At 73.8% G+C, this 56,020-nt stretch carries 50 protein-coding genes (2 of these 50 running past the window's edge); 23 read left to right on the forward strand and 27 right to left on the reverse strand.

Annotated elements, in window-relative coordinates:
* The 5 genes from ACIRQ9_RS16105 to ACIRQ9_RS16125 form a co-directional block, all read right to left on the reverse strand.
* A protein-coding gene (locus tag ACIRQ9_RS16105; RefSeq protein WP_404172634.1) for a DUF5682 family protein crosses the window boundary here: on the reverse strand, positions 1-2,126 show its 5' portion. Its footprint begins 1,420 nt before the window's first position; 2,126 of the gene's 3,546 nt are visible here — the first part of the coding sequence; the start codon lies at positions 2,124-2,126; its stop codon lies off the left edge, out of view.
* 4 nt (positions 2,127-2,130) lie between these two features.
* Entirely contained in the window at positions 2,131-3,303 is a 1,173-nt protein-coding gene (locus tag ACIRQ9_RS16110; RefSeq protein ID WP_404172636.1) for an AAA family ATPase, read from the reverse strand.
* Positions 3,304-3,337: 34 nt separating this feature from the next.
* A complete protein-coding gene (locus ACIRQ9_RS16115; RefSeq protein ID WP_404172639.1) occupies positions 3,338-8,287 on the reverse strand; it encodes a hypothetical protein in 4,950 nt (1,649 codons plus the stop codon).
* Positions 8,284-9,138: a DUF4132 domain-containing protein gene (locus tag ACIRQ9_RS16120; RefSeq protein ID WP_404172642.1), complete on the reverse strand. Its 855-nt coding sequence runs from the start codon at positions 9,136-9,138 to the stop codon at positions 8,284-8,286. Before ACIRQ9_RS16120 ends, ACIRQ9_RS16115 begins: the two co-directional genes overlap by 4 nt.
* 213 nt (positions 9,139-9,351) lie before the next feature.
* Positions 9,352-9,744 (reverse strand): DUF5997 family protein, encoded by a 393-nt coding sequence (locus ACIRQ9_RS16125; RefSeq protein ID WP_404172645.1) that lies wholly within the window; start codon positions 9,742-9,744, stop codon positions 9,352-9,354.
* An 83-nt stretch (positions 9,745-9,827) separates the two neighbouring features.
* Between ACIRQ9_RS16125 and ACIRQ9_RS16130 the strand changes: the two genes are divergently transcribed.
* Complete coding sequence (locus ACIRQ9_RS16130) at positions 9,828-10,607, forward strand: LysR family substrate-binding domain-containing protein (protein ID WP_404172648.1); 780 nt, start codon at positions 9,828-9,830, stop codon at positions 10,605-10,607.
* 162 nt (positions 10,608-10,769) lie between these two features.
* Here the strand turns inward: ACIRQ9_RS16130 and ACIRQ9_RS16135 are convergent, their stop codons facing one another.
* Positions 10,770-12,212, reverse strand: a complete 1,443-nt coding sequence (locus tag ACIRQ9_RS16135; RefSeq protein ID WP_404172651.1) for an MFS transporter — start codon at positions 12,210-12,212, stop codon at positions 10,770-10,772.
* Positions 12,213-12,322: 110 nt separating this feature from the next.
* Positions 12,323-12,799 carry an Lrp/AsnC family transcriptional regulator gene (locus tag ACIRQ9_RS16140; protein WP_351322459.1) on the reverse strand — a complete coding sequence of 159 codons (477 nt, stop codon included), beginning with the start codon at positions 12,797-12,799 and terminating at the stop codon, positions 12,323-12,325.
* A gap of 214 nt (positions 12,800-13,013) precedes the next feature.
* On the opposite strand from ACIRQ9_RS16140, the gene ACIRQ9_RS16145 reads away from it, so the two are divergent.
* Together ACIRQ9_RS16145 and ACIRQ9_RS16150 are read left to right on the forward strand one after the other, a co-directional pair.
* On the forward strand, positions 13,014-14,501 hold the full coding sequence (locus tag ACIRQ9_RS16145) for an FUSC family protein (RefSeq protein WP_404173191.1): 1,488 nt from the start codon (positions 13,014-13,016) through the stop codon (positions 14,499-14,501).
* Positions 14,502-14,604: 103 nt separating this feature from the next.
* Positions 14,605-15,636, forward strand: coding sequence for a lactonase family protein (locus tag ACIRQ9_RS16150; protein ID WP_404172654.1), 1,032 nt, complete (start codon positions 14,605-14,607; stop codon positions 15,634-15,636).
* Positions 15,637-15,762: 126 nt separating this feature from the next.
* Here the strand turns inward: ACIRQ9_RS16150 and ACIRQ9_RS16155 are convergent, their stop codons facing one another.
* Positions 15,763-16,689 (reverse strand): sirohydrochlorin chelatase, encoded by a 927-nt coding sequence (locus tag ACIRQ9_RS16155; protein WP_404172657.1) that lies wholly within the window; start codon positions 16,687-16,689, stop codon positions 15,763-15,765.
* A gap of 286 nt (positions 16,690-16,975) precedes the next feature.
* Positions 16,976-17,653: a uracil-DNA glycosylase gene (locus tag ACIRQ9_RS16160; protein ID WP_404172660.1), complete on the reverse strand. Its 678-nt coding sequence runs from the start codon at positions 17,651-17,653 to the stop codon at positions 16,976-16,978.
* Positions 17,654-17,947: 294 nt separating this feature from the next.
* Here ACIRQ9_RS16160 and ACIRQ9_RS16165 point away from each other — a divergent pair, with 294 nt between their 5' ends.
* The gene (locus tag ACIRQ9_RS16165; protein WP_404172663.1) at positions 17,948-18,553 is read left to right on the forward strand and encodes a hypothetical protein; all 606 of its coding nucleotides are present in this window, start codon (positions 17,948-17,950) and stop codon (positions 18,551-18,553) included.
* A 96-nt stretch (positions 18,554-18,649) separates the two neighbouring features.
* Here the strand turns inward: ACIRQ9_RS16165 and ACIRQ9_RS16170 are convergent, their stop codons facing one another.
* Both ACIRQ9_RS16170 and ACIRQ9_RS16175 read right to left on the reverse strand, forming a co-directional pair.
* Complete coding sequence (locus tag ACIRQ9_RS16170) at positions 18,650-20,629, reverse strand: HEAT repeat domain-containing protein (protein ID WP_404172666.1); 1,980 nt, start codon at positions 20,627-20,629, stop codon at positions 18,650-18,652.
* A gap of 127 nt (positions 20,630-20,756) precedes the next feature.
* Positions 20,757-22,418 (reverse strand): DNA alkylation response protein, encoded by a 1,662-nt coding sequence (locus tag ACIRQ9_RS16175; protein WP_404172669.1) that lies wholly within the window; start codon positions 22,416-22,418, stop codon positions 20,757-20,759.
* A gap of 71 nt (positions 22,419-22,489) precedes the next feature.
* Here ACIRQ9_RS16175 and ACIRQ9_RS16180 point away from each other — a divergent pair, with 71 nt between their 5' ends.
* Both ACIRQ9_RS16180 and ACIRQ9_RS16185 read left to right on the forward strand, forming a co-directional pair.
* Positions 22,490-23,233 (forward strand): PaaX family transcriptional regulator C-terminal domain-containing protein, encoded by a 744-nt coding sequence (locus tag ACIRQ9_RS16180; protein ID WP_404172672.1) that lies wholly within the window; start codon positions 22,490-22,492, stop codon positions 23,231-23,233.
* 18 nt (positions 23,234-23,251) lie between these two features.
* The gene (locus ACIRQ9_RS16185) at positions 23,252-24,550 is read left to right on the forward strand and encodes a lanthionine synthetase LanC family protein (RefSeq protein ID WP_404172675.1); all 1,299 of its coding nucleotides are present in this window, start codon (positions 23,252-23,254) and stop codon (positions 24,548-24,550) included.
* A 37-nt stretch (positions 24,551-24,587) separates the two neighbouring features.
* Here ACIRQ9_RS16185 and ACIRQ9_RS16190 read toward each other — a convergent pair whose 3' ends face one another.
* Both ACIRQ9_RS16190 and ACIRQ9_RS16195 read right to left on the reverse strand, forming a co-directional pair.
* Positions 24,588-25,973, reverse strand: a complete 1,386-nt coding sequence (locus ACIRQ9_RS16190) for a nucleobase:cation symporter-2 family protein (RefSeq protein WP_404172678.1) — start codon at positions 25,971-25,973, stop codon at positions 24,588-24,590.
* A 96-nt stretch (positions 25,974-26,069) separates the two neighbouring features.
* Positions 26,070-27,428: an FAD-dependent oxidoreductase gene (locus tag ACIRQ9_RS16195; RefSeq protein ID WP_404172681.1), complete on the reverse strand. Its 1,359-nt coding sequence runs from the start codon at positions 27,426-27,428 to the stop codon at positions 26,070-26,072.
* A gap of 185 nt (positions 27,429-27,613) precedes the next feature.
* Here ACIRQ9_RS16195 and ACIRQ9_RS16200 point away from each other — a divergent pair, with 185 nt between their 5' ends.
* Positions 27,614-28,183: a DUF6214 family protein gene (locus tag ACIRQ9_RS16200; RefSeq protein WP_404172684.1), complete on the forward strand. Its 570-nt coding sequence runs from the start codon at positions 27,614-27,616 to the stop codon at positions 28,181-28,183.
* Between the two features lie 28 nt (positions 28,184-28,211).
* On the opposite strand, the gene ACIRQ9_RS16205 is transcribed toward ACIRQ9_RS16200, so the two are convergent.
* The 5 genes from ACIRQ9_RS16205 to ACIRQ9_RS16225 all read right to left on the reverse strand — a co-directional run bounded on the left by ACIRQ9_RS16205 (position 28,212) and on the right by ACIRQ9_RS16225 (position 32,530).
* Positions 28,212-28,874, reverse strand: coding sequence for a TetR/AcrR family transcriptional regulator (locus ACIRQ9_RS16205; RefSeq protein WP_404172687.1), 663 nt, complete (start codon positions 28,872-28,874; stop codon positions 28,212-28,214).
* A gap of 137 nt (positions 28,875-29,011) precedes the next feature.
* The gene (locus tag ACIRQ9_RS16210) at positions 29,012-29,734 is read right to left on the reverse strand and encodes an HAD family hydrolase (RefSeq protein WP_404172690.1); all 723 of its coding nucleotides are present in this window, start codon (positions 29,732-29,734) and stop codon (positions 29,012-29,014) included.
* 493 nt (positions 29,735-30,227) lie between these two features.
* Complete coding sequence (locus ACIRQ9_RS16215; RefSeq protein WP_404172693.1) at positions 30,228-30,896, reverse strand: phosphatase PAP2 family protein; 669 nt, start codon at positions 30,894-30,896, stop codon at positions 30,228-30,230.
* A 57-nt stretch (positions 30,897-30,953) separates the two neighbouring features.
* On the reverse strand, positions 30,954-31,889 hold the full coding sequence (locus ACIRQ9_RS16220; RefSeq protein WP_404172696.1) for a M56 family metallopeptidase: 936 nt from the start codon (positions 31,887-31,889) through the stop codon (positions 30,954-30,956).
* A 95-nt stretch (positions 31,890-31,984) separates the two neighbouring features.
* On the reverse strand, positions 31,985-32,530 hold the full coding sequence (locus ACIRQ9_RS16225; RefSeq protein WP_351322491.1) for a DUF5134 domain-containing protein: 546 nt from the start codon (positions 32,528-32,530) through the stop codon (positions 31,985-31,987).
* Between the two features lie 200 nt (positions 32,531-32,730).
* On the opposite strand from ACIRQ9_RS16225, the gene ACIRQ9_RS16230 reads away from it, so the two are divergent.
* Entirely contained in the window at positions 32,731-34,386 is a 1,656-nt protein-coding gene (locus ACIRQ9_RS16230) for an FUSC family protein (RefSeq protein ID WP_404172699.1), read from the forward strand.
* Positions 34,383-34,955 carry a MarR family winged helix-turn-helix transcriptional regulator gene (locus ACIRQ9_RS16235; protein ID WP_404172702.1) on the forward strand — a complete coding sequence of 191 codons (573 nt, stop codon included), beginning with the start codon at positions 34,383-34,385 and terminating at the stop codon, positions 34,953-34,955. Before ACIRQ9_RS16230 ends, ACIRQ9_RS16235 begins: the two co-directional genes overlap by 4 nt.
* Before the next feature lie 46 nt (positions 34,956-35,001).
* Here ACIRQ9_RS16235 and ACIRQ9_RS16240 read toward each other — a convergent pair whose 3' ends face one another.
* Complete coding sequence (locus ACIRQ9_RS16240; RefSeq protein ID WP_404172705.1) at positions 35,002-35,151, reverse strand: hypothetical protein; 150 nt, start codon at positions 35,149-35,151, stop codon at positions 35,002-35,004.
* 293 nt (positions 35,152-35,444) lie between these two features.
* Entirely contained in the window at positions 35,445-35,837 is a 393-nt protein-coding gene (locus tag ACIRQ9_RS16245) for a VOC family protein (RefSeq protein WP_404172708.1), read from the reverse strand.
* Positions 35,838-36,025: 188 nt separating this feature from the next.
* On the opposite strand from ACIRQ9_RS16245, the gene ACIRQ9_RS16250 reads away from it, so the two are divergent.
* Positions 36,026-36,562 (forward strand): GNAT family N-acetyltransferase, encoded by a 537-nt coding sequence (locus tag ACIRQ9_RS16250; protein ID WP_404172711.1) that lies wholly within the window; start codon positions 36,026-36,028, stop codon positions 36,560-36,562.
* A gap of 4 nt (positions 36,563-36,566) precedes the next feature.
* Here ACIRQ9_RS16250 and ACIRQ9_RS16255 read toward each other — a convergent pair whose 3' ends face one another.
* Positions 36,567-37,250, reverse strand: coding sequence for a glycerophosphodiester phosphodiesterase (locus ACIRQ9_RS16255; protein WP_404172714.1), 684 nt, complete (start codon positions 37,248-37,250; stop codon positions 36,567-36,569).
* Positions 37,251-37,663: 413 nt separating this feature from the next.
* Here ACIRQ9_RS16255 and ACIRQ9_RS16260 point away from each other — a divergent pair, with 413 nt between their 5' ends.
* From ACIRQ9_RS16260 to ACIRQ9_RS16280, 5 genes are all read left to right on the forward strand, one after another.
* Positions 37,664-39,061: a DUF6421 family protein gene (locus tag ACIRQ9_RS16260; protein WP_404172717.1), complete on the forward strand. Its 1,398-nt coding sequence runs from the start codon at positions 37,664-37,666 to the stop codon at positions 39,059-39,061.
* Between the two features lie 38 nt (positions 39,062-39,099).
* Positions 39,100-39,849, forward strand: a complete 750-nt coding sequence (locus ACIRQ9_RS16265; RefSeq protein WP_404172721.1) for an SDR family NAD(P)-dependent oxidoreductase — start codon at positions 39,100-39,102, stop codon at positions 39,847-39,849.
* Positions 39,846-40,916: a low specificity L-threonine aldolase gene (locus ACIRQ9_RS16270; RefSeq protein WP_351322509.1), complete on the forward strand. Its 1,071-nt coding sequence runs from the start codon at positions 39,846-39,848 to the stop codon at positions 40,914-40,916. Before ACIRQ9_RS16265 ends, ACIRQ9_RS16270 begins: the two co-directional genes overlap by 4 nt.
* A gap of 83 nt (positions 40,917-40,999) precedes the next feature.
* Positions 41,000-41,593 (forward strand): transglutaminase family protein, encoded by a 594-nt coding sequence (locus ACIRQ9_RS16275; protein WP_404172724.1) that lies wholly within the window; start codon positions 41,000-41,002, stop codon positions 41,591-41,593.
* 10 nt (positions 41,594-41,603) lie between these two features.
* Positions 41,604-42,305 carry a B3/4 domain-containing protein gene (locus ACIRQ9_RS16280; protein ID WP_404172727.1) on the forward strand — a complete coding sequence of 234 codons (702 nt, stop codon included), beginning with the start codon at positions 41,604-41,606 and terminating at the stop codon, positions 42,303-42,305.
* 3 nt (positions 42,306-42,308) lie between these two features.
* Here the strand turns inward: ACIRQ9_RS16280 and ACIRQ9_RS16285 are convergent, their stop codons facing one another.
* The gene (locus ACIRQ9_RS16285; RefSeq protein WP_404172730.1) at positions 42,309-43,037 is read right to left on the reverse strand and encodes a lysophospholipid acyltransferase family protein; all 729 of its coding nucleotides are present in this window, start codon (positions 43,035-43,037) and stop codon (positions 42,309-42,311) included.
* Positions 43,038-43,223: 186 nt separating this feature from the next.
* Entirely contained in the window at positions 43,224-43,640 is a 417-nt protein-coding gene (locus tag ACIRQ9_RS16290; protein ID WP_390631917.1) for a DUF4395 domain-containing protein, read from the reverse strand.
* A gap of 91 nt (positions 43,641-43,731) precedes the next feature.
* Here ACIRQ9_RS16290 and ACIRQ9_RS16295 point away from each other — a divergent pair, with 91 nt between their 5' ends.
* The 4 genes from ACIRQ9_RS16295 to ACIRQ9_RS16310 all read left to right on the forward strand — a co-directional run bounded on the left by ACIRQ9_RS16295 (position 43,732) and on the right by ACIRQ9_RS16310 (position 46,901).
* Positions 43,732-44,169, forward strand: coding sequence for a TlpA family protein disulfide reductase (locus ACIRQ9_RS16295; RefSeq protein ID WP_404172733.1), 438 nt, complete (start codon positions 43,732-43,734; stop codon positions 44,167-44,169).
* Positions 44,170-44,368: 199 nt separating this feature from the next.
* Positions 44,369-44,878 (forward strand): flavin reductase family protein, encoded by a 510-nt coding sequence (locus ACIRQ9_RS16300; RefSeq protein WP_404172736.1) that lies wholly within the window; start codon positions 44,369-44,371, stop codon positions 44,876-44,878.
* A gap of 217 nt (positions 44,879-45,095) precedes the next feature.
* Positions 45,096-45,884 (forward strand): electron transfer flavoprotein subunit beta/FixA family protein, encoded by a 789-nt coding sequence (locus ACIRQ9_RS16305; RefSeq protein WP_404172739.1) that lies wholly within the window; start codon positions 45,096-45,098, stop codon positions 45,882-45,884.
* A gap of 54 nt (positions 45,885-45,938) precedes the next feature.
* Positions 45,939-46,901 (forward strand): electron transfer flavoprotein subunit alpha/FixB family protein, encoded by a 963-nt coding sequence (locus ACIRQ9_RS16310; protein WP_404172742.1) that lies wholly within the window; start codon positions 45,939-45,941, stop codon positions 46,899-46,901.
* 59 nt (positions 46,902-46,960) lie between these two features.
* Here ACIRQ9_RS16310 and ACIRQ9_RS16315 read toward each other — a convergent pair whose 3' ends face one another.
* Positions 46,961-47,905, reverse strand: a complete 945-nt coding sequence (locus ACIRQ9_RS16315) for an endonuclease/exonuclease/phosphatase family protein (protein ID WP_404172745.1) — start codon at positions 47,903-47,905, stop codon at positions 46,961-46,963.
* 210 nt (positions 47,906-48,115) lie between these two features.
* On the opposite strand from ACIRQ9_RS16315, the gene ACIRQ9_RS16320 reads away from it, so the two are divergent.
* Entirely contained in the window at positions 48,116-49,417 is a 1,302-nt protein-coding gene (locus ACIRQ9_RS16320) for a DUF6986 family protein (protein ID WP_404172747.1), read from the forward strand.
* A gap of 84 nt (positions 49,418-49,501) precedes the next feature.
* Here the strand turns inward: ACIRQ9_RS16320 and ACIRQ9_RS16325 are convergent, their stop codons facing one another.
* Together ACIRQ9_RS16325 and ACIRQ9_RS16330 are read right to left on the reverse strand one after the other, a co-directional pair.
* The gene (locus ACIRQ9_RS16325; protein WP_404172750.1) at positions 49,502-50,245 is read right to left on the reverse strand and encodes a hypothetical protein; all 744 of its coding nucleotides are present in this window, start codon (positions 50,243-50,245) and stop codon (positions 49,502-49,504) included.
* Positions 50,246-50,252: 7 nt separating this feature from the next.
* The gene (locus tag ACIRQ9_RS16330; protein ID WP_404173194.1) at positions 50,253-51,302 is read right to left on the reverse strand and encodes a LacI family DNA-binding transcriptional regulator; all 1,050 of its coding nucleotides are present in this window, start codon (positions 51,300-51,302) and stop codon (positions 50,253-50,255) included.
* A gap of 222 nt (positions 51,303-51,524) precedes the next feature.
* Between ACIRQ9_RS16330 and ACIRQ9_RS16335 the strand changes: the two genes are divergently transcribed.
* A complete protein-coding gene (locus ACIRQ9_RS16335) occupies positions 51,525-52,481 on the forward strand; it encodes an ROK family protein (RefSeq protein WP_404172753.1) in 957 nt (318 codons plus the stop codon).
* Between the two features lie 106 nt (positions 52,482-52,587).
* On the opposite strand, the gene ACIRQ9_RS16340 is transcribed toward ACIRQ9_RS16335, so the two are convergent.
* Positions 52,588-54,612, reverse strand: a complete 2,025-nt coding sequence (locus tag ACIRQ9_RS16340; RefSeq protein WP_404173197.1) for an NPCBM/NEW2 domain-containing protein — start codon at positions 54,610-54,612, stop codon at positions 52,588-52,590.
* A 447-nt stretch (positions 54,613-55,059) separates the two neighbouring features.
* On the opposite strand from ACIRQ9_RS16340, the gene ACIRQ9_RS16345 reads away from it, so the two are divergent.
* Positions 55,060-55,251, forward strand: a complete 192-nt coding sequence (locus tag ACIRQ9_RS16345) for a hypothetical protein (protein ID WP_404172756.1) — start codon at positions 55,060-55,062, stop codon at positions 55,249-55,251.
* Positions 55,252-55,397: 146 nt separating this feature from the next.
* Positions 55,398-56,020, forward strand: the 5' portion of a protein-coding gene (locus tag ACIRQ9_RS16350; protein ID WP_404172759.1) for an NUDIX domain-containing protein. Its footprint extends 418 nt past the window's final position; the window shows 623 of its 1,041 coding nt (coding positions 1-623); the start codon lies at positions 55,398-55,400; its stop codon lies off the right edge, out of view.

Raw genomic sequence — 56,020 nt, forward strand, 5'->3', positions numbered from 1 at the left:
GCCGCCGCCTCCAGCAGCCGCCCGGCGGCCGTCAGCAGCCCCGTCAGCCGGGCGGTGAGCGCGGTCCGCGACACCGCGTCGACGGCCCCGTCCACCCAGGAGGCGACCCTGTTCCCGAAGACCTCCGGGTCCTCCTGGCCGAGCAGGACCCGGACGGCTCCGGCGGCGCCCCGCATCAGCGGAGACCCGTCGGTGGCCAGCCGGGCCAGCGCGTCGGTGAGCCGGATGCCGCCCAGCAGGTCGGCCCGATGGGCGAGTTCGAGCAGGGCGTGCGCGTCGGACGGGTCCTCGGAGCCGGTGAGACCCTCGACCTGACGCACCGCGGCGGCGGTCAGCAGCCCGGCCACGGCGACCGCCCGCGCCGTACGGTCCTCGTCCGCGTCGAGACCCGCGACGTGACCGGCCCGCAGGCGGTCCAGCAGGGCCAGCGCGGCGAGCAGTTCGGGCAGGGTGCCGGAGTCCGGCAGCACGGCGGCGGTGTCGTCGAGCCGCTCGTCCACCAGGCTCGGCAGACCGCAGTGGGCCGCCTGCTCCAGGCCGTCGAGCACCTGCGCCGCCGTGGCGCCGCCCGCCGCCCGCTCCCGGCGCCGGCGCTCGCGCAGCAGGCCCTCGGCCGCCTGGACGAGGGTGACCCCGCGCATCCCGGCGGCCGTCAGCATCGCGGCGGTGGCCGGGGTCCAGCGCACCTCCCAGCGCGACGTGAGCGCGTCGGCGCCGCCGGTACCGGTCACCCGCCTGCGCTCGCCGTACGGCACCGAGCACAACGCCAGTCTGCGCAGGAGCAGTTCGCGGCGGCGGTCGAGATCCGAGCGGAAGGGGTCCAGCCGGAGATCGCGGGTGGCGCCGTGCTCCGAGGGACCTGGCAGGCCCAGTGCCGCGAGGTCGGCCTCCACGGCGGGGGCCAGCCCGCTTCGCGGGGCGCCGGGCGCCGGGGCGCCCGTGCGCTCGCCCACCAGCACTTTCTCCATCGCCCGTGCCACGGCCCGGCCGCGCCCGTACGGCTCTCCCTGCGCGAGCACGGTCTGCACCGCCTCGACCAGTTCGCCGCGGCCCGCGGCGGGCAGGCCCCGCAGCCCGGCGAGGTCGCCCGCGAGACGGATGATCTCCCGGGCGTCGGCGGGGCCCGAGGGGTGGCCCAGCTCGCGGAGCGCGGCACAGATCCGGACCGCCGATCCGGTCAACGCGTCCTCGAATGCGGCCGGTTCACCGGCCGCCTCCAGGACCAGGTGCTGCCATTCGGGGTCCCGGATGCCGGCCGGATACCCGGAGCGCTCGTCCAGGAGCGCGTAGGTGTACGGGATCAGCGAGGTGGTCCACTCGGGCGCGGACGGCCGGGGAGCAGCCGCTTCCGGGCGCGATGCGGCCGCGTCCGGGGGAAGGGCTGCCGCCTCCGGGCGAGGACCGGCCGCGTCCGGGCGGGAGCCGGCGACCGCCGTACGCCGTCCCGGGTCACCGTGCGAACCGACCAGTGCCGGTGTGTGGAAGGCGCCGACCACCACGGCCGCGCGTTCACCGTTCCTCGTGGCCTCCGCCAGCCGGGACCGCATCCACTCCTCGCGCCGCAGGTCGACCTGCGACACGGCCGACTCCTCCCGCAGCGCCCACCCCGTCAGCAGTGCCGCCCGGCGCACCGCCTCCGGCGCGGAACCGGGCGCGGCGGCCTCGACCAGCCGGTCCCACAGGTCCTCGCCCGGACGTCCGGTGAGCCGGGAACGCAGGGCGCCCGACAGCGGGCCCGGCCCCTGCGCCGCGTGTTCGCCCTCCTGCCATCCCCGGTCCGCCAGCGGCAGATCACAGGCGACCACCGGCACCGCGGCGCGCGCCGCCCACCGCACGGCGGCCAGCTCCGGGGAGAAGTCCGCGAACGGATAGAAGGCCGGGCCGGTGCCGCCGTCGGCCGGTGCCGCCGCGAGGGCCACCGGGGCGCGGGTGTCCCCGTGGGCCAGCCACGGCAGCCAGTCCTGCAGTTCGGCCGGCAGCTCGACGAGCAGGACGTCCGGCTTCGCCGCGTCCAGCAGCGCGGGCACCACCGCCGCCAGGGACGGCGCGTGGTGCCGTACGCCGATCAGGTAGGGCGCCGCCGGGTCGGTGAGCGCCGCGAGGGCCGCCTCGGGGGAGTCCGTCACGGCGTCATGCCTCCAGGACCGTGCGCAGGTCCCACAGCGTGCGCCAGGTCGCCGAGCCCTGTTCGGCGCGCCGTCGCACCGGACCGTCCCAGTAACCGCGCAGCCGGGCCGCGTCGGCGGGATCGTCCTTGCGCACCACCCCCAGGAGGTGTCCCGGGAGCAGGCCGAGGACGTCGCGGTCCCCGGGGAAGTAGGCCGCCGCCAGGGCCAGCGCGCCCGCCACCGACACGGCCTCGGCCGTGCTCATCACCGTGGACGGCCGCTCCACCTCCCAGCCTTCCGCGGACCGGCCCTCCCGCAGATCCCGGAACGCGGTGACCAGCGCCTCCAGCACCGCGTCGTCGACCTCGAAGGGCGCCCCGGCCCGCTCCACGGACGCCCGGGCCTGGCCGCGCACCAGCGCGGTCTCCGCGTCCAGGTCCGGGATCGGCCCCACGGTCTCGAAGTTGAAGCGGCGCTTGAGCGCGGCCGACATCTCCGAGACGCCCCGATCCCGCAGGTTGGCCGTGGCGATGAGGGTGAAACCGGGCGCGGCGTGCGCCAGAGCGTCGTCCGTGCCCGCCAGTTCGGGCACCGCGATGCGCCGCTCGGACAGCAGCGACACCAGGGAGTCCTGGACCTCCGGCAGGCAGCGGGTCACCTCCTCCACCCGCGCGACGGCGCCCCGGGACATCGCGGTGAGCACCGGCGAGGGGACCAAGGCCTGCCGGCTGGGTCCCTGGGCGAGCAGCAGGGCGTAGTTCCACCCGTACTTGAGCTGGTCCTCGGTGGTGCCCGCCGTGCCCTGCACGACCAGCCCGCTGGTGCCGCACACCGCGGCCGACAGCAGTTCGGAGAGCATCGACTTGGCGGTACCGGGCTCGCCGACCAGCAGCAGACCCCGCTCACCGGCGAGCGTCACCACGCAGCGTTCGACCAGGGCCCGGTCGCCGACGAACTTGCCCGCGATGGCCAGCCGGCGTGGCACGCCCGCCGGTACCCCGGCGTCGTCGGGCAGCCGCAGCGCCTGCCCGCCGCTGCCCATGACGAAGGTGACGACGGCCCGGGGCGTGAGCCGCCAGGCGGGCGGCCGCGGCCCGGCGTCGTAGGCGGCGAGGAAGGCCAGTTCGGTGGCGTACCGGTCCTCGGGCGGCACGATCTGGCGGGGTGGAGCGGTCGGAGCGGTGGCGGCGGTCATCGGCGGTCGTCCTTCACGGTGGTACGGAGCTTGGTCATCGGCGGCGGCCCGCGCGGGTGGCCCGGGTGGTCAGCTGTTCGTAGGCGGGCGCGTCACCGGCCCGCACGCGCTCCCAGGCGCGGGCGAACAGCTCGGGCACCGGGACCAGCGGCAGGGTGCGGTCACCGTCGGAGACCGGGTAGAGGGCTTCCTTCCAGGTCTCCAGAGGGAGCGCCGGGGCGCTGAGGTCGCGCCAGCCGCCGGGCAGGAACAGGGTGCGGCCGGCCCGTGGGCGCTTGGCCTCGACGACCAGGCCGCTCGCGGCCAGTTCGGCGCGCGCCTTCTTCGCCCGGGCGGGCTTCCAGCCGGTCCAGCGCGCGCAGTTGCGGTCGGTGGGGTCGGGCAGCGCCAGCAGCTGGAGGTAGAGCGTCGCGGCGTCCTCGCCGAGACCGTGGGCCGCGGCGGCCTCCGCGACCAGCGCGGGCACGCTGACCGTGGGGTCCTGGGCGTGCCCCGCGGGCCCCTCCGCCGCGAGGGCGCGGGCGAGGTCGTCGCCGAGGATCGTCCGCACCGCGTGCAGCCCGGCCCTACGTCCTTCACCGGCCAGGCCCTCCAGCAGTCCGAGGACCGGGTCGTCCGCTCCGCCGAGCGCGGCGGGCCGGACCATGACGTGCTCCGTCTCCCCGTACCAGGGCCGCAGCGCCAGCGCGTCGCCGACGAGGGTCAGTCCGTCGGCGCCGGCGCCGCCGGACTCGGGCAGACCGAAGACCTTGCGCAGCTGGACGGAGGTCGGGCCGCCCTTCTCCGTCCAGTCCAGGCCCAGGTCGAGCAGCAGTCCGGGGTCGGACAGGCGGCGGCGCAGCGCGGTGTGCCCGTCCGCCAGTCCGGCCCGCAGCGGATGTCCGTACGGCAGCAGGTACGCGAGCGCCGCCAGGCTGCCCACCGCACCGGCCAGCACGTACGAACTGGGCACCGCCGAGGGGTCGACGGGTGTCGGGGCGCCGTCCTTGTCGGGCCGGAACTCCGTGGTCCGGGCGAGCCAGGGGGTCCGCCCGGGGTTGAGCACGGCCTCCGCGTGCGCGACATCCATGCCGGCGAGATCGGTGCTGAGGTCCTCCGGGAGGCGCACCAGGGTGGCGAGCCGCTCGGCCCAGTACCGGGCCGCGGCCGCCGTGTCGGGGCCCGCGCTCCACAGGGTGGCCGGGTCGTCCGGCAGCAGCGCGCCGAGCAGCGCCCGCTGTTCGTGCGGATCGAGGGAGTTCAGCAGCTCGGCGCCGAAGCCGCGCTGACGGGGTTTCAGCCCCATGGTGGCGAGGCCGTCGGCCTCGGGCGCCTGCGGATGTCCGGCCAGCAGGACGGTGGCCTGGAGCGGGCCGAGCCCGCCGTGAGTCGCGGACACCAGCTCCTCGGCAGCCCCGGCCCGCCAGGGTGCGGCGCCCCGCTCCCGGACCAGCCGGGTCAGGTCCGCGAGCCGGTCCGCCGGGATGCCGGTGGTGTGCCTGGTCTCCCGGACCAGCGTGAAGTGCCCCACGGCGCCGAACGCGCCGGACGGATCGTGGTCCAAGGCCAGCCACTCGACCTCGCCCTGCCGGGTGTCCACGCTCTGGCAGCCGAGGACCACGACCGTGCGGCCGTCCCGGCGCAGCACCTGTCCCGCCCGCTGCTGCTTGTCGTGCGGTTCGCTCAGCACCACCTCGCGCAGCGTGTTCCCGAGGCCGGGGAGCGGCCCCTCGGCCAGCGCGTCGAACAGCAGCAGCAGCGGCTCCCGCTGCACGTCGGAGAAGGCCGGTGAGGCGGCGCGGTAGGCGAGCGGGCGCAGGACGCCGAGGACGGCCGGCCAGATCGCACCGATGCCGGGCACGGTGTGCTCGTCGCTCAGCCAGCCGTCGCCGACGGCGAGCCGCTCGGAGCCCGGCAGCGGCCTGCCGTCGGCGGGTTTGCCGGACAGCACGTGGTTCACCGAGCGGATCTGGCGCAGTGCGGCCCAGCCGTTCTGCCACGAGTTGTGCAGCGTCACGATCCCGGCGACGGCGTCGTGCAGGGACCGGTCCCCGCCGTGTTCCGGTGCGTAGTCGGCGAACATCCCCTCCGTCCGCCGCCGGGGCTGCCGCGGCCGTTCCTGCGGGGGAGCGGCCAGGGACGCGGCCGACTCGGCGACCCGCAGCGCCGCCCGGACCAGCGCGGCCACACCGGTCAGCAACCGCCGGTCGGCCAGTGCGGGCAGCGACCGCGCCACCGCGGCCTCGGTGACCTCTTCGGCGGACGGCACCGCGGACCTCGCCCGCTCGTCCTGTCCGGCCCCGGCCAGCGCCTGCCGCCGTTCCTCCAGCGCCGTCGCCGTGGCCCTCAGCAGCTCACCGGCCGCCTCGTCGGTCAGGGCCCGCAGCTCACCGGAGCCGCGTTCGTCGCGGGGGCGCAGCGCGTGCCAGAACGCGACCGGCGGCACCAGCCGGGTGCCGGCCGCGTACATCCCGCCGGACTCGCCCAAGGACGTCCGCCCGAGCTCGGTGCCGTCGCTCGCGTGCAGGGCGACGCTCCGGTAGGTCTGCGCGGCGATCGGCTCCGCCCCGCCCGGCAGGCGCAGCGCGCCCAGCGGCACCCCCGGGACCCGGCCGTTGCGGGCCGCCCGCAGCGTCACCGTCCGCCCGTCCGGTGTCCCGGCGACGGTCCGGGCCTCGGCGCCCTCGCCCTCGGTGCGCACCCAGCGGCCCACAACCGTGCCGTCGGTGCCGAACGGGCTGTCCTCCAGGCCGGGTTGCAACGGCAGCACCTCGCACGAGCCGTGCAGCAGCGAGGCGTCCTCACGGACGGCCGACGCCAGCAGCGCCGGCAGCGAGGCCCGGCCGTGCTCACCGGTCACCGGGTCGTACTCCAGCCACACCGACTGCCGTCCCTGCCGGCCCTGGCGCCAGTAGGTGGTGCCGTCGCCCAGCACCGGCCGGCTCGGCGGCAGGACCGTGTCACCGGCGTGCAGGGTGCGGCCGCCGGTGGCTCGGCCGCCACCGGGCAGCGGGACGGAGGCGTTGTCCGCGTCCATGCCGGACCACCAGCCGGGCACCTGCTCGCCGCCGAGCGGGAACACCTCGGAGGGACGGTTCGACCAGTAGCCCCGCTGCTTGGAGCCGTCGCGCCACAGCACCAGCAGCTCGCCGTCGGAGTACCGGAACCGGGGGCGCTGCCAGCGGTCCAGGTCGGCCGGCAGCCGCAGGTCGTGCGTGAGCAGCACCCCTTCGGGGCCGACGACGACCGCCTTGTGACCGCGGGCCAGGATCAGCGCGGGCCAGGCCTCGGTCACCGACAGCGTGTCGTCGCGGTCCTTGCGCACCTCGGAGTCGAGCAGTGCCAGCGCCTCCTCCAGCGCGGGCCAGCCCAGTTCGTCGAGGATCCCGGCGCGGAGGGTGCGGCCGAGGACCGGCACCACGTCGTACGAGGCGAGCCGCCGGACCGCGGGCGCGCTCTCCTGCACCACCGTCCGGAAGGGGCGCAGCCGCTCCAGCTTCGTGCCGGCGCCGGGCAGTCCGGTCGTGGCGGCGAACTCCGTGGTCGCCTCCCGCAGCCACTCGCGCAGCACGTCGCCGAGGACCGGATGGGCGGCGACCCGGGGGAGGTCCGAGGACCCGCGTCCCCGTCCGAGCCCTTCGACGGCCTCGCACAGCATGTCCCGGTAACGGGATTCGGCGGCCAGTGCTTTCAGGTCCCGCTGCCCCGGCCGCTCGTCGCGCAGCCAGTCGCTCAGCGGCAGCCGGATGTCCGCGTCCACCTCGGGAGCGGTCAGCGCGATGCCCTCCGCCACGCACAGGTCCAGGAGATCCAGGTCGGCTCCGGCCTGCCAGCGTCCGGTGAACAGGTCCACGGGCCGCCCGGACGCCCGCAGCCGGGGCGCCATCCGCTCGACCAGCGCCAGCGTGGCGGGGGAGCGGTGCGAGTACGCCGATCCGTGCTTGCGGTGCTGGGCCCACCGGCTCAGCCAGTCCGCCGCGTCCACCTCCGCGCCCGCCTCGTCGGTGAGCAGCGGGTCCGCGCCGCACTCGGCCAGCAGCGCCAGCCAGAACTCGTCGTCCGCCACCTGGCGGCCCAGCCCGGCCGGCATGATCTCCAGCAGCCGCACCCGGATCTCGGGCCGGGACGCGGCCAGGACCGGCAGCACCCCCCGGTACGCGTTCCAGAACGAGGCCGGTGCCCGTACGGCGGCCGGGGACGCGATCAGCTCCGCGACCAGCGCGCACTCCTCGGTGACCCGGCCCAGACCCGCCGCCTTGATCAGCCCGCGCGCGTCCTGCGGCAGCGAGGCGTAGGGCGGCATGCCGGCCGCGCAGCGCTCCACCGTCAGCTGCCGGAACTGTGCCCAGGCGTCAGCCGGTTCGAGCCGCCGGGCGAGGTCCTTCACGTACTCCTTGAGCGCCTTGACCGTGAGCGCTCCGGCGAAGGCGAACTCCAGGAACACCGCACGCTGCCGCTCCTCGTCCACGGCCAGCGCGTGCACCCGCTCCGCCTCGCGGGCCTTGCCGAAGAAGGCCGCCGCGTAGGTGGCGTTCTCGTACCGCAAAAAGACCCGCGCGGCCTGCTCGTAGAAGGTCGGCAGGAAGTGCGGAACGGCCCGGCCCAGCCGCTCGCCGAGCGCCTCGAAGCCCTCCTTCGCGGTGCCCGGCCTGGACTTGGCCTGCCGGGCCAGCCGCTCGACGTCCTTGACCAGGGCGAGGGCGTGGTGGCCGTTGGCCGGGTCGTGGACCAGCGCCCAGGCCGGGAAGCCCAGGGTCTCCCGGCGCACCTGGCCGACCTCGGGCGCCTCCGGCTCCCGGGTGAGCCCGAGGAACTCCAGGGCCAGGTCCTCGGCCTCGCCGAGGGTGCCGGGCACCAACCGGACCACCGGGCGGTCGTCCAGGGCGGGATGGGTGTAGGTGCGGGCGGTCAGGACGTCGGCGTCCTCGCGCCGGGTCGTGCCCGACGGCAGGATCGCTCCGGCGTCCAGCAGCGCGGCCGTCGTGGTGTCGTCGTACGTGGTCATGCCGCCCGCTCCTCGTCCTCGATGTCCCGCCCGGCGTACAGCGCCGCCGCCATCCGCATGCCCTCCGACCAGGCGACCGGGCCGACCTGACCCAGCTTCAGCGCCCGGCCCGCCGGGTCGGTCCACACGAGCGGGCCGGTCTCGGTCTCGCTGTAGCCGTCGAAGTCGCCGACCCAGACCCGGGCCTCGATGCCCCGGCCCTCCTCCAGCACGGAGCACACCGCGTGGCCGCCGCGGACCCGGTAGCCCAGCTGCGTGGCCCTGCCGTGCAGGAAGCGCAGCTCCTTGAACGTGCCGCCCGCGTACTCCTCGACCTGGACGGCGTCCGCGTCCAGGCCCGCCGGGCGGTGCCAGACCTCGCGGAAGAGCTGCGAGGCCTTCTGCTCGACGCCCAGCTCGACGGCGAACTCCCGCAGCTCCGCGAGGTCTTCGAGGAGCACCGGGTGCGGCAGCCGGACCAGGGCGGGAGCGATGCGCACGGTGTCGCCGTCGAGATCCACCAGACCGAGTCCGCGCTCGGCGTCGGCGTCCCGCAGGAACCCGGCGACCTCACCGTCGGCGCCGGTGACCACCAGGTCGCGCAGCGCCGCCTGCCAGGCCGGGTCGGGCCAGACGCGGGTGAGGACCCGCAGCGGTACCGCCAGGGAACGGGTCAGCCACCGCTCCACGTCGGCCAGGCACTGCCGTTCGTGCCGCTCCAGCCACTCGGCCAGCTGCCGCAGTCCCGTGACCGCCGGATCGTCCGCGAGCTTCGCCGGCACGGACTTCAGCCGCCGTCCCGCCGCGTTGCGGCAGACCACTTTCCCGTCGTCCAGGGCCACTTCGTAGTCCCCGGCCGTCACCCACCCCATGCGTGCCTCCCCGCACCGCAGTGATCAAGTGCTGGCGACTGTAGGCGAGACCACTGACAACGCCCGGCCGAGACCGCGGCGGCGGTGGAAAAGGGCGTCCCTGCGCAGGTGAGCGGGCCGGTGCGGACCCGGAAGACGGGACATGCGAACGGCCCCGGTCCGTGCGCGGACGCGCCTGGACCGGGGCCGTACGAACGGGACGCGGGCGGGGTCTCAGCCCTGCCCCGCCTCCTTCTCCCGCTTGAGGTTCTTCAGGCGCGCGCCCTCCTTGCGGACCTCCGCCTGGGTGGCGCGCTCCTTCTCCAGCCACTCGGGCAGCTCGCGCCTGAGCTCCTCGATCTGGTCGGTGGTGAGCGGTTCGGTCACTCCGCCGCGCGCCAGGCCCGCGATCGACACGCCGAGCCGCTCCGCGACCACCGGACGCGGGTGCGGCCCCTTGGCCCGCAGCTCGCGCAGCCACTCGGGCGGGTCGTTCTGCAGCGCGGTCAGCTCGGCGCGCGAGACGACACCCTCCTGGAAGGCGGCGGGCGTGGCGGGCAGGTACACACCCAGCTTCTTCGCCGCGGTCGCGGGCTTCATCGTCTGGGTGGTCTGGTGCGAACTCATGAGCCCAAGGGTATCGGCCGGGTGCGGATACGCCGACCACGGCCGATGCGGGGCCGCCGCCCCCGGGCGGTTAACCTGGCCGGGTGACAGGCTCGGAGGAAACACCGTCGTTCCGGCTCGCGTACGTCCCCGGCGTGACGCCCGCCAAGTGGGTACGGATCTGGCACGAGCGGCTGCCAGGCGTCCCCCTCGCCCTCCATCAGGTCACGGCCGCCGAGGCGGCCGGAATGCTGCGCGCGGGCGACGCGGACGCCGGTCTCGTACGGCTCCCGGTGGACCGCGCGTTCTTCAGCGCGATCCCCCTCTACACCGAGGCCACGGTGGTCGTCGTCCCCAAGGACCACGTGTTCACGGCGGCCGACGAGGTCACCGTCGCCGACCTCGCCGACGAGGTCCTCCTGCACCCCCTGGACGACGTCCTGGACTGGGACGCGCCGCCCGGCGAGCCCGCCTTCGAGCGTCCGGCGACCACCGAGGACGCCGTCGAACTGGTCGCCGCCGGCATCGGACTGCTGGCCGTCCCGCAGTCGCTGGCCCGGCTGTACCACCGCCGGGACCTCACCTACCGGCCGCTCACCGACGCGCCTCGGTCGGCCGTCGCGCTGTCCTGGCCGGAGGAGGCCACCACCGACCTGGTGGAGGACTTCATCGGCATCGTCCGCGGCCGCACGGTCAACAGCACGCGCGGCCGCCAGTCCGACCAGGCGCCGCAGGGATCCCCGGCCGCGCGGACCCAGCCGAAACGCCCGCAGAAGGCGACCGCGGCGGGCCGCGGCTCCCAGGGCCGGGCCGGAGCCGGCGGGGGCAGGCGCACCCAGTCCGCCAAGCCCGCGAAGCGCGGAAAGCCGCGCCGCCGGTCCTGATCCGCGTCCGCTCCCGCCGCGACCCGGACCGGATGTTCCCGCCGCCGACCGCGGACGGAGCCCTCGCTCAGCCCGCGCGCGGCCGTTTCCCCTGGCCACCGCCGGTGCCGCGGTCCGCGGTGACGCGCGCACCCCGCCTTGATGGGCACCGGCCCGAGCGGTTCAGTCGTCGTGCGGTGTGTGCGAGCGTTCGCGCAGGTCGGCGACCGCCAGGCACAGCGCCACCAGGATGAAACCGACGGACGTGAGCAGACCCAGCTGAAGAGCCTCGACGGCCGGGCCGCCGTTCGCCAGGTGGGCGAAGTACACCGCGCCCACCACGGCGATCCCGGCCGCCGAGCCGACGCGCTGGCCGGTCTGCAGGACGCCGCCGGCCGCACCGGCCCGCTTCACCGGGACGAGGGTGAGCGTGAGCGTCGTGTTGGGGGAGACCGTGACACCGGAGCCGATCCCGCCGATGATCATCGGCACCGCGGCCGCCCACCCCAGGTCCTCCAGCGGTACCAGCCACGCCACGGCGGCGATCCCGAGCAGCCCCACCGCCACCCCGCCGAGACCGATGACGACGATCTTGCGCCCGTGGCGCACCACCAGCCGGCCGCCGAGGGCGGCCCCGACCGCCGAGGAGACGGCGAACGGCATCACCGACAGGCCCGAGGCCAGGGCGCTGTAACCGGCCGCGTTCTGCAGGAACAGGGCGAGGACGAAGAAGACCGTGGTGAAGCCCGCGAAGTAGCTCAGGCTGATCAGCGCGCCGCGGGTGAAGGACCGCAGCGAGAACAGTTCCAGGTCGACCAGGGGCGCCCGTCCGAGCCGTCCCATCCGGCGTTCCCAGACCCAGAAGAGGCCCAGCAGCAGCGCGCCGACCGGCAGCAGCGACCACTTCAGCCGTCCGTTCCACTGCTGCTCCTGCACCAGCGGCAGCATCAGCGCGAGCACGCCGGAACCGAGGAGCACCACTCCGACGGGGTCGAACTCCTCGCGCCGTCCGGTCGATCCGGGGAAGCGGGGCAGCAGCCGCAGGCCGGTGGCGAACGCGGCGATCCCGATGGGCAGATTGACGAAGAACACCCACCGCCAGCCGTCTCCGCTACCGGCCGCGTCGATGATCAGACCGCCCGCCAGCGGGCCCACGGCCGTCGAGACGCCGATGACACTGCCGAGCAGCCCGAAGGCCTTGGCCCGCTCCGCGCCCTGGAACATCTGCTGGATCAGCCCCGTGGTCTGCGGGGCGACCATGCCCGCGGCCGCGCCCTGGATCAGCCGGAACGCCACCAGCCAGTCGGGGCTCGCGGCGAGCCCGCAGGCCGCCGACGCCACCGTGAAGACGGCCAGCCCGAGGAGGAAGGCCTGGCGCCGCCCGCGGATGTCACCGAGTCGGCCGGCCGGGACGAGCGCCAGCCCGAAGGTCAGGGAGTAGCCCGAGACCACCCAGGACTGGGCGGCCTCCGACGCGCCGAGCCCGTGCTCGATCGAGGGCAGTGCCACGTTGACGATGGAGGTGTCGAGCAGTGAGATGAAGCCGGCCGCCAGACACACCCCGAGCGCCCGCCACCGCCGGTCGTCGGAGGCCGGTCGTCGCGGCTTCGCCCAGGTCGTGGTCATGCCGCCACGCTAGGCAGCCGCCACCCGGGTCGCACGACCGGCGGAGCGAACGGCTGGCGGCGCTGCTCCGTACGGGTGGCCGTGACGGCTTTCGGGTGGCCGCGACGGCGTCACCCGCGTGCGGCCCGGCCGATGGACTCGACCAGGGGCAGCAGCCGGTGGGGGACGCGTTCGCGCAGCGCCACCTCGGTACGGGTGCGCACCACGCCCGGCAGGCTGATCAGCTTCTGGATCACGTCCTCCAGGTGCGCGTTGTCCCGTGCCACCACCCGGGTCAGCAGGTCGCCGCCGCCCGTGATCGAGAACGCCTCCACGATCTCCGGCACGGCGGCCAGCGCGTCCCCGACGTCGTCGAGGTGGCCCTGGGTGACCTCGATGTGCACGAAGGCCAGCACCGGATGGCCCAGCGCGGCGGGGGAGAGGGACGGACCGCCGCCGGTGATCACGCCGTCCCGCTCCAGCCGGTCCAGGCGGGCCTGGAGGGTGCCCCGGGCGACGCCGAGGATCCGGGCGTACTCGCGCACGCTGGTGCGCGGCTGCTCCAGCAGCAGGTGCAGGATGCGGGTGTCGAGCTCGTCCACGGCCATGGCGGCTGACTGTACCAATGGCTCAGTGAGGATTCCGGTCGAGCTGCGCCAATGGTGCTCCGGGTGGCCAGTGGGGCGAAACGATATTGAGCCAGTGGCCCAGTGAATTCGGGAACACTTGAGCCAGTCGCCCCGGCAATGCTCTCATGGGGGTGTCGATGGCGCTGCGGAATCCCGCGGCGCCATTTCTGTGCCGTCCATGGGAGGGGAAGCAGTGCTGAAGAGGGCGTTCACGGCTCCGGACCCGGGCCGGGTGCGGCTGCGTTTCGCCGGGCGGGCCGTGCTCGGCATCGGCCTCGCCGTCGTGCTCTGCGGGGCGGCCGGGCAGCCCTTGGCGGGCGCCGTCACCGGCGGTCTCGCCGCGCTGCTCGCCCTGTTCACGGTCGCCGACGCCACCGTGCGCGGGCAGGCCGTCACCACCGCGCTGCTGCCCGTCGTGGGCCTCCCCGTGCTGGCCGCCGCGGCGGAACTGCACGACGTGCCCGTCGCACGGGACCTGGTCTTCCTCGCCGTCGTCGGCGCCGGCGTGTACGCGCGCCGCTGGGGGCCGCGCGGCCACAGCCTCGGCGTGTTCGCCTTCATGACCTACTTCGTGGCCCAGTTCCTGCACGCCACGCCCGGACAGCTGCCCCGGCTGTACGCCGCCGTGCTGCTCTCGGTGCTCGCCGCGGCCGTCGTCCGCTTCGGCCTGTGGTGCTACGAACGCCACCTGCCCCCGGCGCCCGTACCGGCCCCGCCCGCCGGCCGCGGCCTGGCCCGGGTCACCACCCGGCAGGCGGTCCAGGCGACCGCGGGCGCGGGTTTCGCGCTCGTCGTCGGCCAGGCGGTGTCGGGACAGCGCTGGTACTGGGCGGTCGGCGCCACCTGGTGGATCTTCGTCAACACCGCCTCGCGCGGCGAGACCCTGGTCCGGGGGTTCCGCCGGGTCCTCGGGACCGTCCTCGGCATCGCGCTCGGCCTGCTCGTCGCCGTCCCCGTGCAGGGCGCCCCGGTGCCCACCGCGGTACTGACCGCGGTCGCCGTGTTCGGCATCTTCTACGCGGCCGCCGTCTCCTACACCTGGATGATGCTCTCGGTGACCCTGCTCGCCGAGCTGCTCTACGGCCTCCTCGGCGTCCTCACCCCCTCCCTGCTGGTGCTCCGGCTGACGGAGACCGCGGTGGGCGCCCTCGGCGCCGGACTCGCCGTGCTGTTCGTGCTGCCGGTCACCACCCACCTGACCACCGACGCCTGGATCCAGCGCGCCCTGCGCTGCGTCCACGCCTGCACGGCCGAGGCCGCCGCCAGGCTCGCCGGGTCGGCCACCGCCGATCCGGCACCCCGCGTCGCCGAACTGGAGCAGTTGCTGGGCCGGGTCAGGCTCTCGGTCGCCCCGCTCGTCCACCCGCTCAGCCCCATGCCGGGACGCAAGCGGCGTGCCCGTCGTGTCCTGGCCCTGCTCGACGACTGCGCCCGGGAGATCCGCGGCCTGGTCGTGGTCGCCGCCGACCCCGAGGCCTCCCACGACGCCCGGCTGGCCGCCGCCTGCTGGCGCGTCGAGGCGGCCGTGGAGGCGCTGACCCGGGGCTCCGCGCACACCGCCGGTCCGGCCGAGCAGCCCACCGAGCCCGCCCTCGCCCATCTGCACGGCGTGGAGCGGGCGCTGGCCGAACTCGCCGAACCGCTGCGCGCCCCCTCCCGCTCGCCCCTGATCGGGGCCTGACACGCGCCGCCCCGGACATCCTGGTCTAGACCGCAAACTGCTACCGTCGGCCCCGGACCGGCTCGTACTGACTCGTACCGGCTCGTATCGAGAGGGGACACCGGTGACAGACGGCGGCAGACGGCGGAGGGCCTTCATCGGGTCGTTCACGGCGGCGGGCGGACCGGGAGTCGTCACGGCGGCGGTCCATCCGCACAGTGGCGCCCTGGCCCTGCTGGAGAGCGTCGGCGGCGTGCCCGACCCGTCGTACCTCGCCCTCGCACCCGGCGGGCGCACCCTGTACGCGGTCAGCGAGACCGCCGACGGGGCGGTGGCCGCCTACCACGTGCACGACGACAAGCCCCGGCTCGCCGGACCGCCCGTCCCGGTCGACGCCAGCGGCCCCACCCACCTCAGTGTCTTCGACGGCCATGTCCTGACCGCCAACTACGGCTCGGGCAGCGTCAGCGCCGTCCCGGTCCGTCCCGACGGCACCCTCGCGCACACCGTGTCCGGAGTGCTCCGGCACAGCGGCTCGGGCCCGCACGAGCGCCGTCAGCGCGGCCCGCACGCCCACCAGGTCCAGCCGGACCCCAGTGGCCGCTGGGCGGTCAGCGTCGACCTCGGCACCGACTCGGTCCGCGTGTGCACCCTCAAGGACGGCGTGCCGGCCGTCCACCGCGAGTTCGCGCTGCGCCCCGGCTCCGGCCCCCGCCACCTCGCGTTCCACCCCGGCGGCCGGTACGTCTACGTGGTCAACGAACTCACCCCGACCGTCACCGTCTGCCGCTGGGACGCCGCCAACGGCGCCCTGAAGCCCCTCGCGGAGACTCCCGTACTGCCCGGCGCCCCGGCGGGCGACGCCTACCCGTCCGGCATCGCCGTGTCGCCCGACGGCCGCTTCCTGTGGACGGCGACCCGCGGCGAGGACGTCCTGTCCACGTTCGCGGTCGACGGGGACCAGCTCCGCCTGACGGCCACGGTCCCGTGCGGAGGCCACTGGCCCAGGGCCCTCACCGAGTCCGGGGGTTTCCTCTACTCGGCCAACGAACGCTCCGGGGACATCACCTGGTTCGCCGTCGACCGGGAGACGGGCGTACCGCGGTACGACGGCTCCGTGGTGATCCCGGCGCCGTCCTGCGTCGTCTTCGACTGAGCCGCTCCGGTCGCCGCGCGACGGGCGTGCGGACCCCACCCGGAGGGAATCGACCGGTCCCTGGGCCCGGAAAAGACCGACGGGCCCCTTCCGGGAAGGGACCCGTCACGGACACACATGAGGGCGTCAGCGCACCGGCGTGCCCTGCGGCTGCTGCGGAGCGATCCCCAGCGCCGTCGTGTACTTGGCCAGCGCGAGCTTGCCGATCGCCGGGTACGGGCCCAGCGGCTCGGCGGTGGCGCATCCGGCCTCCTCGGCGGCAGCCGCCAGCAGTTCCGCGTCGATCTCGGGACCGATCAGGTACGGCGCCAGCGCCAGCTGCTGCGAGCCGGCCGCCCGCAGCTGCTCCGCGATGGAGGAGATGGAACCCTCCTGGTCGAGCGCCGCGGCCATCACCGGCACGGCCAGGCGCGCGGCGAGCAGCATGCCGGTGATCCCGGCGGCCTGCACGGCCTCCTCGCCGCCCACGGAGGCGAGGATGATGCCGTCGGCGGCCGTCGCCACCGTGAACAGGCGGGCACGGTCGGCGCGGGCAAGACCGGCCTCCGACAGGCGCACGTGCAGCGCCTCGGCGAGCAGCGGGTGCGGGCCGAGGACGTCGGTCAGGTCGGCGGCGATCCGGCTCTCCATGACGGCCTGGCGGACCTGGCGCAGCAGCGCGCTGTCCGGGCCGGCCAGCAGCGGCACGACGACCGCGACCGGGCCGTCGGGCATCTTGACGCCCTCGACACCGGCGGCGACGGCCTGCTCGTAGCGGGCGGTGCGCTCCTCGGCGGCGCGGGTGAGCACGGACTGCAGGGTGGGGAACTCGTCGTCGTCCCCGTCCAGGTAACCGATGCGGGCGTCCAGGCCGGGCAGCTCGGAGCGGGCGATGCTCACGACCTCCTCGGCGAGGCCGCGCGTGGCCGTGCTGGGCGTACCCGGCACCGCGAGGACGAGCGCGGGCGCGTCCTCGGGAGCCACCAGCGGCTCGGGTCGGCGGTGCCGCCCGGGCTGGCGAGGTCGCGGCATTCGTACTGGCAGGCCGGACGCGGGCCCAGTGGGGGAGCTCATGGCGACGCATGTTACTGGCTTATTGGGCTCCCCTGTTCGGGGAGGGTGCAGGTGAGCGGTATCCGTCCGGTTTTGTCTGATGAGTTACGCATGATTCGGAGGTGATCCCGTCACCTGTCGGACAGTTCATGTCCCGGTCGGATCAATCCCTTTTTGTGTGTACGGCGAAGAGCGGCTCTTCCTCGTCCCCGGGAGGGGTCAGGAGCGGCCGGTGCGGTGCCCTGACCGGTTGCGGCGCAGGTCGGCGGCGGGGCGGTCGGTGTCCGGGATCCCGCCGCCGTCCGGTTCAGGCCAGCCGCCAGTCCACCGGCTGACCGCCCTGCTGGATCAGCAGGTCGTTGGCCCGGCTGAACGGGCGGGAGCCGAAGAAGCCGCGGTCCGCCGACATGGGCGAGGGATGCGCGGACTCCACCGCGGGCAACTGGCCGAGCAGCGGGCGGAGGTTGCGGGCGTCGCGGCCCCACAGGACGGACACCAGCGGCTTGCCGCGCCCCGCCAGCGCCCGGATCGCCTGCTCGGTGACCTCCTCCCAGCCCTTGCCCCGGTGCGCTGCGGGGCTGCGCGGCGCGGTCGTGAGCGCCCTGTTGAGCAGCAGGACGCCCTGCCGGGTCCAGGGGGTGAGGTCGCCGTTGGACGGCTGGGGGAGGCCGAGGTCGGTGTTCAGCTCCCGGAAGATGTTGATCAGGCTGCCCGGCAGCGGGCGCACGTCGGGCGCGACCGAGAACGACAGGCCCACCGCGTGCCCCGGGGTGGGATAGGGGTCCTGACCGACGATCAGGACGCGGACGTCGTCGAAAGGCTGCTGGAAGGCCCGCAGGACGTTCGGCCCGGCCGGGAGGTAGGTGCGTCCCGCGGCGATCTCCGTGCGCAGGAAGTCGCCCATCGCGGCGATCTGTCCGGCCACGGGTTCCAGGGCCTTCGCCCAGCCCGGTTCGACGATTTCATGCAAGGGTCGTGGTGCCACGGCGTCACCCTACTGCCGTACACGGGGCGGTGATCAAGCGGTGACCACGGGACGACCGAGGATGACCGGACCGTCCGTTCCTACGACAGAAATCGTGGCCTTCGGACGGTTCGCGGGAACGGGCCGCCGCCGTGGTGCCGGGCGGTCGGGGAAGGCGTCCGGATCCGTTCCGGAAGACGCCTGCGCGAGCGGGCCCGGTCGTGCGACCGTCGACTCGGAGGTTCGCCGTGAGCAACGGGGCGGCCTCTCCCGTATGGGAGGGCGGTCCGGCCTGTCCGTGCGCGCGTGAGGAGGATGCCTTTGAAGGCGTTCCGTGGTCCGAAGGTCTGGTTGTGGCGCTGGCGGCGCAATCCGCTGAAGCGGCGCGGCGACACGCTGGAGGCCTGGGTGCTGCTCGGCGCCTGGCTGTTCACGCTGGCGGCCGGGGTGGCCGGCGGGCTCGCGGCGGCGCGGTCGGTGGAGGGCGGTCTGGCCCGTGAGCGCGCGGAGTGGCGGCCGGTCGTGGCGCACGTCCTGGACCGTGCCCCGGGAGGGTCCGGAGCCGAGACGGAGACCGAGTCCGGGTCCTCCGGCGGCGAACGGGTCTGGGCCAGGGTGGGCTGGACCGTCGCCGACGGCTCCGCGCACACCGGCCAGGCGCGGGTCGGCGCGGGCAGCGGCATCGGCACACCGGTCACCGTCTGGACGGACCTCCACGGGCATCTCGTGACTCGGCCCGCCACCGCCTCCGAGGCCCGTCTGCGGTCCGTGCTGATCGGCGGTCTCGTCGGACTGAGCGCCGCCGCCGTCCCGTTCGTCGCCGGGCTCGTGGCGCGCGGCCGGCTGGAACGGAGGCGGATGGACCGCTGGGACGCGGAGTGGTCACGGCTCGGGCCGCAATGGGGCCGCACGATCGGCTGACCCGGACCGCACCGTGCAGGAAGCGGATGTCAACGGGTGGTGTGCCCTGGGGCGGCGACGGGTTCGGCTGAGCCGGGTCCGTCCGGGACGTGGCTGTCACCAACCGTCCAGGGCCGTACGGCAGTCGGTGAGGAGGCGTTCGTCGCGGGCGATGTCGTGGCTGCCGTGTCCGCCCGGCCGGGCCGTGTGCCGTCGGGGGGCGGCGAGTTCGGCGGTGAGCAGGTCGCGCAGCGGTGCGCCCGCCGGGCCCATCTCCGTCAGGCAGGTGGCGATCGCACCACGGGCGAACGGATTCTCCGACCAGGCGTCCCGCAGCACCGGCAGCACCGGTTCCGGGTCACCGTCGATCCGCCACCAGGCCTGCGCCGCCGCGGTCCGCTCCCACACCCGGCCCGATCCGGCCAGGCCGCGCAGCGCGGGCAGTGCGTCCCGGGCGGCGGCCCCGAGCCGCCCCAACTGCTCGGCCGCCGTCCGCGCGCCGCGGCCGCGGCCGTGCGTCAACTCCTTCAACAGGGGCGGAAGTACGGCGTCCGCATCACCCTCCGCCGACCACAGGGCACCGGCGGCCCGCGCCGCGTGCCGGGTGTCGAGGAGCCCGCGCAGCAGGGGTGTCGCCGTCCGGGCCGCCGTGCCCAGGGCGTCGAGCGTGCGCACCGCCTGTGCGACGAGCGCCTCCCGCGCGCCGAGGCCGTTCGGGGCGCCGCGCAGCAGGCGCACCACCTCCGGGACCGCGGCCGGGTCCTTGAGGGCGGTGAGCGCCGCCAGCAGGGGAGCGGCGAGTTCGGCGGCCTCGGGCGAGTCCAGCGGTATCCGGCCCAGCCGGCGCCGCAGCGCGGGGGCCAGCGCAGTCGCGGCCGGCCCCAGGTGGACGACCTCGAAGCCGAGACCGGCCGGAGCCGCCGGGCCCGCCAGCAACTGCGCCAGGACCGGGACCGCACGCGGATCGCCGCTCCTGGCCAGCGCCTTGAGCGGCGGGCCCAGCGAGGGTCTGCCCCGCACCCAGCTGTGCACCCACAGGTCGGACCGCGCGACCACCAGTGCGTGCAGGTCGTCGGCGGCGGGCGCGGCCAGGCCGAACAGCTCCGCGAGCACGGACACGGCCGCGTCACGCAACTGATCCTCCTCGCGGTCCAGTTGGCCGCCGATCAGAGACACGGCCGCGCTGTGGTCGGCCCGCCACTCCCGGAACAGCCCGGCCGACATCCGTACCGCGTTGATCCGGTCCATCGCGTCCGGACTGCTCAACTGGCCCACCAGCAGGGCGATCCGGTCGGCCACCCGGTCGTCCAGCGCCCGGTGGAGGGTGCGCAGCAGGTACGCGCCCTCCTCGTCCGACGGCCGCAGCCGCCGTATCCGGCCGACCAGCGTGTCCGGTGCCGCCCGGTCCGGACCGGGGGTGCGCCGCGCGGACCGCTGGTGGAGCAGCCGGACCGCCGTCGGCACCAGGTCGCCGGGCAGCCGCCGCGGCGCGGCCAGGGCGAGCTGGCCGAGCGCGGCGAGCCGTGCCCCGGGGGAGTGCGGCGGCCGGCTCTGCGCGGTCAGCAGCTCCACCGCCCCGGCGGCGTCGGCGGGATGGCGCCGCACGAACAGGCCGAGGGCCTCGGTCAGGGTCCGCAGCACCTTGTCGTCGCGCTCCACCGCGATCCGCCGGCGCAGCAGCTCCAGCACCCGCGGGGGGTCGTCCAGGAACCCGACCAGGGCCGTCGTGGCCGCCCGCCGCACCCCGGGACACGGATCGTCGGCCAGCGGCACGAAGGCCTCGGCGTGCGCGCGCACCGCGGTCCGGGCCGGCGGCCCGGCGCTCTCCGCCCCGATGCTGACCAGGAGTTCGACGATGGCACCCCGGTCCGGCACCTCCGGGCGCGCGGCGAGCGCGAAGAGGAACGGGACGCACGCCAGCGTCGAGTCGTACACGTTTCCCTGGTGGTGCACCGAGCCGTACATCCCGTCGAGCGCGGCCTCGCGTTCGGTCGCGTCCGGCGAGGCCAGCGCGCGCAGCAGACCGGGCACGTCCGCCGCGCTGCCGTACGCGTGCCGCAGCGAAGCCCAGTCGACCTCGTCGATCCCCGTGAACACGTTGTCCTCCCCGGGCGATTACCACCTGTTCAGGAGTGTGCACCACGGCACTGACAACAATGCGGAATCGGACGACGACTGTGTGCGAACCGGCGACGCCCACGAGCCGACCGGGCCTCGCGCGGGCTCAGTTCCCGCCGGTCAGGGCCCGCTCCAGGATGGCGTCGAGCCCGGTCCCGGCGGGCAGCGTGCCGAACGCGTACCCCCAGTCGCCGCCGAGCCGGGTCGCGCAGAAGGCGTCGGCGACGGCGGCCGGGGCGTGCCGGACGAGGAGGGAGGCCTGGAGGGCGAGTGCCATCCGCTCGACCAGCCGGCGGGCGCCCGCCTGGTCGGTCGTGGCCAGGTCGGACGTGAGCCGGGTCACGGTGGCGTCGAGCCGGGCGTCCGCCCCGCGCGTGTGGGCGAGTTCGCCGAACAGCGCGTCGGCGGCGCCGGGTTCGCGGGCCAGGGCGCGGAGCACGTCGAGCGCGTTGACGTTGCCCGAGCCCTCCCAGATCGACAGCAGAGGGGCCTCGCGGTAGTGGCGGGGCATGCCGGAGTCCTCCACGTAGCCGTTGCCGCCCAGGCACTCCAGGGCCTCCGCGGTGAAGGCCGGGCCGCGCTTGGTGACCCAGTACTTGCCGACGGCGGTCGCGATCCTTCGGAAGGCCCGCTCCTGTTCGTCCCCGCGCACCGCGCGGTCCGCGGCACCGGCCAGCCGCAGCGTGAGCGTGGTCGCGGCCTCCGACTCCAGCGCCAGGTCGGCCAGTACGTTGCGCATCAGCGGCTGGTCGACGAGGCGGGCGCCGAACGCGCTGCGGTGGCGCACGTGGTGACCGGCCTCCACGAGCGTCTTGCGCATCAGGGTCGCCGAGTTCATCACGCAGTCCAGGCGGGTGCAGTTGACCATCTCGATGATGGTCTTCACGCCCCGTCCCTCGTCCCCGACCAGCCAGGCCACGGTGCCGTCGAACTCCGGCTCCGAGGAGGCGTTCGACCGGTTGCCGAGCTTGTCCTTGAGCCGCTGGATGCGGAACGCGTTGCGGCTGCCGTCGGGCAGCACCCGCGGCACGAGGAAGCAGGACAGGCCGCCCGGCGCCTGGGCGAGCACGAGGAACACGTCGCACATCGGCGCCGAGGTGAACCACTTGTGCCCGCGCAGGGTGTACACGCCGGGCTCCGAGGTGGGCGTGGCGGCCGTGGTGTTGGTCCGGACGTCCGAACCGCCCTGCTTCTCGGTCATGCCCATCCCGGCGAGCAGCCCGCGCTTCTCGGTCGGCACCCGCAGCTCCGGGTCGTACTCCCGGCTGGTCAGCAGCGGTTCGTACACCTTGGCCAGGTCCGGGGTGGCGCGCAGCGCGGGAACGGCCGCGTAGGTCATCGAGGTGGGGCACCCGTGACCGGATTCGGTGTGACCCCACACCAGTCCGCCGGCCGTCCGCGCGACGTGGGCGCCGGGCCGGTCGTCGGCCCACGCCGCCCCGGCCAGGCCCTCGGCCACCGCCGTCCGCATCAGGTGGTGCCAGCTGGGGTGGAAGTCGACCTCGTCGATCCGGTTGCCGTACCGGTCGTGGCTGCGCAGCTCGGGCTCGTGCCGGTTGGCCAGCTCGCCCCACTCCTGCGCCTGCGCGCTCCCGGCCCGCGCGCCGAGCCGCCGGATCCCCTGCTCGGCCCATTCGGCGCCTTCCCGGCGCAGCCCTTCGAGGAGGGCCGCGTCGTCGGAGGAGTCGTACGGCGCGAGCGGCGGCGGCTGGTTGGTGACGTCGTGGGTGGCGTACTGCGGCTGCGGAAGCGCGGCGGTCGGGTCCATGACTCCATGTTGCACTCTCGCTACGGCTGTAGCAACGCTGCAATACGAGGCCGCCCGTACAGTACGTGACCATGCGCATGAACGTGTCCGCCGGACCCGCCGGTGTCGACCTGCGGCCGCTGTCCGCCCGGTCGGTCGTGCTGAGCCTGCTGCTGGGCACACATCCGCCGCGGCTGCCGGTGAAGGACCTGCTCCGTCTCGTGGAGCCGTTCGGGGTCGGCGGCTCCGCGCTGCGGGCCGCGCTGAGCCGGATGACGGCGGCCGGCGACCTGCGCCGCACCGACGACGCCGTCTACGGCCTCAGCGACCGGCTCCTCGCCCGCCAGCGCCGCCAGGACGAGGCGGTACGGCCCCGCACCCGCTCCTGGCACGGCGACTGGGAGATGCTGGTCGTCACGGCCACCGGGCGCGGACCCGCCGAACGCGCGGAACTGCGCACCCGCCTGACCCGACTCCGCCTGGCCGAACTCCGCGAGGGCGTCTGGCTGCGCCCGGCGAACCTGGCCAGACAGCTGCCCGGCGACGTGCTGGACCTCACCGAGCCCTGCACGGCCCGCCCGTCCCGCCCCGCCCCCGAACTTGCCGCCCAGCTCTGGCCGTTGACCGCCTGGGCCGACACCGCCCGCGCCCTGCTGGCCCACGAGGCCGAGGCCCGCCGCGCCCCCGACCGCCTCACCCTCTTCGCAGCGGCCGTACGCCACCTGTTGACCGACCCCGTCCTGCCGCCGCAACTCCTCCCCGACACCTGGCCGGGCGACGCCCTGCGCACGGCGTACGCGTCCTATCGGGCGGAACTGGGGGATGCGGCGGGATGATCATGCGAAGGTGTGTCCATGACGGTGGCACGGACGACGCTGAAGGTGGTCGAGGAAGCCGAGGATCTCGCGCTGGACGGCCTCCGCTGGCTGACCGGCTCCGCGCGGGAGACCTCTGGAGGAGGGCTCGCCTGGCCGAACCTCCGCTCCGACGGCGAGATCAACCACGCGTTCTACCGGGGTGCGGCCGGGCAGGTCCTGGTGTTCCTGGAGGCCTGGCGGCACTTCGAAGACGACACCTACGCGGACACCGCTCTGCGCACCGGCCGTGGCATCGCGGACGCGGTCGACGGCGTCGACGACGACTCCCTGTACTTCGGCCGCACCGGAACGGCCCTCGTCCTGCGGACACTTGAGAAGGAACTCGGCGACAGGGCGGCAGGTGCCGCGGCCGACCGTGCGCTGGCGGTCGTACGGTCACGTTTCGACGGGACCCGCTGGGGCGCTCTGTTCGAGCTGATGGGCGGAAACGCGGGCATCGGCCTCGGAGCGCTCGCGGCCGGCGATCCCGACCTGGCCGTTCTGGCCGTGGAGCCCTACCTGCTGACGGCGGAGCCGACTCCGGCGGGCGTCCAGTGGACCCATCGCCCCGACATCGACTCCCATCTGCACCACGTCTCGCACGGCACGCTCGGCATCGCTCTCGCGCTGGCCCGGATCGGTGGCGCCACCGGCCGCGGCGACCTGGTCGAACTGGCGCTGGCCGGTGCCGCCGACGTCGTGGCCCGCGACCAGGCGGGGCCGCCGGGCTTCCTGGTGCCCCACTCCACTCCCCACTACCGTCCCGACGTGGTCGATGCCGTGAGCTACGGCTGGTGTCACGGCCCGGCAGGCGACGGCCAGGCCTTCCGGCTGCTGCGGGACGTCACCGGCGACCCCGCCTGGACCGCCCTCGCCGACCGCTGCTGGCACACGGTCACGCGCTCGGGCCTGCCCGAGCGGCTGCGCCCCGGCTTCTGGGACAACAACGGCCGCTGTTGCGGGACCGCGGGCGTCCTCGCCATGGCCTGCGACCGGATCGCGGAGCGGCGGGACTCCGACGCCTTCGCCCGGATCCTCGTCGCGGACCTCGCATCCCGCGCGATCCGGGACGGGGACGGCGCTCGCTGGTCCAACGTCGACCACCGGGCCGTCCCTGGCGACCTCGAACCGGCCACGGGCTGGGCGATGGGCAACGCGGGCATCGTCCGCGAACTCCTGCGCTTCGTACGGCTGAGCCGCGGCGGTGATCCTCGCTACGCGGTCGCCTGGCCGGACCAGCCGCAGGTGGCCGCCCCGGTGACCACCCGAGCCGGCGACGCCGACGCCGTGGCCTGACGGAGGGTGCGGACCCGGCACCGGCACGGCAGGCCCTTCAGACGCCGTCCGGCCCGGTGCCGGGGCGTTCCGGGGACGCAGGTGTCCTGGTCGGCAGGTGGTTGAAGAGGAGGTTGAGGACGATCGCCGTCAGGCAGCCCGCGCTGATGCCGCTGTTCATCACCGTCTGGAACCAGTCCGGGAACTTCTCGTAGACCGTGGGGACGCCCACCGGCAGTATGCCGGCCGCCACCGAGACGGCCACCACCGTCAGGTTGTGGGTGCCCTCGAAGTCGACGGTCGCGAGGGTGCGCAGGCCGCTCGCCGCGACCGTCCCGAACATCACCAGGCCCGCGCCGCCCAGCACCGGTGCCGGTACGGCCGCGACCACCGCGCCCAGCTTGGGCAGCAGGCCGAGCAGCACCAGGATGACGCCGGCCGCGGCGACCACCCAGCGGCTGCGCACCCGGGTCATGCCGACCAGGCCCACGTTCTGCGCGTACGCCGTGTACGGGAAGGTGTTGAAGACCCCGCCAAGGACGGTCGAGAGACCGTCGGCGCGCAGGCCGTCGGCCAGGGAGCGCGGCTCGGCCCTCCGGCCGGTCATCTCGCCGACCGCGATCAGGTCACCGGTCGTCTCCGTCATGGTGACCAGGGCCACCACCAGCATGGCGACGATCGCGGACGCCCTGAACGTGGGCGTCCCGAAGTGGAACGGCGTGCTGACGCCCACCCAGTCCGCGTCGCCGACCCCGCCGAAGTCCGTGAACCCGAAGGGCACCGCGACCGCCAGGCCGACCACGATGCCGGTCAGGACCGCGATCCGGGCGAGGTAGGCGGGAGCGAAGCGCTGCACGGCGACCACCACCGCGAGCACGAAGGCGGCCAGCGCCAGGTTCCGCGGCTCGCCGAAGTCCTCGGCTCCGGCGCCGCCCGCGGCCCAGTTGCCCGCGACCGGCAGCAACGAGATCCCGATGATCAGGATCACCGTGCCGGTGACCACCGGCGGGAAGAACCGCAGCAGTTTTCCGAAGACCGGGGCGAGCAGCATGATCGCCAGGCCCGCGACGATCACCGAGCCGTAGATCGCGGGCAGTCCGCCGCCGGTCGTGCCGATGAGGACCATCGGAGACACCGCGGCGAACGTGCACCCCTGCATGATCGGCAGCCGGACCCCGAAGCGCCAGAAGCCGACGCACTGGATGAGCGTCGCGACCCCGCACACCAGCAGGTCGGCGGTGATCAGATAGGCCAGGTCGGCGGGCGGCAGCTTCATCGCGCCGCCCACGATCAGCGGGACGGCGACGGCCCCGGCGTACATCGCGAGCACGTGCTGGAGGCCGAAGGCGGCCAGGTGCCGTACGGGCGGCACCTCGTCGACGGGATGGACGGGAGCGGGAGCGGCGGTGGCGGACACGAGGACTCCAGGCGGCGGGGACGACATCCGGTCAGGACGAGACCGTAAGCGGCTTGCACAGTTTGTTGATTGCCGTGGTGTTGCCGCGACGTGTCCTGCCCGGCCCGCCCCGGTCCGACTCCGCTACGCCTTCGACCGTGCCGCCGTCAACAGGGCTTCCCAGTCCGCCAGTTTGACCACGCCGCGGCCGAGGCGGGCACCGAGCGCCGCCTCCGCCCGCTCGATCGCCTGCCAGCCCGGCCACTCGACCGGCTCGACGCCCAGCGAGCGCAGCGCGGTGACCGGATCGTCCGGCACCGCCCTGTCGAGCAGCAGGGGCGCGTCCGCCAGGAGCGAGGTCACCGTCTCCTTGGCGTCGGGCCGGTTGGTACCGATCACGCCGGTCGGGCCGCGCTTGATCCAGCCGGCCACGTAGTCGCCGCCCCCGTCGGCCCGTCCGCCGCCGGGGCCGTGCAGGACACGGCCGGCCGCGTGCGGGACCGTACCGGTCTCCGCGTCGAAGGGCAGCCCGGCCAGCGGCAGCCCGCGGTAGCCCACCGACCGCAGCACCAGCTGCGCGTCGAGCGTCTCGTACCGCCCGGTGCCCCGCACCCCGCCGTGGTCGTCCGGCTCCGTCCGCTCGAAGCGCACCCCGCTCACCCGCCCGCCGTCCGCGAGCAGTTCGACCGGGCGCAGGAAGAACCGCAGCCAGATGCGGCGCTCCGCACCCCGCGCGCCGCCCTCGCCCAGGCCGCGCAGCACCTCCACGTTGCGGCGCTGCGCCGGAGGCAGCGCGGCCGGGTCGGCGCAGGCCGGGTCGAGCGCCAACTCGGCCGGATCCACGCGGACCTCGGTGTCCGGCAGAGCGGTCAGCTCACGCAGTTCCTTGGTGGTGAAACGGGCCTGGGACGGGCCGCGCCTGCCGACCACGTGGACCTCTCTTATCCGGCTCGCCGCCAGCGCGGTCAGCGCCGCCTGCGGCATGTCGGTCGGGCTCAGCTCGGCCACGCCCCGCGTCAGCATCCGGGCCACGTCCACGGCGACGTTGCCGACGCCGATCACCACCGCGGAGCGGGCGTCGCGCACGAAGCCGGCGTCGATCGCGTCCGGATGCGCGCTGTACCAGGACACGAACTCGGTCGCCGACCAGCTGCCCGGCAGGTCCTCACCCGGGATGCCGAGCCGCCGGTCGCCCGCGGCGCCCACGCAGTACACGACCGCGTGGTACAGCTCGCGCAGCCGCCGCACCGGGAGCTCGCCGGGGCCGTCGCCGATCCGGACACCGCCGAGGAACCGGACCCGCTCGTGTTCGAGGACCGCGCGCAGGTTCCCCTGGAGCGACTTGATCTTCTCGTGGTCCGGGGCGACGCCGTAGCGCACCAGTCCGTACGGGCACGGCAGCCGGTCCAGGACGTCCACGACCACCGTGGGGTCGAGCTGGACGAGGTTCTGGGCGGTGTAGCACCCGCTCGGCCCGGAGCCTACGACGGCGACACGCAACACGGGGGACTCCCTTGCCCGAGGGGCTGGTGGCTCCAGCATCCCACCGGCGCGGACACCTCGACAGGGGCCGCTGGGGTGACGCGGACGCGTGTCCGCGCTATCGAATGTGATCATGCGGTTACGTTTTGTGTGTGCTAGAAGCATCCTTTCTTAATCTTTCCGATCGGTGTGCGGAGGACGGCGCGGTGTCCGTGACGCCCGCCTGGGAGGTGCAGGAGCACACCGGCGCCACGTCCTGGTTCCAGGTCAGCCTGGCCTTCGGTGACGGCGCCCGCGTGGACGCCCTTGCCGTGGTGGCCGGAGGGCTGGTGTCGATCGAGGACGTCAAGGCGCGGCCCGCGCTGTCGCTGGCCGACCTGACGGCGCTCGCCGACTGGATCGAGGAGCCGCTGTTCCGGGCGTGCGGAATGGAGTCGTACGCGGACGAGGAGCCCGCCGCGGACGATCCCGAGGGTGACCCCGAGGGCGCTCCCGAGGGCGATCCGGAGGGCCGTGCGGAGGACGGCGCGGAGAGCGCTTGCCCCGCGCGGGACCCGGACGGTGGTGCGGGAGCGCGACGGGCCAGGGCCGCCTGGCCGCGGGGGATCGAGGGGCGGTGGCTGGTCGCCCAGAAGTACCGGGCCGCTCAGGAGGAGGGCGCCGACCCCGTCCTCGCCGTCATGTACGCGACCGGGCACAGCCGGCGCCGGTCGCTCCGGCTCATCGCCCAGGCGCGCGACGCGGGCTTCCTGACCCCGCGGCACGCGCGCCGCTGAACCGCACGGTCACCCGGATCCGGTGCGGTCACCCGGATCCGGTGCGGTCCTCCGTGGCGAAGAACCGGGACAGCTCCTGCGGCTCCGTCTCGGGCGCGGAACCCGGAGGCACGCCCAGCTCCCAGTCGAGCCCGTAGCGCTCGAACAGCTCCGCCCGCAGGACCGGAACCGGCATGGGGACCCCCGGCACCAGCGCCGCGAACACCGCTCCCATCAGGAGGGCGCGCAGCATCGGGTAGTCGACCTGGACGTCCTGCGAGCCGTAGCGGGCGACGGTGTCGCCGAGCAGCTCCGACAGCCGGCGCTGCTCCGGGCACTGCACGAAACCCTCCGCCTGGAGGAGGCCCGCCATGTGCTGGCGCATCAGCACCGGCCGGTCGCGGGTGAGGCCCAGGATGGCGTCGATGGCCCGCGCCAGCCGCTCCCGGCCGTCGTCCGTGCGCGGCTCGCGCTCCAGGCCCTCCTCCAGCGTGCGGTGCATCAGCCGGTGCACGGCGGACTGCACCAGCTGGCGCTTGCCCGGGAAGTAGTACGAGACCAGTCCGCGCGCCGATCCGGCCCGGTCGGCGATGGCGCCCAGCGTCGTGGCCTCAAAGCCGTGCTCGTCGACCAGCTCGACCGCGGCCTGCAGCAACCGCTCCCGGGAACGCCTGCGCAACTCTTCATTGACCGAGGCGCTGCGAGGGGACATCCTGGTACTCCTGCGTTGACTGGCTGCCAGCCAACTATAATCGACGCAGTGGGCACCGCTTCGTGCGGGGCCTGTTCAGTGCTGCCGTCCGTCCGGGGCGACACGGGGGAGCGTCTCGGGCGGACGGCGCACGCATGTCAGGACTGCGTGGGCGCGGCCCGTCGGCGGGCCACGCCCACCAGGTCCAGCACCGGCAGCAGGGCGTCCGGGCGCTCGGAGACCGGCAGATGGTCCACGAAGTGCACCCCGCAGCCCAGTGCTGCCGCACCGCCGTCGGCGGTCCTGCTGTCCCCGACCATCAGCGTCCGGGCGGCCGCGGCCCCGACCGCCTCCAGCGCGACCGTGAAGAGCCGTGGATCCGGCTTCTGCACACCGTGCTCGTACGACAGGACGTACGCGTCCACGTACCCGTCGAGCCCGTGGGCCCGGAAGACCGGACGCAGGTCCCAGCCGATGTTGCTGACCACGCCGACGCCGATGCCCCGGGCGCGCAGCGTCCGCAGCACCTCGGCGGCGTCCGGGTACGGCGTCCAGGCCCGCGGGGTCATGTGCCGCTCGTACAGCGCGTGGTGCAGAGCGGGGTCGGGCAGCGGCACGCGGCGGGACAGGCCGGTGTACGCGGTGCGGTGCAGTGCGGCGCTCTGGTCGCGAACCGACCACACCTCGGCGAGGTCCGCGGGCAGTTCCAGCGGGTTCGCGCCGCCGGGCTGGGCTCCGGCGGCCTCCAGTGCCCGTGCGGCCGCGGTCAGTTCCGTCTCGGTGAACTCCGCTCCGGCCTCGTCGGCCACCGCCCGCAGCCAGGACTCGGTGGACTCGATGCGGAAGAGGGTCCCGGAGAAGTCGAAGAGCACGGCATCCATGCCCCGGACCCTATCGGGCCGCCGTCCGGGGGATCGTGCGGTCCCCGCGAGACCCGGCTGCCCGGGCCCTGATCCACCGCAGACCCTGGTGCCGTCCGGCGGATCAGCTCGCGGGCGGTGGCACCACGTCTGCGCAGGTGAGCGGGGTTCGGTAGGCGGGGCGAGGACACCGGGGCCGTCTGCGGCGGACGCCCGGAGCGGGGCGGCCCGCGATGACGCCCCAGACCGATGCGGCGGACCCGGTGGTCGCGAGGCGGCCTGCCGAGCCGGTCCTGCGGGGTCCGCCGGGGCGGCCCGAGCGCTGTGCCGGGCAGGTCCCACGCGCGCTTCCGGGCGGGTTCCACACGCTGTGCCGGGCCGGTTCCGGGTGGTTCGCGGGGCCGTTCCCACGCGGTCCACCGGGCCGGCGCCGGCGGGAGTGGCCCCGGCCCCGGCGCTCTCTCGTACGCCAGCACCGGCAGTGCCATCACCAGCGCGGTCCGCCAGGCCCGTGCTACCGGGAGTGCCCCCGGCCATCGCGCTCCCACTCGTACGCCAGCACCGCCAACGCCACCACCAGGGCCCCGAGCAGCCAGCCGCCCAGGACGTCCGAGGGCCAGTGGACGCCGAGCCACACGCGGGTCAGGCCGACGCCCGTGACGGAGAGGCCGGCCGCGATCAGGGCCGTGCGCCGCAGGGCCGGGCCGGTGCCGCAGCGGTGCAGCAGCCACAGCAGCAGGCCGCAGACCACGGTCGCCGTCATGGTGTGCCCGGAGGGGAAGGCGGCGTAGTGGGCGGAGTCGACGGGGTCGTGCCACTCCGGGCGCGGCCGGCCCACGGCGGCCTTCAGGCTCTGCTGGGCGATGGTGCCGAGCGCGCAGGTCACGGCCAGCCACACGGCGGTCCGCCATGCCGAGTGCCGCCACACCAGCCACACCGCGACCCCCGCGCACAGCAGGCGCATCGTCAGCGGATCCCAGACCCAGTCGGTCAGTATGCGCAGCACCTGAGTGGTGCCCTGGTCCGCGACGGCCCAGCGATGGGTGGTGTCGGCGATGTCCTCGTCCAGCGCGACCAGCGGCGGCCACTCGCCGGCGACGAGCGCGAGCAGCAGCGCCGAGGAGAGGGCGAGGACGGCGGTCGCGAGGAGCGGGGCAGGGCGGTCGCTGGACGGGGGGCGCATGACGCGATCTTTGCCGAATCATTGCCCGAAGGCCAATTCCCCAGCCCGGCGGCCGTCCTAGCCGAGCGCGCGCAGTCCGGGGACGAGGGCCACCAGGACCGGGACGACGGGGACCAGCGCCGCGGTCGCGGTCAGCCGCAGCCGGTGCCGGGCGGGCAGCCGGTCCGGTGCGGTGAGCAACCGGTCGACGCGCTGCGGGACTTGCGCGTGCGCGGCCGGACCGGTGCCGAACGCGCCGCGGTCCTCGTTGAGTTCGACCAGGGCGAGCGCGGTGGTGAGGCGGCCGTGGCGCCGGGAGGCCATGTCGTCGGCGGCCAGTTCGACCAGCCGGTGCATCTCGGCGCGGAAGGCGGCGAACACGGGGACCTGCGGGAAACCGGCGGCCAGTGCGGCCGAGCAGTGCAGCAGCCAGTCGTGCCGGGCCCGGGCGTGCCCCCGCTCGTGCGCGAGCACCGCGTCCAGTTGCCGCCCCTTCAGGCGGCGCAACGCGGCCGTGGTGACGACGAGTCGGGGCGGCGCGCCGGGCAGCCACCAGGCGTCCGAGCGGTCGCCCTCAAGGACCACCAGGCGCTCGGCGGACCTCTCCTCGCCGGGCAACAGCGGTGCCCGGCGCAGCAGTTCGGCCTGCCGGCGGCGACGCCTGGCCCTGGCTCCGGCGATCTCGCGGACCAGCATGGCCCCGCTCCACAGACCGGCGCACGCGAGCGCCACCGCGGTGGTCGCGGCCCAGGGGCCGGCGGCGGCGAGCGGGTAGGCCTCCGCGACCCCGCTCGGGGCGGTCGCGAAGAGGTGTCCGCGTGCCGCCTGCCAGGCCGCCGCGGCGCTGAGGGTCATCGACAGGGCGCAGCACAGCAGGACGGCAGCCACCACGCACTGCCACGCCCACAGGGCGACCACCGGTTCCCGGTCGGTCCAGTCGGCCCGGGCGAGCAGCCGGGGACCGGCCACGGCCGTCAGGGCGCCGAGCAGCAGCAGTGCCACGGGGACCATCATGGCGGGAAGCCTATGAGCGGGGGGCCGCTCAGGGGTACGGGGTGGTGCGCCAAAGTGACGCAGGCAACGCGGGCGGCGCGGCGGCGGTCACGCGGTCACAGTCCCAGGAGCATGGTCACCATCGCGATACCCATGGACAGGCGGCACGCCCGCGCCAGTTCGGGCCGGTCGCCCCAGCCGGCCGTCCCGCTCCCGGCCGCCGCCACCGCGACCGGGACCAGGCGGGCCCCGGACAGCAGGACGTAGCCGGTGAAGTAGACGAGCAACAGGCCGGTCACCGCCGGGACTCCGGCGCCGCCGTGGTGGTGGCCGCCGGGGGAGGCCGCCATCGCCACGGCCATGTAGACCATCGCCGCCGTGCCCACCAGGTGGTGCAGATGGTGCGCGCTGTCGCGGGCGCTCCACAGGGCGCGCAGCGCGGCCGCGCCGAACACCGCCGCGTACAGCGGCCATGCCCACGCCGGTGGAGTGAAGACGGTCGCGGGCACGGCCATCGCGGCCATGCCGAACCCCATCAGTGCCTCGCCGCCCGCGGCGCGCCGCTGTGCCTCGATGCCGCTGCGCATCCGCAGCAGGCAGTAGGCCCCGGTCGCCGCGCACAGCGCGACCAGCAGCCAGCCGGGCGAAGCCGGTCCGTGCACGCGCACCTCCCCGCTCGACGTCGCATCGATGGATGCGATGCCCCGCCCACCCGGCGCTCACGCGAGCGCAAGGGTGTACACGGGGAGCACTCGGCGGAGCACAGCAGGTGAGGGCGGCCTGTTCGCACGGTGTCCGACGGACGTCCGGGCAACCTGTTCGAGGATGCTTTACAAGTAAAACACATGCTAAATTGATGGGTATGAGCACTGCCACCCCGACCACCCGCCGTCTGCCCCTCGCCGGCGCCCTGCGCCTGGGCCGGCCCTCCGAGATCTGGTTCAAGCCCGCCCTCAGCGTGGTCGCCGCGGTCGCTCCGCCCAGCCTGATCCTGCTGGCCCTCGGCCGCCTCGACCTGGCGATGTACACCATGGCCGGGTCGCTGTGCGCCCTCTACGGCCACAACCGCCCCTACCCGGCCCGCGCCCGCATGCTGGCCCGGGTCGTCCTCGGGATGACGGGTGGCCTCGCCGTCGCCCTGCTCGCCGCCTCGCTCACCGCGAACGCCGTCGTCCTGGTCACCGTCGGCGCGCTGATGGCCGCCGTCCAGAAGACGCTGTGCGACGCCACCCGGGTCGGTCCGCCCGGCAACGTGGTCCTCACCTTCATCAGCTCCGCCTGCCTGTTCGTGCCGCAGACACTCGGCCAGGTGCCCGGCCACGTGGGACTCGCTTTGCTGGCGGGTGCCTGGGCCTGGCTGGTCGGCATGGCGCCCGGCCTGCTGCGCCCGCACGGCCCCGAGCGCCGGGCCACCGCCCAGGCCCTGAACGCGGCCGCCGCCCTCGCCGGGACCCCCGCCACCGGCGAGGGCCACGAGAGGACCAGGGCCGCCGCTGCCGCCGCGGTGCAGGCCGCCTGGCAGTCCCTGTCGGCCGCCGGCGCCCGCACCGACCGCACCCGCCGCGCCCTCGAACACCTCGTGGTCCGAGCCGAGGTCGCCCTGGCCGCCCCCGCCGACGCCGACCCCGAGCGGCTGCGCGGCTGGGCCCGCGCGCTGCGCGGCACCGGGCGCGTCCCGCGGGTGGCCGGTGCCGCCGGTGAACTCCTCGGCCTCGACGCCGAACGCGCCGCACCGCACCGCCCGCTGCGGCAACGGCTCGGACCGCTCGCCCCGGTCGCCGCCCGCACCGCGCTCGGCTGCGCCCTCGCCGGCTACGCCTCCCTGGCGCTCGGCGTGGGCCGCCCCTACTGGGCGCTGGTCACCGCCGCGTCCCTCTACCAGGCCAACACCACGCTCACCTGGAGCCGGGGCGTCCAGCGCGTCGTCGGCAATCTCCTGGGCGTCCTGGTCTTCGCCGCCGTCGTCCCGCTCGCCCACCTTCATCCGGCCGTCCTGGTGCTGAGCTGCCTGGCCTTCAACTTCGGCGCCGAGGCGCTGATCGGCCGCAACTACTGGCTCGGCAGCGTCTGCGTCACGCCGATGGCGCTGCTGGTCACGGAGTTCACCCGTACCCAGGACTCCGGGCAGCTGATCACCGAGCGGGTCCTGGACACCCTGGTCGGAGCGCTCGTGGGCTTCGCCGCCGCCGTCGTGGTCACCGACCGGCGGACCGGCGACCGCATCGAACGCGCTCTGACCGCCGTCGAGCGGGCCCGGGAGGAGACCGCGCGGCTGCTGGCCGAGCCGCGTCCGGCGCCGCGCGCCCTGGAGACCGCCCGCCGCACCCTGTCCGCCGCCCTGGCCGAACTGCGCGCCACCGCCGACGCCGCCGCGGGCGAGTGGTGGCAGCGCACGCTGCCCCAGGAGCGGGTCGTGCTCGCCGAGCAGTCCGGACACCGTACGCTCGCCGCGACGGTACGACGCCAGGAACCGCACTCCTGGGACGGTACGAGGACTACGGAGGACGTACGGCCATGACGGCGACCAGCGGACGACCGGCGGCCGGCGGCGAACGGGACGGGGGAGGGAGCGGCGGCGCGGACAGGGACGACACGGTCGCCGCCGTCGTCCGGCAGTGGCGGGCCGTCCATCCGCGGCTGGACACCGGGCCCATGGAGGTCATCGGCCGGATCAACCGCTGCGCCGCCCTGCTCCAGCAGGCCGAGGACGCCCCGCTGCGCCGGGCGGGACTCAGCCGCGCCGAGTTCGACCTGCTCGGCGCACTGCGCCGCACCGGCCACGAACTGACCCCGAGCGAGCTGGCCAAGGAGACCTTCTCCTCCGGCGCGGCCGTCACCAAACGGCTCAAGCAGCTCACCGAACGGGGCCTGGTCGAGCGGCGCGGCGACGCCCGGGACCGGCGGGTGGCCCACCTCAGCCTCACCGACGCGGGACGCGACCTGGTCGACGGCATCCTGCCCGAGCAGCTGTCCTACGAGACCGCCGTGCTGTCCGTCCTCGCCCCCGACGGTCAGGGCGAACTGGCCGGTCTGCTCGCCGAGTTGCTCGGACGGCTGGAGACCCGGCCGGGCGCGCTGCGGGCCTGACCGCGCCCGCGGACGCTCACCGCCGGTGCCGCGCCCGTCCGGCTGCTCAGCCCTTCTCCTCCGCCCGGCAGACGCCGAACGCCGCGCCGCGCGGATCGCTCAGGACGGCGATGCGCGGGCCGTCCTCCGGCACCGTCATCGGCGCCGCCCGCACGGTCCCGCCCGCCGCGGCCGCCGCCTGGGCCGTGGCGGCCACGTCCTCGACCGCGAACTACGGCAGCCGGTGCGGCGGCACCCCGCGACCGCCGCGTCCCCGAGGTGCGCCGCGGTGGAGCAGCCTGCGCCCTGCCGGGGGTCCGTCTCCCGACGCCGGCCGAACAGCTCCGCGTGGAACCGCTTGGCGCCCTCCAGGTCGTCGGTCCCCAGCTCCGTCCAGCAGGGGGCGCCGGGCGCCGGCTCGTCGCACGCCATGGCCATTCCTCCAGGGGTCCGTCTCCCGCGAACGCCGGACCCCGCCACGGACAGCGGCCATCGGACCGGGACGCGCCCTCAGGTCCCCGGCCGGTACCGGATCGGGTGGCCGGCCGGCACCTCCACCAGCACGATCCTGATGCCGTCCGGGTCCGCGATCCACATCTCGACCAGGCCCCACGGCTCCGTCACCGGCGGACGCACGATCTCGACACCCTTGGCCAGCAGTTCCTCGTGCGCCGCGGCCAGGTCCGGGACCTGCATCCACAGCCGCACGTCGGGGGAGACGGGAGCGTCCGCGCGGCCGGAGACCTCCAGGAAACCGCCGCCGAGGAAGTACACGGTGCCTCGCTCGGGGCCGGTCCCGAACTCGCGGTAGACGGCGAGGCCGAGCTGATCGCCGTAGAAGACGCGGGAGCGCTCGGGGTCGCTGGGGCGGACGAGGGTACGGCTGCTCACCACATGCACCATGCGACCGGAGCGTAACGCCCCCTCCGCCGCCTTCCCGCACCCCACGCCCACACCTCCGGCCCGCGATCACCGACACCGCCGAGGGCCCCGCCCCGCGGCCTCCGCCGGGTACGGCCGGTCCGTGGGCGGTCCGGTGGCGGCGCTAGGCTCATGGCGGCTCAGGCTGCCCGAGATCGGAGAGACCGCACATGGACAACGCCGCCGGACTGACCTTCCGCGACGCCACCGACGCCGACGTGGACGCGCTGGTAGCACTGATCGAGTCGGCGTACCGGGGCGACGACAGCCGGGCCGGCTGGACCACCGAGGCGGACATCCTGGAGGGACAGCGGACCGACCCGGAGGGCGTCCTGCAGGTCATCAAGGCACCGGACGCCAAGCTGCTCACGGTCGAGCGGGACGGCCGGACCGTCGCCTGCTGCCAGCTGGAGCACCGCGGCACCCACGCCTACTTCGGCATGTTCGCCGTCAGCCCCGCGCTCCAGGGCGCCGGCCTCGGCAAGGCCGTCATCGCCGAGGCGGAGCGCCGGGCCCGGCAGGACTGGGGCGCCACGGAGATGCACATGACGGTGATCTCCGTGCGCGAGGACCTGATCGCCTGGTACGAGCGGCGCGGCTACCGCCGTACGGGAAGGATGACGCCGTTCCCGTACGGCGACGAGCGCTTCGGCATCCCGCAACGTGCCGACCTGCAGTTCGAGCTGCTGGTCAAGCCCCTGGTGTGACGGCTCACGCGGTGAAGCGGGCGGTGCGCTTGATCTCCGGGTAGTCGGTCGTCGCGCCGTCCAGCTGGAGGGCGCGCACCAGCCGCAGGTCGTCCTGGGTGTTCACCACCCACCCGATCACCTTCAGGTCCGCCTTGCGGGCGTGCTCGACGACCTCGAGCGTCAGCCGCCGGATGTTCAGGCAGAGTGTCGCGGCGCCCGCCTCCCGGGCCCGGTCCACCACGTCGGTGCCGTAGCGGCTGGCGATCAGCGCCGTACGGACGCCCGGCACCAGCCGGCCGATCTCGGCGACGGCCTCGTCGTGGAACGACGACACCTCGACCCGGCCGACCAGGTCACGCCGCTGCATCAGCGCGGCCAGCGCACGCGCCGCCGCCACGTCCTTGATCTCCGCCTGGAGCGGAGCCCGTACCGAGTCCAGGACCTCCTCGAACACGGGCACCCGCTCACCGCGGCCGGCGTCCAGGGTGCGCAGTTCCTCCAGGGTCTTCTCGGCGATCGGGCCGGAGCCGTCGGTCGTGCGGTCGACCTCAGCGTCGTGCATGACGACCAGGGCGCCGTCCTTGCTGAGGTGCAGATCGAGTTCGATCAGATCGAGGCCGGCCTGCTGGGCGGCGACGAAGGAACGGAGGGTGTTCTCGGGCTCGACGCCCATGACTCCGCGGTGACCGATGGTAAGGAAGTTCAAGATTCAACTCGCTTCCGTCGACGGCGGCGGGGATGCACGCGCGCGGACCGTACGACGGGACGTCGCTGTCCACGCGGCTTGGCGCAGCCTAATGGCCGCCCGTCGCGATGAACCCCCTGCGTACGCCGGGGATTGGTGCGCCGGGCGCGCGGCGCCTGGCCCGTGCCCCGGTCGGCCGTCACCCGGGGGTGGGCGCGTCCCGCCGCGCATTGACCGGCCGGAACCATGCGCTCTCCGAAAGCTGACACCCCGTCACTGATCGAAGTGAATGTGAGCGCCTTCACGGTTTCGTGCAGGAAAAAGCGCGGTGAAGGTGTGGCGCCGCAGGATAATTTCCCGAAGGCCCCCTTGCTGGGAGAAAGGTCGTATGCATACGGTGTCCTAACGCGAGGTACACCCGTGGAGGATGGGTCATGACGGAAATTCTTGTGCAGGTGGGTTCGGAGGAGCGGGTTCCTCCCGTGACCAGGGTGGTCGAGCACCCGGCGTGGCCCGTGCTCAAGGACGGCGTGGAACGGATCCGGCCATGGCAGTCCAAGGACGGGTCGATCGACTTCGACGCCGAGGGCGCCCCGGCGCGCGTCGACGCCGAGCACGCCGTGGACACGGTGATCGCCGCCGTCGAGGAGCTGTCCCCGCTGCTCCCGCACGACGCCGAATACCACCGCGCCCTGGTCACCGACCTGCGGCGGTGGGCCGTCGGCGGTTTCCAGGTGCCCGACTTCCTCGACTCGCTGCTGGCCTTCCAGCCCGCCGCGAACCGCGTCCACGGGCTCCAGCACCTGGTCGTCTTCCCGATGTACACCCAGAACGGCAACCCGGACCGCAACCTGGAGGCGGTCGTGCTGCGCATGGTCTGGCCCGACTGGCTGGCCGAGCTGGAGCGCACCCGGTACGACAACCCGCTGTTCTGCGGCATCACCTTCGAGGACTTCACGGCCGGCTACGACACCAACTCCGCCGTCCTCTTCCCCGAGACCATCGCCGTGCGCCAGGCGCCGGAACGATTCTCCTGGGGCGGTATCTTCTGCGACCGCGAGGCCGCCCGCTTCCGCCGGGTCACCGACGCGGCGGTCGACCTCCTCGGCCTCGAACTTCCCGACGACATCGCGGCCATGGTCCACGACCAGAAGCGCTGCGAGGAGGCGTTCGTGCTGTGGGACATGGTCCACGACCGCACCCACAGCCACGGCGACCTGCCGTTCGACCCGTTCATGATCAAGCAGCGCCAGCCGTTCTGGATGTACGGGCTGGAGGAGCTGCGCTGCGACCTCACCGCCTTCAAGGAGGCCGTGAAGCTGGCGGCCGACGGCGTCCCGCAGGCCCGTGACGTGCAGTACGCGGTGCTCTTCGACCGGATGTTCCGCTTCCCGGTCACCGGCGACCGGGTCCGCAACTACGACGGCCTCGGCGGCCAGTTGCTCTTCGCCTACCTGCACAGGCACGACGTGGTCCGGTGGACCGACAACAAGCTCTCCATCGACTGGGAGCGGGCCCCGCAGGTCACCAACCAGCTGTGCGCCGAGATCGAGAAGCTCTACAAGGACGGCATCGACCGGCCGAAGCTCGTGCACTGGTTCGCCGGCTACGAACTCGTCGCCGGGTACCTCGCCCCGCACCCGGGCTCCAAGTGGGCCAAGGGTCCCGACGCCCTGGACCTGAGCCTGCCGCCGCGCAAGCTCGTGGACGACGTGCTTCCGGACGAGTTTCCGCTGAGCATGTTCTACGAGGCCCTGTCCAAGAAGCTGAAGAATGTGATCGCCGAGACCAAGGGCATCACGGCGGACAGCGCCGGACCGGTCGCCGCGTGAGCGACGGCCGTACGAACACTGCTCAAGAGGGGAAGCACATGGCGGGCAACGGGTCTCTCAGCGGTGCGGTGATCGCGGTGGCCGGGGCGGGCGGACCGGCCGGGCACGCGACCCTGGTCAGGCTCGCGGAGGCGGGCGCGACCGTGGTCGGCGCCGACAACAACCCCGAGCGCCTGGCCGAGGCCGTGGACGCGGCCCGCTACGCGGGCGGCGGCGCCGTGGTCACCGGTGAGACGGTCGACCTGCTCGACCTGGAGTCGACCCGTGCGTGGGCCGACCGCATCGAGAAGGACCACGGCCGGGTCGACGGCCTGGTCCACCTGGTCGGCGGCTGGCGCGGCGGCGCCACCTTCGCCGAGACCGACCTGGCCGACTGGGACCTCCTGGAGAAGCTGCTGATCCGCACGGTCCAGCACACCTCCCTGGCCTTCTACGACGGCCTGCAGCGCAGCGACCGGGGGCGGTACCTGCTGATCAGCGCCGCCGGCGCGTCGAAGCCCACCGCCGGCAACGCGGCGTACTCCGCGGCCAAGGCCGCCGCCGAGGCCTGGACGCTCGCCATGGCCGACGGCTTCCGCAAGGCCGGGGGCGAGGCGGGCCCGGCCTCCGCTGCTGCCATCCTGGTGGTGAAGGCGTTGGTGCACGACGCGATGCGCGCCGAGCGGCCCAACGCGAAGTTCGCGGGCTTCACGGACGTCAGGGACCTCGCCGAGGCCGTCGAGGGCGTCTGGAGCAGGTCCGCCTCCGAAGTGAACGGAAACCGTCTGTGGCTGACCGAGCAGCCGTGAACCCTCCGAAGACCGACGCGCGTCGCCATCACGACCCGGAGGTCCGCGGTTTCGCCAGTGACAACTACGCGGGGACCCACCCCGAGATCCTGGCCGCGCTGGCCCTCGCCAACGGCGGCCACCAGGTCGCCTACGGCGAGGACGAGTACACCGAGAACCTCCAGCGGATCGTGCGCGGCCACTTCGGCCCGACCGCCGAGGCCTTCCCGGTCTTCAACGGCACCGGCGCGAACGTGGTCGCGCTCCAGGCGGTCACCGACCGTTGGGGCGCGGTGATCTGCGCCGAGAGCGCGCACATCAACGTGGACGAGGGCGGCGCTCCCGAGCGCATGGGCGGACTCAAGCTGCTCACGGTGCCCACGCCCGACGGCAAGCTCACGCCGGAGCTCATCGACCGGCAGGCGTACGGCTGGGACGACGAGCACCGGGCGATGCCGCAGGTCGTCTCGATCACCCAGAGCACCGAGCTGGGCACGCTGTACACGCCGGAGGAGATCCGCGCGATCTGCGAGCACGCCCACGCGCACGGCATGAAGGTGCACCTGGACGGTTCCCGGATAGCCAACGCGGCGGCCTCCCTGGACGTGCCGATGCGCACGTTCACCAACGCCGTCGGCGTCGACATCCTCTCGCTGGGCGGCACCAAGAACGGTGCCGTCTTCGGGGAGGCGGTCGTGGTGATCAACCAGGACGCCGTCAGCCATATGAAGCACCTGCGCAAGCTCTCCATGCAGTTGGCCTCCAAGATGCGCTTCGTGTCGGTGCAGCTGGAGGCGCTGCTGGCGAAGGACCTGTGGCTGCGCAACGCCCGGCACGCCAACGAGATGGCCCAGCGGCTCGCCGAGGGCGTGCGGGCCGTGCACGGAGTGGAGATCCTCTACCCGGTGCAGGCCAACGGTGTCTTCGCGCGGCTCCCGCACGACGTGAGCCTGCGCCTGCAGAAGCGGTTCCGGTTCTACTTCTGGGACGAGGCCGCCGGGGACGTGCGCTGGATGTGCGCGTTCGACACGACCGAGGAGGACGTGGACGCGTTCGTGGCGGCGCTCAAGGAGGAGATGGCCCGCTAGCCGGACCGAGCGTTCCGCATAGATATGCGGTCACCCGAAAAGTCATTGGCGCTCGGGTGGCCGCGTTCCTATGCTCTGCGCCCATGGAGCTGATCCAGAACACCGCCGACCTGTCCGCCTACTTGGCCGCGGACGAGGCCATCGACCACCGTCATCCGCGGGTCGGTGAGACGGCCGCACGGCTGGCGTCCGATGCGAAGGACTCGTATGCCTATGCGCGGGCCGCCTACGAGTTCGTGCGCGACCGCATCCCGCACTCCGCCGACGCCGGTGACCCGCGGGTCACCTGGCGGGCGTCGGACGTGCTGGAGCGGCGCACCGGCGTCTGCCACGCCAAGGCCCACGCGCTCGCCGCCCTGCTGCGCGCCGAGGGCATCCCCACGGCCCTGTGCTACCAGCGGCTGGCGGACGACGACGGCGCCGGACACCTCGTGCACGGACTGGTCGCGGTCCGCTTCGGCGGCGCCTGGCACCGGCAGGATCCGCGCGGCAACAAGCCGGGAGTCGACGCGCGGTTCTCCCTGGACGGCGAACGGCTGGCCTGGACCCCCGATCCGGAGTCCAGTGAGATGGACTACCCGGTCCTGTACGCTGAACCCCATCCGGCCGTGCTCGGCGCGTTGAAAGCGGCGCCCGACCGTCCGTCCCTGTGGAAGACGCTCCCCACCGCACTCTGAGGCCCAGCAGATGACTCTCACGCTCACCGTGTCCGACGAGGTGCGTGCGCTCGCGCCCGGCTTCACCCACCTCGCCGTCGAGGCCCATGGTCTGGTCAACGGCCCCAGTACCGAGGCGAGCGCGGCCCTCCTGGACGACGCGGCCCGGCGGCTCGCCGCCCGCCTCGACGGCCGTGCCCCGCACGAGGACCCGCACATGGCGGCCTGGCGCGCGGTCTACACGGCGTTCGGCTCCAAGCCGTCCCGCACCCGGAACTCCGCCGAGGCGCTGGCCAGGCGCGCCCTCGCGGACGGCGGTCTGCCGCGCATCAACCTGCTGGTGGACCTCTACAACGCCGTCAGCGTCGCCCACCTGATCCCGGTCGGCGGTGAGGACCTCGATCTCGTCCGGGGCGGGATGCGCCTGGTGCGCGCGACCGGCGAGGAGGAGTTCGTGACGGTCGCGGGCGGCGAGGAGAGCGTCGAGCACCCGGACGCGGGCGAGGTCGTGTGGTGCGACGCGACGGGCGTCACCTGCCGGCGCTGGAACTGGCGCCAGGGGCCCCGCACCCGCCTGACCGAGCGGACGGTCTCGGGCGTCTTCCTCCTGGAGTCACTCGCCCCGTTGCCGGTCGCCGAACTGGTCGCGGCGGGCACCGAACTCGCGGAGCTGCTGCAGAAGTTCAGCCCGGGAGCCGAGGTGACGGTGCGGGCGCCCGAGTCGGTGGCCTGAGGCTCAGACCGCCTCGGCCGCCTTCAGCTGCTCCTGCGTGGGCGCCGTGCCTCCGAGGTGGCTCGGCAGCCACCAGGTGTCGGCCGCGTCCTTCGGGCGGGCCGGGTAGGCGCGCTGGGCCGCGTCCAGCAGTTCCTGGACGCGCTCGCGCAGGCGGCGGGTGATGGCGCCCGCGTACTGGTCGCGCGGGGCCTCGACCGGCTCGCCCACCCGGACGGTGACGGGCAGGTGGCTGCGCTTGAAGTTGCGCGGCTGACCCTTCGTCCACAGCCGCTGGGTGCCCCACAGCGCCATCGGGATCAGCGGGACGCCGGCCTCCTGGGCCAGGCGCGCCGCGCCGGACTTGAAGCTCTTCAGCGTGAACGACTGCGAGATGGTGGCCTCGGGGAAGACGCCCACGATCTCACCGGACGTGAGCGAGTCCAGCGCGTGCTGGTAGGCCGTCTCGCCCTGCGTGCGGTCCACCGGGATGTGCTTCATCCCGCGCATCAGCGGGCCGGAGATCCGGTGCCGGAAGACCGACTCCTTCGCCATGAAACGCACCAGGCGGTTCTGCGGGAGGGCGGCCAGGCCGTCGAAGACGAAGTCCAGGTAGCTGATGTGATTGCTCACCAGGACGGCCCCGCCCGTGCGCGGGATGTTCTCCGAACCCTGGCAGTCGATCTTCAGGTCCCAGACCTTGAACAGCGTCTTGGCGAAACCGATGACGGGACGGTAGACCAGCTCTGCCATGGGCGGGACGGACCCTTTCTGCTCTGCCTGGGAAAGGGGCTCCCGGCGGGAAAGTTACGCAGCCGTAGGTTTACGGCTTTCGCAGATCGTGCCCGAAGAACGGACGGGGAGCCAGCCCTGGTGCCCCGGAGTGGCGAGATCCTCGTCACGTCGGCCTATGATCCACCTCGGTTTTTTAACCTTCCTTTACTCCGCGCGTACCGCGAACCGGCGGACGAGCAGGAACATCTCGCACCCCAGGCAGTACCCGAACGCCGCGTTGAGGAACGCGGCGGCGAGCGCGATCCCGGTGGCCGCGAGTCCCAGCCAGCCGGGGCCCAACGCGAAGCCGACCAGACCGAGTCCCGCGAACACGAGTCCCACCGCCTGGGCGAATCGCGGCGGTTCGGGTGGCTCGAACTCCGTAGCGGGCGCGAGCCGGGGTCGTACGGCCGTCCGGAACGCCCAGCCGTACGGCGAACGGCTCACGCCCGCGGCCGCGCCGAGCGCGAACGCCACCGTCTGCCAGGCGAGTATCCAGGGGCTGCGGGTGATGAGCGCGGCGGCCAGCACGGCCGTCGTCACGGCCGCCGCGAAACGGGGCCCACGTGCGTCGATGTCCATGAACCAAGGATTCCGCCCCGAAGCCCGGCAGGGGAGCCGGGAATCTTTGCAGTCTTGTGAACGCTGGCAGGAACGGCGAGCCGGGTCGTGGATGCTGAAGGGCGTGACGACCGGACTGGTGGTGTGCGTGGCGGTGCTCGCCGCGGCGAGCGTGTACGGAGTGCTGCACAAGCGGCGGAGCGGGAGGGTACGGGTGCGCGGGCGGGACGACGGCAAGCGGATCGGAGCGGCCGAACTCGGCGGCGAACTGGGCGGCCGGGCGACCTTGGTGCAGTTCTCCAGCGCCTTCTGCGCTCCCTGCCGGGCCACCCGGCGGGTGCTCGGCGAGGTCGCCGCCATGGTTCCGGGGGTGGTCCACGTCGAGATCGACGCGGAGGCCCGGCTGGACCTGGTGCGCGAACTGGAGGTCCTCAAGACGCCCACCGTCCTGGTGCTCGACGCCGACGGCCGGGTGGTGCGCCGGGCCACCGGACAGCCCAGGAAGGCGGACGTCATCGCCGCGCTGGGCGAGGCGGTCCGGGCCGGGTGACGATGACGGTGAGGCAGCTCCCATATCCCGGTACGTACTTGACTGGATGTACCACCTATCGTCAGCCTGACTGTATGTCTCATGAACTCCTTCTCTTCGGGCGGGTCCACGTCGACCTGGCCCGCACCGCGAGTGCGCGCTGTCCGGGCCGCTGAACACCCCCGGACCCGAACGCCGCTTCTTTCAGAAGGACAACTGCATGACGGCCACGCCCGACCTCGGTACTCCCCGGCTCGCCTCGCCCGACCTGCTCCGCTCCGCCTTCCGGCGGCACGCGGCCGGAGTCGCGGTGATCACGGCGCACGGCGCCGACGGCCCGGTCGGCTTCACCGCCACCTCGCTCGCCTCCGTCTCCGCCGAGCCGCCGATGCTCTCCTTCGGTGTGGGCACGGGCGCCTCCAGCTGGCCCGCGATATCCACCGCCGAGCACATCGGCGTGCACCTCCTCGGCGAGCACCAGGCGGAGCTGGCGGCCACCTTCGCGCGCAGCGGCGCCGACCGGTTCGGGCCGCCGACCGGCTGGCGCGAGGGCCACGCCGGTGTCCCGGTCCTCGACGACGTGCTGGTCTGGCTGGTGTGCCGGGTCGTCGCCCGGATACCCGCCGGCGACCACCGGATCGTGCTGGCCGAGGTGGTCGTCGGGGACCCCTCCCGGGCCGGCCGGCCGCTCCTCTACCACCAGGGCGGCTTCAGCGGACTGCGCGATTGATCACCCGTCCCCGTTCTGCGCAGGCGTCGGGTTCCGGTTACGCTGCGTTGCGAACGTCACAGTTCAAAGCGCTTGCTTAGCGGGAACGAACTGGGTGTACTGGCGAGTAATATTTCGTTCGGAGCGCGCGGCCGCCCCGACCGGGATGAGCCGCTTGAGGCGCCTATGCTGCCTTCAAGAGGCAGCCAAGAAAAGACGATGCGGTAGGAGAGCCGGCGTGAGCCTGAGGATCGTTGTCACTGTGAAGTACGTGCCCGACGCCACGGGCGACCGGCATTTCGCCGATGACCTGACCGTGGACCGTGACGACGTGGACGGTCTGCTGTCCGAGCTGGACGAGTACGCGGTCGAGCAGGCGCTGCAGATCTCGGAGAACTCCGACGACGACGTCGAGGTCACCGTGCTGACGGTGGGTCCCGAGGACGCGAAGGACGCGCTGCGCAAGGCGCTGTCGATGGGCGCGGACAAGGCGATCCACGTCGAGGACGACGACCTGCACGGCACCGACGCCATCGGCACCTCGCTGGTGCTGGCGAAGGCGATCGAGAAGGCCGGTTTCGACCTGGTCGTCTCCGGCATGGCCTCCACCGACGGCACGGCGGGCATCGTCCCCGCGCTGCTGGCCGAGCGTCTGGGCGTCCCGCAGGTCACCCTGCTGTCCGAGGTGTCCGTCGAGGGCGGTACCGTCAAGGGCCGCCGTGACGGCGACGCCGCCAGCGAGCAGCTGGAGGCCTCCCTGCCGGCCGTGGTCTCGGTGACCGACCAGTCGGGCGAGGCGCGTTACCCGTCGTTCAAGGGCATCATGGCGGCGAAGAAGAAGCCGGTGGAGTCCTGGGACCTGTCCGACCTGGACATCGAGGCCGGCGACGTCGGCCTGGAGGGTGCCTGGAGCGCGGTGCAGACCGCGACCGCGCGTCCGGCCCGTACCGCGGGCACGATCGTCAAGGACGAGGGCGAGGGCGGCAAGCAGCTCGCCGAGTTCCTCGCGGGCCAGAAGTTCATCTGAGCCTCCGCAGTCGCCGACCGCCCCTCAACTTCTCGCACGCAGGAGAGCATTCCCATGGCTGAAGTCCTCGTCTACGTCGACCACGTGGACGGTGCCGTCCGCAAGCCCACCCTGGAACTTCTGACCCTGGCCCGCCGCATCGGCGAGCCCGTCGCCGTCGCCCTGGGCGCGGGCGCCGCCGGTACCGCCGCCACGCTGGCCGAGCACGGCGCGGTGAAGGTCCTCACCCACGAGGCGTCCGAGTACGCCGACTACCTGGTCGTCCCGAAGGTCGACGCGCTGCAGGCCGCCGTCGAGGCCGTCTCCCCGGCCGCCGTCCTGGTCCCGTCCTCCGCGGAGGGCAAGGAGATCGCCGCGCGTCTGGCGCTGCGCATCGGGTCGGGCATCATCACCGACGCCGTGGACCTGGAGGCCGGTGACGAGGGCCCGGTCGCGACCCAGTCGGTCTTCGCCGCCTCCTTCACCACCAAGTCCCGGGTCAGCACGGGCACCCCGGTCATCACCGTCAAGCCCAACAGCGCCGCCGTCGAGGCCGCTCCGGCCGCCGGTGCCGTCGAGAGCCTGTCCGTCACCTTCTCGGACCAGGCGACCGGCACCAAGGTCACCGGCCGCACCCCGCGCGAGTCGACGGGCCGTCCGGAGCTGACCGAGGCCGCGATCGTCGTCTCCGGCGGCCGTGGCGTCAACGGCGCCGAGAACTTCGCGGTCATCGAGGCCCTCGCCGACTCCCTCGGCGCGGCCGTCGGTGCCTCGCGCGCCGCGGTGGACGCGGGCTGGTACCCGCACACCAACCAGGTCGGCCAGACCGGCAAGTCCGTCTCGCCGCAGCTGTACATCGCCAACGGCATCTCCGGCGCCATCCAGCACCGGGCCGGCATGCAGACCTCGAAGACGATCGTCGCGGTCAACAAGGACGCCGAGGCCCCGATCTTCGAGCTCGTCGACTTCGGTGTGGTCGGTGACCTCTTCGACGTCGTGCCCCAGCTCACCGAGGAGGTCAAGACCCGCAAGGGCTGACCACCGCCTGGCTGCCCGAGGCCCCCGTGACCGACGCCGGTCACGGGGGCCTCGTGGTGTCAGCGCAGGCTCAGCGAGACCCGCACCGGCAGATGGTCGCTGGGGAACTGGCCGTGCCGGGAGAAGGTGTCGACGACCGCCTCGTGCGTGGTGACGCCCGGCGAGGTGAGGATCCAGTCGATGCGGTCGCCGTCCTGCCGGAGCCGGTGATAGCCGTGGAAGGTGCCGTACAGGGGGCCGCGCCGCTCCGCCGCGTCCCAGGCGTCCACGAGCCCGGAGTCCATGAGGGTGTCGTAGGCCCGGTTGCCGTGCGCGGCGGCGTTGAAGTCGCCGGTCACCACGACGGGCAGCGCGGGGTCGAACGCCGCGATCCGCCGGCCGAGCAGGGCGGCGCTGCGCTCGCGGGCGTCCTGGCTCTTCTGGTCGAAGTGGGTGTTGGCGACGTAGAACTCGCGGTCACCGTCCGCGAGATCGCGGAAGCGGACCCAGGTGACGATGCGCGGGAACGCCGCGTTCCAGGTGTTGGAGCGGATGACCTCCGGTGTGTCGGAGAGCCAGAAGGTGTAGTGCTCCACCGGGGCCAGCCGCCGGACGTCGTAGTAGATCGCCGTGGACTCGTCCCGGCTGCCGCCCTCGCGGCCGGTGCCGATCCAGTCGTAGTGCGGCCCGAGATCGGCGTCGATGTCGCGCAGTTGCTGGTAGAGGCCTTCCTGGGTGCCGATGACGTGGGGGCTCGCGCGGTGCAGCAGCTCGCGCATGACGGGCCTGCGGTCGGCCCAGCTGTTGGGTTCGGCGGTGCTCGCGTACCGCAGGTTGAAGGTCATGACGTCGAGCCGCGGCGCGCGCCGCGGGCGACCGGGCGGGGTGGGCCGCCCGGAGCGCGGGGACGGCCCGGAGGAGGCGGACGAGGCGGAGATCGCGGCGCTGGACAGGGGCACGGTGACCGCCGCGGCCAACAGGATCTGCAGGCCGAGACGGCGGGTGACCCGGCGCTGGTGCGGCACGGGGACTCCTTCGGTGGCGACGGCCGGACGAGCAGGTGTGAGGCGAGTCCTTCGCGAGGAGTGTGCTACCCAGGAGTGAGGCGAGCGTGAACATGCCCAGATGGGGGCGTGTCGCACCGTGGACATGGTGTTGACCATCCGGAAGGCGCCCGGATAACTTCATTCAACGGATTGTTGATTCCGTACAGTGGAAAACAGGAGGGTGTTGGGATGGGCCAGGGCCAGCAGGAGCAGGTGGCGACGAGTCTCGCGGGCGCCGTCAGCGAGGAGATCAGCGCCTCCCTCGCGCCGGTCGACGCCGAACTGGAGCGCCGCTACCCGGGCGACCCCGGCACCCGCCAGCCCGTGCACACCGTCTACGTCCCCGGCGACGCGTTCACCGCCGACACCGTCCGTACCTGGGGCGACCGGGCACTCGCGGCCCTGGACGAACACGCCCCCGACGCCGCCTCGTTCGCCGCCGTCCTCGGCCTGTCCGAGGAACTCGCCGAGCCCGTCCACTCCCGGGTCCGCGCCAAGCTGGAGCGCGAACCGATCGAAGACCTGCGCGTCGACTTCGAGGACGGCTACGGCCCGCGGCCCGACGCCGAGGAGGACGAGGCGGCGGCCCGCGCGGCCCGGCTGATCGCCGAGGCGTACGCCGAGGGCACGGCGGCGCCCTACATGGGCATCCGGATGAAGTGCATGGAGGCCGCGGTGCGCGACCGGGGCATCCGCACCCTGGACATCTTCCTCACCGGCCTGATGACGGCCGGCGGACTGCCCGCGGGCCTGGTGCTGACCCTGCCCAAGGTGACCTACCCCGAACAGGTCACCGCGATGGTCCGGCTCCTGGAGGCCTTCGAGAAGACGCACGGGCTGGAACCGGGCCGCATCGGCTTCGAGATCCAGATCGAGACCAGCCAGTCCATCCTCGCCACCGACGGCACCGCCACCGTCGCCCGGATGATCCAGGCCGCCGGGGGCCGCGCCACCGGACTGCACTACGGCACCTTCGACTACAGCGCCTGCCTCGGCGTCTCCGCCGCCTACCAGGCAAGCGACCACCCGGCCGCCGACCACGCCAAGGCGGTCATGCAGGTCGCCGCCGCCGGCACCGGAGTACGCGTGTCGGACGGTTCCACCAACGTGCTCCCGGTCGGCCCCACCGCGAAGGTCCACGACGCCTGGCGGCTGCACTACGGCCTCACCCGGCGCGCCCTGGCCCGCGCCTACTACCAGGGCTGGGACATGCACCCCGGACACATCCCGACCCGGTACGCGGCCGTCTTCGCCTTCTACCGCGAGGGCTTCGAGCGGGCCGCCGCCCGGCTCACCCGGTACGCCCACCGCACCGGCGGCGACGTCATGGACGAACCGGCCACCGCCAAGGCCCTCAGCGGCTACCTGCTGCGGGGCCTGGACTGCGGCGCCCTCGACATCGCCGAGGTGGCCCGGCTGAGCGGACTCACCCGCGCCGACCTGGAGGGCTTCGCGGCACCCCGGCGCGGCGACCTGACGGTCTCCGGCTGACGCGCGACGGCCGGCGCGTCCTCACCTCGGTGACGGCACCGGCCGGCCGGGCATCCCGCGCCGGGAAAGCCGGGAGGCCCGTCCTCACCGCAGGTACTCCTCCAGCCCCGACGGGACCGCCCACCGCTGCTCGGCGAACAGCCGGGTCGCCCGCCGGCACAGCCCGGCGTCGGCCCGGGCACGGGCACAGAACTCCTCCGGCGTGGCACCGAACAGCTTCCTCAACTCCGCCGACTCCCGCAGGAGTCCGGCGAGGAGGGCGCGCTGGCCGGGATGCCGGCGGGGCGCGCCGGTGCCGTCGTGCAGGACACCGTGCCGGTTGACGTAGGCGTGCACGCCCGGCAGTTCGGTGCCGTCCGCGACCGCGACGCGGACGTGCGGGGCGGGCAGCCAGGCCCGGCCGAAGTTGCCGCCGGGCAGCGGCACGCCCTCGCTCGCGTCGATCACCTCCAGCTGCGGCCCGTCCAGCCAGACGACGAACAACTCCCTCACCGACGCCGGGGATCGCAGCGGCGCCGCCGAGACGTAACCCAGGCGGCTGACGTGCGCGGAGACGCCCACGTCGACTCCGGTGACCTGGGTGCGGACCATCGGGATCGGCCCGGCCACCCCGGACTCGGCCATCTTGTGCCGGAGTTGGGCCGGAGAGGCGTTGGAGCCGACCGCGAGCACCGGCACCCGGCCGTCGTCGGGCACCAGCCGCTCCAGCGGCAACAGGCGGTCTCCGTCGAGGAGCCCGGAGTCGGCGGGCCAGAGCCCGGGATAGGCCAGCGGATGGTCGCGCGGCGCCCGGTCGAGACCCAGCTCCGCGAGCGTACGACCGGTCACGCGCCGTTCACTCCGAGGGCGGCAGCTCGCCCGAGCCGCGGGTGACCAGCCGGGTCGGGATTTCGATGCGCTCCGGCGCCAGGAGCGTGCCGTCCAGCTGGCGGAAGAGGCGTTCCGCGGCCGTACGGCCGAGCAGGGCCGCGTCCTGGGCGACGACCGTCAGACCCGGGTGCAGCAGATCGGCCAGTTCGATGTCGTCGAAGCCGACCAGTGCGACCGGACGGGAGAGCGCGGCCAGGACCCGGATCACGGTGACCGTCACCCGGTTGTTGCCCGCGAAGATCGCCGTGACCGGAGCGGGCCCGGACAGCATCTCCTCGGCGGCCCGGCGCACCCGCTCCGGGTCCGTCACCCCGAGCGAGGTCCACGCCGGCTCCACGGATATGCCGGCGTCCTCCATCGCGGCCCGGTAGCCGCGCAACCGCTCGGCTGCCGTGTGGATCCGGGGCATGTCACCGATGAAGCCGATCCGGCGGTGCCCGTGCCCGATCAGGTGGGCGACCCCGTCCCGGGCACCGCCGTAGCTGTCGGACAGCACCACGTCGGCCTCGATCTTCCCGGCCGGACGGTCCACGAACACCGTGGCCACGCCCGCTCTGATCTCCGGCTCCAGGTACCGGTGGTCGTCACCGGCCGGGATCACCACCAGCCCGTCCACCCGCCGCGCGCACAGCGCGAGCGCCAACTCCTGCTCGCGCTCGGGGTCCTCGGCGCTGGAGCCGTTGATCAGCAGCGCGCCGTGGGCCCGTGCCACCTCCTCCACGGCACGGCTGAGCGGGCCGTAGAACGGGTCGGCGAGGTCCTCCAGGACCAGACCGATGCTGGCGGTACGGCCCTTGCGCAGCACCCGCGCGCTGTCGTTGCGGCGGAAGCCGAGCGCGTCGATCGCCTCCTGGACCCGGCGCTCGGTGTCCGGCGTCACCCCCGCCTCGCCGTTGACCACCCGGCTCACCGTCTTCAGGCCGACACCGGCGCGCGCAGCCACGTCCTTCATCGTCGGCCGGGTCCCGTAACGGGAGCCGGGAAGACGGTCTGCGCGGCGGGAGGTCTCGGGCACGATGCGGCGTCCTGTCCTGTCGTCCACGGTGGGATTCCTGTTGTCCACGGGGGATGCACAGGTCCATGGGTTTGTATGAGGATGTGGCGTCGAGCATAGAGCCTGGACAACGTTGTCAGATGCGGGGGAGACTGTCCACCGCAATCTCCGGCCCGCGCCCCCACCGCTGGACGGCTGCCTTTTCACTCGGCTATTCATGGTTGACGGGGAGATCTGACTCTGATGCACACCGACCTCGTGGCGGCCCTCGACATCGGCGGCACAAAGATCGCCGGCGCTCTGGTGGACGGTCACGGACGGATCCAGGCGCGCGCCCAGCGCGCGACGCCCGCCCAGCAGGACGGCGAGACGGTCATGGGTGCCGTCGCGGAGGTGGTCGGCGAACTCGCCGGTTCACCTCTGTGGGGACGGGCCGGCTCGCTCGGGATCGGCAGCGCGGGACCGGTGGACGCCTCCGCCGGCACCGTGAGTCCGGTCAACGTGCCGGGCTGGCGCGACTTCCCGCTCGTCGAGCGGGTGCGGGAGGCCGCCGGCGGGCTGCCGGTCGAGCTGATCGGCGACGGTGTCGCCATCACGGCCGCCGAGCACTGGCAGGGCGCGGCCCGCGGCCACGACAACGCGCTGTGCATGGTGGTGTCGACGGGTGTCGGCGGCGGCCTGGTGCTCGGCGGCAGGCTGCACCCCGGGCCCACCGGCAACGCCGGCCACATCGGTCACATCAGCGTGGCCCTCGACGGCGACCCCTGTCCCTGCGGTTCGCGGGGCTGCGTGGAGCGCATCGCGAGCGGGCCCAACATCGCCCGGCGCGCGCTGGAGGGCGGCTGGCTGCCGGGTCCCGACGGCGACACCTCGGCGGCGGCGGTCGCGGAGGCGGCCCGGGCCGGCGACCCGGTCGCGGTCGCGTCCTTCGAGCGGGCCGCACAGGCGCTGGCCGCCGGGATCGCGGCCACCGCGACCCTGGTCGAGATCGACATCGCGGTGATCGGCGGCGGAGTGGGCAAGGCGGGCGACATCCTCTTCACCCCGCTGCGCAAGGCGCTCACCGACTACGCGACGCTCTCCTTCGTGCGGCGCCTGACGGTCGTACCCGCCCAGATGGGCACGGACGCGGGCCTGGTGGGGGCCGCCGCTGCCGCGCTGACCCGGACGGGCACGGACGTGACCGCGGCCGGCGTCTGAGCCGTCCGCCACAGCCCGGCAGGAACGTTCAGGCCCGGTCGGCCGGGGTTCAGGTCCGGCCGACCGGGCCGCTCGGGGCGCCGGGCGGATGCCCGGGCCGCGGGCGTCAGCAGGTGATCCGCGCGTCCGCCCAGTCGCCGTGGTCGGAGGTGACGCCGTTGCCGCCGTCGGTGACGACGAGACTGACCACCTCGGCGCCGGTGACGTCGGCGGTGAGCGGCCGCGCGGCCATGTCCGTGGTCAGCACGCCGGTCGAGGCGACCTTCGTGCCGTCCGCCCAGATCTCGAAGGAGACGCTGCCGGCGGCGCCCTCCTCGTCGTCCACGCCGACGTCGGCGGTGACCTTCCCGCACGCCTTGCCGGTGTAGTAGTCGACCTGGCTCGGGGCGTGGGTGCCGAGCCCCTTGGCGTACACGACCCCGCCGATGGTGATCGGATGCCCGTCGCCCGCGGCGGTCTCCCCGTTGCTGGTGTCGCGTTCCACCGGACCCCAGCCGTTGTCGGCCGACAGCCACGGAAGGTCGCTGAGGTAGGAGGTGCCGGCGGGCGGCGGGTCGGCGACAGTCGTCGTGACCGTCGTCGTGCTCTCCTCCCTCGCGCCGGAAGGCGACCGGTAACGCGCGGTGAGAGCGAGGTCGTACGACCCCTTGAGCGTTCCGGGCGGCGGGGTCACCCGCCAACCGGTGCGCAGGGCAAGGCCGGTGGGCAGTGCCGGGGTCCTGCTCGGCGAGGTCCGGGTGACGGTCCAGCCCTGGGGGCCGGTGAGCGCCACGGAGACCTTCCGGGCCGTCGTGCGGCCGAGATCGGTGACCGACGTGGTGAGGGCGGCCGTCCGGCCCGGCTCGATGAACCGGCTCCCGTCCAGGCCGAGTTCGACGGCCGGCGGGTGCGCCGCCCAGTGCCGGTCGGCGGCGACCCGGAACAGGACGGTGCCGTGCGCCGGGACCACCGCCGAGACGGTGCCCGCGGTGTTGTAGCTCTTGTGCCGCCACAGGTCGCGCAGAGTGTAGGCGGGCGCCTGCGGGAGACCGGCCGCCGTCGCGGTGGTCGCGATGCGCTGCGGGGAGCCGGACTCGTTGAACAGGGCCACCGCGCGGCCGCCGTCCGTGAGTTCCTTGGTGACGACCCAGCGTCCGCCCGCCGAGGAGAGCACCGTGCCCTGCTTGCCGAGCGGGTCCTGGTCGACGGCGATGACCTCCTTGTTGTCCAGGATGTCGAAGGTCGCCGGGGAGGCCTTGCGCAGGTCGGTGCCGATGAGCAGCGGGGCGGCCATCATCGACCACATCGTGAAGTGCGTGCGGTACTCGGTGTCGGTCATGCCGCCGTTGCCGACCTCCAGCATGTCCGGGTCGTTCCAGTGCCCGGGGCCCGCGTACGGCGCGAGCGGCAGGTTCTGCTTCAGGATCGACAGCATCGAGCCCCAGCTGTCACTGATGTCCCCGGTGGTGCGCCAGAGCTGGCCGACGTCCGACGCCCACTCCCAGGGCTTGTTCTCGCCCCATTCGCAGATGCTGTAGACGATGGGCCGCCCGGTCGCCCGCAGCGCGTCCCGCATCGTCAGGTAGCGCTGCTTGGCGTCGACACCCTGGTTGTTGCAGTTGTCGTACTTGAGGTAGTCGACGCCCCAGTCCGCGAACTGCCGCGCGTCGCTGTACTCGTGGCCCAGCGCGCCCGGGAAGCCCGCGTCGTTGCAGGTCTTGGTGCCCGCGCTGGTGTAGATGCCGAGCTTGAGACCCTTGGCGTGCACGTAGTCGGCGACCGCCTTGATGCCGTGCGGGAACCGGGCGGGGTCCGGGACCAGCTTGCCGTCCGCGTCACGGCTCGGCAGGGCCCAGCAGTCGTCGAGGTTGACGTACCGGTAGCCGGCGTCCTTGAGGCCCTTCGCCACGAAGAGGTCCGCGATGCCCTCGACCATGGTCTCGTCGAAGTCCGCGCCGCAGTGCGTGGAGTTCCAGTTGTTGAAGCCCATCGGGGGGGTGAGGGCGAGGCCGTCGGTCGGTGCTGCCGAGCCGGTCGAGCCGGTCGCGCCGCCGGCGGCCGCGGGTGCGGCGAGGCCGGTCGTGCCCAGCACCGCCGCGATCAGTGCTCCGACCACTCTTCTGCGGGTTGTGCGGGTGTGAGGGTGACGCATCATTACGTTCCTCCGACTCGCGAAAGGTGGGATGACGACAGGTGGGCGTCATCGGTGCGCGCTTATGGTAGGAGCTGTTCGGCTGTGTTGGAAGAGGAGCGGTAGGGGTTGTTCCGGTCTTCCTGAAGACCTGTCAGGACTCCTGGTGGGTGTCAAGGGGCCTTCCTGCCCGTTGGGTTGTGTTGAATGCCGGCGTCGAGAGACGGTGTGCGGAGGCTGAGCCCGCTCTGGGGCCCGCAGGCGGGAGCTGTGAAGTGCCCGAGCGGGTCATCCGATGTCCGGCCGAGGTGTACGGCGGATGCGCACGGCCTTCCGCACCCGTGGACGACGCGGCCTCCCGCTGTCGGCCGTGCCGTGGCCGGCGTCGCCGCCCGGTCCCCGTGCGGCGCGTTGCTCCCCTCGTGGGTGGGCCCGTGACCCCGGGCCGTCCGCGCAGTTGAGACAGGCATGAAGAAGCGCAGCATGCTCGCCATCGCCAGCCTGGCCACCGGATTCGTCGTGGCCGCCGTCACCCCCTCGCACGCCGCCACCGACGGTCCGCTCGACGACCTGCACATCTCGGACACCCTGGAGCATGTCGGCCACCTCATCGGCGAGGACAGCTTCCAGACCGACCAGGACTTCCTGGGCCAGGAGTAACCCGGCCGGGACGGGAGCGGACGACGGGACCGGTGTTTCCGTCCGGGGATCACCGGCCTCCGTTCGGCGCGCCCTCAACGGGAACTGGTTTCCGTGGCAGTGTGGAGCGGGCAAGCCTCAGGGGGCCAACAGAAGAGGGGGAGTCCGTGATCGTCTGGGTCAACGGTGCGTTCGGTGCGGGGAAGAGCGCCACCGCACGTGAACTGATCGAACTGATCCCGAACAGCACGCTCTTCGACCCCGAGGTCATCGGCGGGGCACTGACACACCTGCTGCCGGCCAAACAGCTCGCCGAGGCCGGCGACTTCCAGGCTCTGCCGATCTGGCGGCGCCTGGTGATCGACACGGCGGCCGCGATGCTGGCCGAACTGGGCGGGACCCTGGTCGTTCCCATGACCCTGCTGCGCCAGGAGTACCGCGACGAGATCTTCGGCGGTCTCGCCGCCCGCCGGATCGCCGTCCGACACCTGTGCCTCACCCCGGCCGAAACGATCCTGCGGGAGCGAATAGCCGGGCGGGAGATCCCGCGCGACCTGCCCGACGGCGAGATGCGCGTCCGCCAGTGGTCCTACGACCGCATCGAGCCCTACCGCGCCGCCCTCGCCTCCTGGATCGCCGCCGACGCCCATCTCGTCGACACCAGCGCCCTCACGCCCTACGAGACGGCCGTGTACATCGCCGAGGCGGTCGGCAGCGGCGCCGCGGCCGTCTGCGAGATCGTGCAGACCCCGGAGCCCAGCGCGGAGACCCTCGCGGCCGGCGTGCTCCT

It is taken from the genome of Streptomyces sp. NPDC101237, assembly GCF_044767465.1.
GTDB lineage: Bacteria > Actinomycetota > Actinomycetes > Streptomycetales > Streptomycetaceae > Streptomyces > Streptomyces gramineus.

Excerpts from the sequence above, each read along its gene's own strand:
- ACIRQ9_RS16205 (WP_404172687.1), bottom strand. The coding sequence starts at position 28,874 with ATGTCCCCTCGCAGCGCCTCGGTCAATGAAGAGTTGCGCAGGCGTTCC.
- ACIRQ9_RS16295 (WP_404172733.1), top strand. The coding sequence starts at position 43,732 with ATGCTGAAGGGCGTGACGACCGGACTGGTGGTGTGCGTGGCGGTGCTC.
- ACIRQ9_RS16265 (WP_404172721.1), top strand. The coding sequence starts at position 39,100 with ATGGCGGGCAACGGGTCTCTCAGCGGTGCGGTGATCGCGGTGGCCGGG.
- ACIRQ9_RS16235 (WP_404172702.1), top strand. The coding sequence starts at position 34,383 with ATGACGGCGACCAGCGGACGACCGGCGGCCGGCGGCGAACGGGACGGG.
- ACIRQ9_RS16320 (WP_404172747.1), top strand. The coding sequence starts at position 48,116 with ATGGGCCAGGGCCAGCAGGAGCAGGTGGCGACGAGTCTCGCGGGCGCC.
- ACIRQ9_RS16135 (WP_404172651.1), bottom strand. The coding sequence starts at position 12,212 with ATGACCACGACCTGGGCGAAGCCGCGACGACCGGCCTCCGACGACCGG.
- ACIRQ9_RS16115 (WP_404172639.1), bottom strand. The coding sequence starts at position 8,287 with ATGACCACGTACGACGACACCACGACGGCCGCGCTGCTGGACGCCGGA.
- ACIRQ9_RS16280 (WP_404172727.1), top strand. The coding sequence starts at position 41,604 with ATGACTCTCACGCTCACCGTGTCCGACGAGGTGCGTGCGCTCGCGCCC.
- ACIRQ9_RS16260 (WP_404172717.1), top strand. The coding sequence starts at position 37,664 with ATGACGGAAATTCTTGTGCAGGTGGGTTCGGAGGAGCGGGTTCCTCCC.
- ACIRQ9_RS16165 (WP_404172663.1), top strand. The coding sequence starts at position 17,948 with ATGCCTTTGAAGGCGTTCCGTGGTCCGAAGGTCTGGTTGTGGCGCTGG.
- ACIRQ9_RS16340 (WP_404173197.1), bottom strand. The coding sequence starts at position 54,612 with ATGCGTCACCCTCACACCCGCACAACCCGCAGAAGAGTGGTCGGAGCA.
- ACIRQ9_RS16210 (WP_404172690.1), bottom strand. The coding sequence starts at position 29,734 with ATGGATGCCGTGCTCTTCGACTTCTCCGGGACCCTCTTCCGCATCGAG.
- ACIRQ9_RS16250 (WP_404172711.1), top strand. The coding sequence starts at position 36,026 with ATGGACAACGCCGCCGGACTGACCTTCCGCGACGCCACCGACGCCGAC.
- ACIRQ9_RS16230 (WP_404172699.1), top strand. The coding sequence starts at position 32,731 with ATGAGCACTGCCACCCCGACCACCCGCCGTCTGCCCCTCGCCGGCGCC.
- ACIRQ9_RS16175 (WP_404172669.1), bottom strand. The coding sequence starts at position 22,418 with ATGGACCCGACCGCCGCGCTTCCGCAGCCGCAGTACGCCACCCACGAC.
- ACIRQ9_RS16220 (WP_404172696.1), bottom strand. The coding sequence starts at position 31,889 with ATGATGGTCCCCGTGGCACTGCTGCTGCTCGGCGCCCTGACGGCCGTG.
- ACIRQ9_RS16110 (WP_404172636.1), bottom strand. The coding sequence starts at position 3,303 with ATGACCGCCGCCACCGCTCCGACCGCTCCACCCCGCCAGATCGTGCCG.
- ACIRQ9_RS16215 (WP_404172693.1), bottom strand. The coding sequence starts at position 30,896 with ATGCGCCCCCCGTCCAGCGACCGCCCTGCCCCGCTCCTCGCGACCGCC.
- ACIRQ9_RS16275 (WP_404172724.1), top strand. The coding sequence starts at position 41,000 with ATGGAGCTGATCCAGAACACCGCCGACCTGTCCGCCTACTTGGCCGCG.
- ACIRQ9_RS16290 (WP_390631917.1), bottom strand. The coding sequence starts at position 43,640 with ATGGACATCGACGCACGTGGGCCCCGTTTCGCGGCGGCCGTGACGACG.
- ACIRQ9_RS16120 (WP_404172642.1), bottom strand. The coding sequence starts at position 9,138 with ATGGGGTGGGTGACGGCCGGGGACTACGAAGTGGCCCTGGACGACGGG.
- ACIRQ9_RS16245 (WP_404172708.1), bottom strand. The coding sequence starts at position 35,837 with ATGGTGCATGTGGTGAGCAGCCGTACCCTCGTCCGCCCCAGCGACCCC.
- ACIRQ9_RS16335 (WP_404172753.1), top strand. The coding sequence starts at position 51,525 with ATGCACACCGACCTCGTGGCGGCCCTCGACATCGGCGGCACAAAGATC.
- ACIRQ9_RS16190 (WP_404172678.1), bottom strand. The coding sequence starts at position 25,973 with ATGTCGTCCCCGCCGCCTGGAGTCCTCGTGTCCGCCACCGCCGCTCCC.
- ACIRQ9_RS16140 (WP_351322459.1), bottom strand. The coding sequence starts at position 12,799 with ATGGCCGTGGACGAGCTCGACACCCGCATCCTGCACCTGCTGCTGGAG.
- ACIRQ9_RS16155 (WP_404172657.1), bottom strand. The coding sequence starts at position 16,689 with ATGAGCTCCCCCACTGGGCCCGCGTCCGGCCTGCCAGTACGAATGCCG.
- ACIRQ9_RS16285 (WP_404172730.1), bottom strand. The coding sequence starts at position 43,037 with ATGGCAGAGCTGGTCTACCGTCCCGTCATCGGTTTCGCCAAGACGCTG.
- ACIRQ9_RS16300 (WP_404172736.1), top strand. The coding sequence starts at position 44,369 with ATGACGGCCACGCCCGACCTCGGTACTCCCCGGCTCGCCTCGCCCGAC.
- ACIRQ9_RS16345 (WP_404172756.1), top strand. The coding sequence starts at position 55,060 with ATGAAGAAGCGCAGCATGCTCGCCATCGCCAGCCTGGCCACCGGATTC.
- ACIRQ9_RS16180 (WP_404172672.1), top strand. The coding sequence starts at position 22,490 with ATGCGCATGAACGTGTCCGCCGGACCCGCCGGTGTCGACCTGCGGCCG.
- ACIRQ9_RS16185 (WP_404172675.1), top strand. The coding sequence starts at position 23,252 with ATGACGGTGGCACGGACGACGCTGAAGGTGGTCGAGGAAGCCGAGGAT.
- ACIRQ9_RS16310 (WP_404172742.1), top strand. The coding sequence starts at position 45,939 with ATGGCTGAAGTCCTCGTCTACGTCGACCACGTGGACGGTGCCGTCCGC.
- ACIRQ9_RS16125 (WP_404172645.1), bottom strand. The coding sequence starts at position 9,744 with ATGAGTTCGCACCAGACCACCCAGACGATGAAGCCCGCGACCGCGGCG.